The following is a 50,125-nucleotide window of genomic DNA, read 5'->3' on the forward strand; positions in this document are numbered from 1 at the left end:
AGGAACCTCGACCATCCGAAGACGGACGGGGTATCAACATATCTGGCGTTGATTTTTGGCACACTGTTGAGTTCTCAAGGAACGGACGCTTCCTTCGGCCCCTTTCGCGGGCCTCCGGGCGCTTCCCTTCGGTGTTTCCAACACTATCAGGCTTCCTCGGCCCTTCTGACCACCACCCTGCGGGCACCCCAAGGGTCAGCAGTGGTTTAGACCAGTTAGGATCCGGCTTGACAAGCGCTACTGGCGACCCCCGACTCAGCGTCGCGTTGGGGTCAGGCAGGGCTACGACAGTACAGGTCTACCGACAGATGAGGCAAATCCGTCCGGTGTGCCCCTAGGCCGTCAACTGGTAGGTCTCAGACGGAACTAGGACTTCTCATGACCTACCCTTCTGAAACAGTGCGTCGACCACGGCACGCCGTGTCGGCGCCGAACGAATCTCCGCCCCTGGGAGGCTCCATGACCGCAGTGACGTCCCCTCTTGCCGGACGAGCCATCGGACTCGCCGCAGTGCCCGATCCGGTGTTCTCCGGTGCGATGGTCGGGCCCGGGACAGCCATTGACCCCGTGCGTGAGCCGTCGGAGGCACTCTCTCCCGTCGACGGCATCATCGTGTCGCTGCACCCGCATGCCTTTGTTGTCGTCGACGACCAGGGCCACGGGGTGCTGACGCACCTCGGTATCGACACCGTGCAGCTGAACGGCGAGGGCTTCGAGCTGCTCGTCAACAAGGGGGACACCGTGCGCCGCGGTCAGGCCGTGGTGCGCTGGGACCCTTCAGCCGTGGAGGCTGCCGGCAAGTCCGCCATCTGCCCGGTCGTGGCACTCGAGGCCACCCCCGATGCGCTGTCCGGGCTCCGCGAGGACGGCGAAGTAGAGGCCGGCGACAGCCTCTTCGGCTGGCAGTGACCGCCGACGCCGGTGACGGCGGGTCGGAGATTCATCGCGGCGGCACGGATCGTCGCTCTATCGGAGACGGTGAAATGGAGACAACGCTGCGAGGCGTCGGCGTGAGCCACGGTGTGGCGATCGGCGAGGTGCGGCACATGGGCACGGCGGTTCTCGAACCGCCGGCCAAGCAGATCCCGGCACAGGACGCGGGGCGCGAACAGGGGCGCGCCCGTCAGGCTGTCGAGGCCGTGTCCGCCGACCTGATTGCCCGCGGCAATCTGGCCGGCGGCGAGGCTCAGGCGGTGCTCGAGGCACAGGCCATGATGGCGCAGGACCCGGAACTGATGGCCGATGTCGAGCGCCGTATCGCGGTCGGCAGCACGGCCGAGCGTGCGGTGTACGACGCGTTCGCCGCCTACCGGGCCCTCCTGGCCGGTGCCGGTGAGTATCTGGCCGGGCGGGTCGCGGACCTGGACGACGTGCGGAACCGGATCGTGGCGCGGCTGCTGGGCGTGCCGATGCCCGGCGTTCCCGACAGTGACGAGCCGTATGTACTGATCGCCCGGGACCTGGCGCCGGCGGACACCGCGCTGCTGGACCCGGCGCTGGTGCTCGGGTTCGTCACAGAGGAGGGCGGGCCGACGAGCCACAGCGCAATTCTGGCGCGGGCGCTCGGGGTGCCTGCGGTGGTCGCTCTGCCGGGCGCGGGTGAGATCGCCGAGGGCACGCTGATCGCCGTCGACGGCAGCACGGGGGAGATCTTCGTGGAGCCGAGCGACGAGAAGCGCGAGCAGATGGAGCAGGCCGCGGCGGAGCGCCGGGCGGCCCTCGCCGCCTCCACCGGACCGGGGGCGACGTCCGACGGGCACAAGGTGCCGCTGCTGGCGAACGTCGGCGGCCCCGCGGATGTGCCTGCGGCCGTGGACGCCGGCGCCGAGGGTGTCGGTCTTTTCCGTACGGAGTTCCTGTTCCTGGACGACGGCAAGCAGGCCCCGTCGGAGGAGAAGCAGGTCGAGGCGTACCGCAAGGTGCTCGAGGCCTTTCCTGAGGGGCGGGTGGTCGTGCGGGTGCTGGACGCCGGCGCGGACAAGCCGCTCGACTTCCTGACCCCGGCCGACGAGCCGAACCCCGCGCTCGGTGTGCGCGGTCTGCGCTCACTGCTGGACCACCCGGAGGTGCTGCGGACACAGCTGTCGGCGCTTTCGAAGGCCGCGCAGGGGCTGCCCGTGTACCTCGAGGTCATGGCGCCGATGGTCGCGGACCGTACGGACGCCAGGGCTTTCGCCGACGCGTGCCGGGAGGCGGGCCTGCGGGCGAAGTTCGGGGCGATGGTGGAGATTCCGTCCGCCGCGCTGCGCGCGCGCTCGATTCTGCAGGAGGTCGAGTTCCTGTCGCTCGGTACCAACGACCTCGCGCAGTACACCTTCGCCGCCGATCGGCAGGTGGGTGCCGTCTCACGGCTGCAGGACCCGTGGCAGCCCGCGCTGCTCGACCTGGTGGCGCTGTCCGCGGAGGCTGCCAAGGCCGAGGGCAAGAGCTGTGGTGTGTGTGGTGAAGCTGCCTCCGATCCGCTGCTGGCGTGTGTGCTGACCGGTCTGGGTGTGACGTCGCTGTCGATGGGCGCCGCGTCGATTCCCTATGTGCGGGCGACGCTCGCGAAGTACACGATGGCGCAGTGCGAGCGTGCTGCCGCGGCGGCGCGTGCTGCGGACACCGCCGAGGAGGCCCGGGGGGCCGCGCAGGCGGTGCTGTCCGGCGAGTAGTCGGGTGCGGCACGGCGCCGGTGCGTGACAGGGGGCTTTCCGCCGACGGCGGGAAGCCCCCTTCGGTGTCAGTGGTGGCTCTCCGGGTCGTCGGTGGTGACGGGGAAGCCCGCGCAGTATTCGACGCCGGGCTCCGGGGACAGGGGATCGCCGGTGGCGGAGTCGGTGCAGTAGGCGCTGAACACCTCGCCGGCGGTGAGCGGGTCGAGACGGCCCCGGTGGAGCCGCCAGCCGTGGAGATGGTCGGGGGTGCCGGGGGTACTGGTGCGGAGCACCACTCCCCCGTTGGTTTCGAGGGCGATGCCCGCCGCGAGGACGGTGACGAACTCCGCGCCTTCCGCAGCGTCGATCTGTGCGGACGACGACGGGCTGCCCTGCGCGTGGAGAACGGCGAGAAGCTGTTCGTCCGGACCTGGGACGCTGCAGACGAGATGGTGCGTGCCGGGTCCGGCCACCTCGAGCAGGCGCATCAGCATGCGGGAGGCCTTGTCGAACGCGGACCTTCCGATGTCCTGTCCGCAGTCGGCGCACGCGCCGAGGTCGGCGAGGAGCATGGTGGCGTACTCCCACGTGGCCTGACGGACCGCCTTGTTGATGAGAAGGGGCAGCAGCGTGCGCAGCGGCTGCTGCCCCGTGTACGCGACGCCTGTGCCGCGGCCGGCGAGCTCTGCGGTGAAGAGGCTGCGGCCCGCCGGGGCGTCGGCGTCGATGCCGGCTTCCGCGCAGTACTCGGCGAACTCGTCCGGGTCGAAGAGGGCCACGGATGTGTGCAGTTGCTGAGCAGTCAGGGTTTTGAGCAGTTGCTCCGACTGCCGAAGATAGGTGGTGTAGTCGTCGAACGCGAAGCTGCGGTAGCGGCGCATGGCCGTGAAGTCCTGTTCGTCAGCGAGGATGCCGACGGTGCTCGGGACTTCTCGGCGCAGGGCGCGCCGCATTGCCGCGTTGCTGCCGGGCTGCTTGGACTGCCTGGACTGCCTGGACTGCTTGATGTGCGCCATGCCGATTTCCCCCAGTGCACTGTCGATCATTCGTGACTCACGGTAGTGGGAGGCACTGACAATGCCGGCCCCGGCAGCCTGTCGCGTACGAGTCGGCTCTGGGCGAGGCAGACCGTGCAGAGGCCGGTGCCGAACAGGGCCCAGCCGACAGGGCCTGCGGCGATGGTGGCGGTCATGACGAGCGGGCCGAGACTGCGCTGGGCCGAGTTGGCCAGGCCATGGACGCCGAGGTAGGCGCCCTGGGCTTCGTCCGGTGCGAGGGCGACGGACAGTTCCCAGGACGCGGTGGCGTGCAGCATTTCGGCGAAGGTCAGGGCGACTGCGGCGACGGTGAGGCTGATCGTGGCGCCCCATACTCCTCCGACGGTCGAGAGGCTGAGGGCGAGGGAGCCGACCGCGAATGCTGCGGCGAGGGGTGTGAGAAGCCGGCGGGCGGCGTGGCTGGTGGCGCCGAATCGGGCGAGGGGGATCTGGAGAACGACCACCATCACGTTGTTGAGCACGAGCAGTAGCGGGGCCAGGCCGTGCGGTGCGTCGGTGGCGTGCGCGATCCACAGCGGGAGTCCGACCTTGAAGACGGCGTCGTCGAGCAGCAGGAGGGTTTCGGTCGCGGTGTAGAGCAGATAGGTGCGGTCGCGCCAGGGGCCGGTGGGCCGTGCGGGGGCGGTGGCGTCGCCACCGCTGGGCCGTGACGCGGGCGTGGGCGCTTCGCCACAGCGCACGATGAGCAGGGCCGCCGTGAGAGACGCGATGCCGTTGCCGATGACCAGGCACTGGTAGGCGAGGGTGGTGCCGACGCCGAGAGCCGCTGCCGCCGCGAGGCCTCCGACGGCGAAGCCGATGTTGGAGACGGTACGGTTCACGGCCTGGTAGCGCACGCGGTCGGGGCCCGCGATGCGTGCGGCGTACAGCTTGGTCAGGACGCTGGAGGCGCGGTCGCCGAAGCTGCCGGCAGCGGAGAAGGCGATCAGCAGTGCGTACTGGTCGGTGGTGAGGAGGCAGAGTCCGGCCGCCGCGCGCAGCAGTTGCATCGCGATCAGTAGGTGGTTGAGGGACATCCGGTCGGCGAGGCGTCCGGCGATGGGGGCTCCGGCGACTCCGATGCCGGCGGAGACGGCGATGAGGATGCCCACCTGGGCGATGGTGAGGCCCGTGACGTAGGTGAAGTAGAGCGCCGCGGTGGCTGCCCACAGACCGTTGCCGGTCTTGTCGACGAGAGCCGTCCAGAGCATGCGGCGGCCGTCGCGGCCTCCTGGTATGCGTTCTTCGAGTGTGCGCCGACGCTGCTCGTGGCTCACCGTTTCTCCCCCTCGGCCTTGACGCAAATTATGTATCGGTACATAATTTGGAACGTGGCAGCACAATATTCGATCTCGGGTAGGACCGCCAGCGCTATCGCCGCCTCCGCCGAACGGGCGGTGGCTGAGGGGATATTGGGGCCGGGAGACGCGCTCCCCCCGGTGCGCAGGCTCGCCGACGACCTGTCCGTCAGCCCGGGCACGGTGGCGACGGCCTACAAGGAGCTGCGGCGGCGCGGGCTCGTCGTCACCCGGGGCCGCGGCGGCACGATCGTTGCGGCGGCTCCTTCGGTCGCCTCCCGGCGGCCACCCAAGGTGCCGCAGGGTCTGCGGGATCTGGCCGGCGGTCACCCCGACCCGGCGTTCCTGCCGGATCTGGTGCCGTCCTGCCGGCTCTCGGCCGGTGTCCGCTCGCACCGTGCGACGCCTCGGCTGCCGGAGCTGGAGAAGGCGGTCCGGGCCTGGATCGGAGAGGCGGGCGTGCCGGTCGAGCACGTCACCTTCGCGCACGGGGCGCTCGACTGCGTGGCACGTCTGCTGTCCACCGATCTGCGGCCGGGTGACGCTGTCGCCATGGAGGACCCCGGCTACCACCATCTGCTCGATCTCGTGCAGGCCCTGGGGCTGCGGTCAGTGGCCGTTGCCGTGGACGACGAGGGGATGCGGCCCGAGGCGCTCGAAGCGGCACTGCGAGCGGGCGCGCGCGCCGTGGTGTGCAGCCCGCGCGCCCAGAATCCGTACGGCGGGGCTTTCTCGGCCGCGCGGCGCGACGCGCTCGTGGCGGTGCTGGGGCGGGCGCCGGATGTGCTGGTGATCGAGAACGACCATGCCCCGGACATCGCGGGCGCGCCGCTCCATTCACTGGCGTCCGGTGGTCTCGCGCGGTGGGCCCACGTGCGGACCGTCACCAAGTTCCTGGGAACGGACTTGCGGTGGGCCGCGGCGGCGTGCGACCCGACGACGCTGGCGCGTCACGACGGGCGGCTGCTACTGACGTCGGGGTGGATCAGTCATCTGCTGCAGCGCACGGTCCTCGGCCTGATGACCGACGCCGACACGAAGGCCCTGGTGGCCCGCGCCCGCTCCGCCTACGGCGAGCGACGGCGGGCGCTGATGGCCGAGTTGGCCTCACAGGGGGTGGAGGCACACGGCGTGAGCGGGATGAATGTGTGGGTACCCGTCCGCGACGAGTCCGCGGTCGTGAACGGACTGCGTTCGCGGGGCTGGTGGGTCGCGGCCGGGGCGCGGTTCCGGCTCTCGGCGCCCCCCGGGGTGCGGATCACGTCCGCCGGCCTGCGGCCGGCGGACGCGGCCCGGCTGGCCTCGGACTTCGCCTGCGTGCTGGGCGAGTCCGAGACCACGTACGGAGGTTGACGGCGGTCGTGTCTACTGGTGACCTGAGCCGGAGAGGGTCTGTCGTTTGGACCAGGCCGGATCAGTGAGTGGGGGTCCCACCACGCCCGCAGGGCGTAGGGGGAGGTAGGGGGGAGGGTGTCTGGCGCATGGGGCTCCGGGCCCGCCGGGGCCCAGGGGACGGATCGCAAGGCGGAGGGGGCACCTCCCACGCCGAAGGCGTAGGAGGTGGCATGGCGGAGCCATGCCGACCGACCACACGCAGCGAGGCGCGGTGCCAGGGCACGCGAGCCCGGCAAGATCCGAACGAGAGGCCCTCGCGGGTGCACGATCCCCTCGAAGGAACGTCTACTTGCGGGTGCGCGCGATCTCCTCGTAGAACCGGAGTAGTTCGAGGTTGTCGACGGAGCCCGGATTGACCGCCTTGGCGAGCGCAGTGCCCTGGAGGAGTCGCTTGACCGGGACCTCGATGCGCTTGCCGGTGAGGGTGTGGGGAACGCCGGGGACCTCGATGATGTCGTCGGGGACGTGTCGCGGCGAGAGATTCTCGCGGATGGACTGCTTGATGCGGGTGCGCAGGCCGTCGTCGAGGACGGCGCCTCCGGCGAGGTGGACGAAGAGCGGCATCCAGTAGCCGCCGTCCGGCTCCTCGAGGCCGATGACGAGCGACTCGCGGATCTCGGGGAGGCGTTCGACGACCTCGTAGATGTCGGCCGAACCCATGCGGACCCCTTGGCGGTTCAGCGTGGAGTCGGAGCGGCCGTGGATGATCACGGAACCGCGGTCGGTGATGGTGATCCAGTCTCCGTGACGCCACACGCCGGGGTACATCTCGAAGTAGCTGTCGCGGTAGCGGCTGCCGTCGGGGTCGTTCCAGAACCGGATCGGCATGGAGGGCATCGGATTGGTGACCACCAGTTCGCCGACCTCGCCGATGACCGGTTTGCCCTGCGGATCCCAGGACTGCAGGTCGGTGCCGAGGCACGCGGCCTGCAGCTCGCCGATTTCCACGGGGAGCGTGGGCACGGCCCCGGCGAAGCAGCTGCACACGTCGGTGCCGCCGCTGACGGAGGCGATCCACAGGTTGTCCGCCACCTCGTCGTGCAGCCAGCGGAAGCCGTCGGGCGGCAGGGGGGAGCCGGTGGTGGCGACACATTTGACGCGGGAGAGGTCGAAGTCCCGTCCTGGGTGGACGTCGGCCTTGGCGCAGGCCATGACATACGCGGCGGAGGTGCCGAACAAGGTGGCTTCCGTGCGTTCCGCGACACGCCACTGGGCACCGGTGTCGGGGTAGCCGGGGCTGCCGTCGTAGAGGACGACGGTGGTGCCGGTGAGCAGGCCGGAGACGAGGAAGTTCCACATCATCCAGCCGGTGGAGGTGTACCAGAAGAACCGGTCGCCGGGGCCGAGGTCGCAGTGGAGGCCGAGCTGCTTGAAATGCTCCACCAGGATGCCGCCCTGGGACTGGACGATGGCCTTGGGCAGGCCGGTGGTGCCGGAGGAGTACAGCACCCACAGCGGGTGGTCGAAGGGGACCTGCTCGAAGGCCGGCTCGGCATCTCCCGCGGTCACCGCGGCCCAGTCGAGGGCGCCCTCGGGGGTGCCGGTCCCGAGCAGCGGGATGTGGACGACGGCACGCAGGGTGGGCAGTTCGCGGCGGAGCTCGGCGACGGTCTCCGTGCGGTCGTGCTCCTTGCCGCCGTAGCGGTAGCCGTCCACGGTGAACAGGACAACGGGCTCGACCTGCTGGAAGCGGTCGAGGACGCTGCGGGCGCCGAAATCGGGGGCGCAAGAGGTCCACACCGCTCCGACGGCGGCGGTGGCGAGGAGCGCGGTGACAGCCTGCGGGATGTTGGGGAGGTAGCCGCTGACGCGGTCCCCCGGGCGGACGCCGAGGGCGCGCAGCTCGGCGGCGAGCGCGCCGACCTGGCGCCGGAGCTCGGACCAGCTGACGGGCGTCGACTCATGTGCCTCGTCCACATACAGCAGCGCGGGATCATGGGCACGCGCTGGGTCTTCGGCGGTGCGCAGGGCGTGCTCGGCGTAGTTGAGGGTTGCGCCGGGGAACCACTGGGCGCCGGGCATCGCGCGATCGGCGAGGACGCGCGAGTACGGGGTCGAGAAGTGGATCTCGAACCATTCGGCGACCGCCTGCCAGAACGTCTCCAGCTCGTCGACGGACCAGCGGTGCAGCGCGTGGTAACCGCCCTCGGCGGGAGCCCCGTGGCGCTCGGCGGCCCAGGCCTGGAATCGGGTGATCCGGGCGGCGGCGATGCGGTCGGGGTCGGGCTGCCAGAGAGGGGCAGGGTTCGCGCTTGAGGTCATTGATCGGCTCCCGGGCTGGCTCTACGCGGTGTCTGCGTGCGCCGCGCACGGGCGGGGTGTGCGCGGACGCGGCTGACAGGACGATGCCATGTGATCGTCTTTCGCACCAGGGCTGACCCCCCATGGTCAGCTTGGCGAATATGTGCTCCCACCACGGGTGAACGGCAGTTGAACAGCGCATCTGTGTCCGTTCTCGGATGGCAGGGTGATCCGCATGGACGGTCGTGATCTGGTGCGCTCGGTGAGGACGTTCGCTACGGCACAGGGGCTGCGGGCCGCCCGCTCGGCCTGGCGCAGGCACCGGGCCGATGCCGTCGGCCTGCCGGCCAGGGGCCCGGAGCGGGCCAGAGTGCCGGGTCCGGCGACCGGCGCGGAGCCGCTGCCCGGTGGAGGGATCGTACGGTTCGCCCGTTCCGAGCTACGCGTCGTGGTGACGGCGGGCGGGGCGGTGTGCCTGGGGTGGGACGGTGCGCTGCCGGAGCCCTCCTACGCCCTGGCCGGTGCTCCTCCCGAGCCCGACGCGCGGGCGGAGCTCGAGCCGGACAAGGACGGCGGCTGGCGGGTGGTCTCCGAGCGGCTGACGGTCGAGGTCTCGCGGCACGGGGGGGTGGCGATCCGCACGCCGGGCGGTGTGGTGCTGCGTCGGGAGCTGCCGCCGCGCTGGTGGGAGCCGGTCGGAGGAGGACCGGCGCGCTGGGTGCAGCGCAGCGAGATCCCGGCCGACGCACGCCTGTTCGGGCTCGGCGGGCGGGCATCGGGGCCCCGGCTGCGGGACGGTGTCCACCGGCTGTGGAACACGCCGCCGCAGACAGGGGTCGGTCCGGGGGCGGACCCCGCGCCCATCACCATGCCGGTGCAACTGGTCGTGTCCGACGCGGCGACCCATCTCGCCTTCTACGACAACACGTGGGAGGGCACGGTGGGCGTCCGTGAGGGCGAGGAGGGCGCAGGGTCCGGCCACGACCGGCCCGGCACCGTCGAGCTGCGGATGGAGGGCGGGCCGCTGCGCAGCTGGGTGCTGGTGGGAACGCCTGCGCGGGTCCTCTTCGGCTGGGCGCAGTTGACGGGGGCGCCCGCGCCGCCCCCGTCGTGGGCGCTGGGCGCACACCACGTCGTGCGGGCCGACAGCGAGGAGGAGCTGCGCCGGGCCGCGGCCGCCCATCGTGAGCTGGGCCTTCCGTTGTCGGCCGTCCATGTCGCCGGGCCTGCCGGCGTCGGCTTCGACGGCGGACCGTCCGGGCTCACGGGCGACCGCGACCGTTTCCCCTCGCTGACGGAGACCGCGAAGGATCTGCGTGAGGAAGGGGTGCGCCTGGTCCGTGCGGTCGGCCCGGCGGTGAGCGTCGTGCCGGGAGAGGCGGTGTACGACAGAGGGTCCTCCGCGGGGCTGTTCGTGCGGGACGCCAGGGGCGCCGAGGTGCGGGGCACGGCGGGTCAGCAGGACTGCGTCTTCCCCGACTTCACAGAGCCGCGGGTGCGCGAGTGGTGGGGAGAGCTGTACGAGGAGGGGCTCGCGCAGGGCTTCTCGGGTGTGTGGCACGACGGGGACGAGCCGGTGGCCGACGCGGCCTTCGCCGGTTCGACGCTCCCCCGATCGTCCCGGCACGCCCTGGACGGGCGCCCCGGCGACCATCGGGAGGCGCACAACGTGTACGGCCTGCAGATGGCCCGGGCCGCGTACGAGGCGCTGCGCCGGCTGCGTCCCGACGAGCGGCCGTTCCTGGTGTCCCGCTCCGGCTGGGCGGGGATGCAGCGGTACGGCGGCGCCTGGTCCGGGGAGGTCTCGGCGGGCTGGCCGGGGCTGCGGGCAACGCTGTCGATGGTGCTGGGGCTCGGGCTGTGCGGCGTCCCGTACGCGGGAACGGACGTGGGCGTTGACGGCGGGCCGTCGTCGGAGCTGTATGTGCGGCGGCTCCAACTGGCGGCGTACCTGCCGCTGCTGCGTACGGAGGAGGCCGCTCCGTCGCGGGCGTACGGTCCCGACGTGGCGGCGTACGCAAGGGCCGCCCTGGAGGAGCGGGCGCGGCTCGGCCCGTACTTCGTGACACTGGCTCAGCTGGCCCGGCTGACCGGGGCGCCTTATGTGCGTCCGCTGTGGTGGGGATACCCGGAGGACCGGGCGCTGCGGGACTGCGAGGACGCCTTCCTGCTGGGCGACTCGCTGCTCGTGGCCCCGGTCCTGGAGCAGGGTACGGACCGGCGTGCGGTGCGGCTGCCGCGCGGCCGGTGGTACGACACGGCCACCGGCACGGCCTACGACGGCCCCGGCCAGGTGCTGGTGGACGCCCCGCTGTCCCGGATCCCGGTGCTCGCACGTGCGGGTGCGGTACTGCCGGTGCTCGACACGGCGGGCGGGGAGGGGGGCGGACAGGGCAGGGCCGGGCTGGAGGTCTGGGCGCCGGCCGTGGGTCGTACGGGTGGCGGACTGGTGGTCCGGGACACCGGGGACGGATGGGCCGAGCCGGAGGTCGAGCGCTGGACGACCCGCCTGATGAACGGGCGGGTCGTGGTGGAGCGGATCACGGACGGCGGGCCGGTCGCGGTCGAGGAGCCGGTACGGGTGCGGGGAGTGGAGTGACGGGGACCCCGCTGGGGAGTGGCCGACGGGCGCCCGCCCTCGGACAGCCCCGCCCCCAGACAAGCGCGCCTTCAGCCGGGCGCGCCTTCACCGGTGTAGACGCCGGCGAACCAGTTCCGCGCCGCGATCGTGTGGAGAGGGAAAGCCAGGTCCGCGGGACCGCGCAGCAGCCGCCAGCCGTCGGTCTCGTCGGTCGGCGTGGACGGTGGCAGTTCGGCCGCCGGACGCTTCGGGAGCAGCCCGAAGACGAGCAGATGACCGGCCGGAGAGCTGAGGGCGTCGGCGAGCCGCACGTCGCGCTGCGGAGCCTCGATACCGGTCTCCTCCCGCAGCTCACGCACCACCGCGTGCCGCCAGTCCTCGCCGTGATCGATGAATCCGCCGGGCAGAGCGGTTCCGCCGAGGGCGGGCTCGATGGTGCGGGTGATGACGACGAGGCCGGTGCCGCGCTCGTCGTGGACGGGCAGCAGAGCGACGGCGACCGGCAGCGGATTGCGGTAGGCGATCTCGCCGCAGGCGGGACAGGTGCGGGGCCAGCCTGCGATGGAGCCGTACGGCGCCCCGCAGTGGCCGCAGTGGGAGTCCTGGGACACGCGCGGACTGTATCCGATCACTCTTTCCCGGCGGGCCGGCAACTGGTAAACGGTCGGCGCATGACTCGACTTGGTTCCGCCTTGCGTGCCCTGACCGCCACAACCGCCGCTCTGCTCTCCGTCACCACAACGGCTCCCGTCGCCGCCCAGGCAGTTCCGGAACCGAAGGCGCCACGGGAGTTCGTGGCGCTGCGCGCCGTGGCGCCGACGATCATCCAGGAGATGCGTTACACAACGGCGCACAACTTCGTGGGCGAGCCGGTCGACGGCTACCGGCAGCCGGTTTGCATCGTCACGCGGCCCGCGGCGCAGGCCCTGCGCCGTGCGCAGTCGGCACTGCTGCGGCAGGGGTACTCGCTGAAGGTGTACGACTGCTACCGGCCGCAGCGTGCCGTCGACCACTTCGTGCGGTGGGCGAAGGATCTCGAGGACGAGGCGATGAAGAAGGAGTTCTATCCCCAAGTCGACAAGTCGCGCCTGTTCACGGACGGCTACATCGCGGAGAAGTCCGGGCACAGCCGCGGCAGCACGGTGGACCTGACGATCGTGAAGCTGCCCGCCCTGTCGGCACGGCCGTACGTGCCGGGTGAGACGCTCGTGCCCTGTTACGCGCCGCAGGCCGAGCGGTTCCCGGACAACTCGCTCGACATGGGGACCGGGTACGACTGCTTCGACACGCTCTCGCACACCGACGATCCACGAATCACCGGCAAGCAGCGCGCCGACCGCGACCTGCTGAGGAGCACCCTCGCCGCGGTCGGCTTCGTGAACCTGCCGGAGGAGTGGTGGCACTTCACGTACAAGCCGGAGCCGTTCCCCGACACGTACTTCGACTTCCCCGTCGCGGTGCGTTCGGTCGCAGGTCACCGGGCGGGCTGACGCGGGGCCGGGCGGCGGCTACCGTGCCGGGCATGACGCAGCAGCAGACTTTCCAGTCGTACGAGGATTTCTGGCCCTACTACGTCGCAATGCACTCGCGGGCGGCGACCCGGTGGGTGCATCTGACGGGCACGCTGACCGGGCTCGCGGTCACGGCGTACGGGCTGGCGCGCGGGCGGAAGCGTTACGCGGCCGCACTGCCGCTGATCGGGTACGGGACGGCTTGGCCTGCCCACTTCTTCATCGAGGGGAACAACCCGGCGACGTTCGGGCATCCGGCGTGGTCGTTGCGCGGTGACGTCCAGATGATCGGGATGATGCTGGCCGGCAGGGACGCCGAACTGGCCGAGATCGCCGCCAAGTGGCTGGCGGAGAACCGCTGACCGCTCGTTCCGGGCGCTGCCTGTCTCCTGGACAGCGCATGCTGAAGGCGACCTTGACGCCCCCTCACAGCCGGTGAAAACTGCCTGTTCGTCGGCAGTGCCGTACGTCGGCGCGCACGCTCACCACGCTCAACACGGACGCCGGGCGTGGCAGGGACTTGCCCTGCCTCCGGCTCCGCAGCCATGGATAGCTATGGCATGCACATGGAGCACGAACCCTGCACGGAGGGCCGGGGCCCATGTCCCGGGTGAGGGCCAAGGAGCCGCCATGAGCAACGCAGACATATTCCTCGGTGAGGTCATCGGCACCGCGATTCTCATCCTCTTCGGTGCCGGCGTCTGCGCCGCCGTCACCCTGCATCACTCCAAGGCGAAGTCCGCGGGCTGGGTCGTCGTCGCGTTCGGCTGGGGCTTCGGTGTGCTGGCCGGCGCGTACACCGCCGCACCGCTGTCCGGCGGGCATCTCAACCCGGCGGTCACCGTGGGGGTCGCCGTCGACACCGGGGAGTGGAGCAAGGTACCGCTCTACATCGTGTCGCAGATGATCGGCGCGATCGTCGGCGCCGTACTGGCATACCTCGTCTACTTCGCGCAGTTCCAGGCGAACGGCGACGCCAAGAACGCCCAGCCCACGCTGGGGATCTTCGCCACCGGTCCGGAGATCCGCAAGCCGTGGGCGAACGCCCTCACGGAGATCATCGCGACGATGGGGCTGGTACTGCCGATTCTCGCGTTCGGGAAGAACGACGGCATCGGCATCGGCCCAGTTCCCGGCGAGGACGCCGGAATCTACGGCTCCGGCATCTCCATCCTGCTGGTCTCGCTGCTGGTCGTCGGCATCGGTCTCTCGCTCGGGGGGCCGACCGGTTACGCCATCAACCCGGCCCGCGACCTCGGTCCGCGGATCGTGCACGCCGTGCTGCCGATCCCCAACAAGGGGACGTCCGACTGGGGTTACGCCTGGGTGCCGGTTTCCGGGCCCCTCGTCGGAGCGCTGCTGGCCGGACTCATCTTCAATGCGGCCTTCTGAGGCCTCTCGTTTGGATCAGGCCGGCCGATTCGAGAAGGGGACGTCATGACGGACAGGTTCGTCGCCGCAATCGATCAGGGCACCACATCCAGCCGCTGCATCATCTTCAACCAGGACGGCGCCGTCGTCGCCGTCGACCAGCGCGAACACCGCCAGATCTTCCCCAGGCCCGGGTGGGTCGAGCACGACGCGACCGAGATCTGGTCGAAGGTGCAGGCGGTCGTCGCCGGGGCCGTCGCCAAGGCCGGTCTGCGCGCCGACCAGCTCAGCGCCCTCGGGATCACCAACCAGCGCGAGACGACGGTGCTGTGGGACCGGGCCACCGGAAAGCCCGTGCACAACGCGATCGTCTGGCAGGACACCCGTACGGCGGCTCTCTGCCACAAGCTGGGCGGCTCGGACGGGCAGGACCGCTTCCGCGACACCACAGGTCTGCCGCTGGCCAGCTACTTCTCGGGACCGAAGGCCGCCTGGCTGCTGGACGACGTGCCCGGGCTGCGCGCGCGGGCGGAGCGGGGCGAGATCGCGTTCGGCACCATCGACTCCTGGCTGATCTGGAACCTCACCGGCGGCACGGACGGCGGTGTGCACGTCACCGACGTGACCAACGCGTCGCGGACCATGCTGATGGACCTCCGGACCCTGGAGTGGGACGCGGAGATCCTTGCCGCGATGAACCTGCCGAAGGTGATGCTGCCCGAGATCCGGCCCTCCTCGGAGGTCTACGGGACGGCCGTCGGCCAACTGGCCGGGGTGCCGGTGGCCTCCGCGCTCGGCGACCAGCAGGCCGCGATCTTCGGCCAGGCCTGCTACGACATCGGCACGGCCAAGAACACCTACGGGACCGGCAGCTTCCTGCTGCTCAACACCGGCAACCGGCCCGTCCCCTCGAAGAGCGGCCTGATCACGACGCTCGGTTACAAGATCGGCGACGAGTCACCCGTCTACTGCCTGGAGGGGTCCATCGCCATCACCGGCGCCCTCGTGCAGTGGTTCCGTGATCAGCTCGGCATCATCAGCTCGGCCGCCGAGATCGAGACGCTGGCCGCGAGCGTGGAGGACAACGGCGGCGCGTACATCGTGCCCGCCTTCTCCGGCCTCTACGCCCCCTATTGGCGCTCCGACGCCCGCGGTGTCGTCACCGGCCTCACCAGGTACGTGACGAAGGGGCACCTCGCGCGGGCGGTCCTGGAGGCGACCAGCTGGCAGACGCGTGAGGTGGTCGACGCCATGTACCAGGACTCCGGGGTGCAGATCACCACGCTCAAGGTCGACGGCGGCATGACGGCCAACAGTCTTCTGATGCAGCATCAGGCGGATGTGCTGGCCGTGCCGGTGATCCGGCCGAAGGTGTCGGAGACGACCTGCCTCGGCGCGGCGTACGCGGCGGGGCTGGCCACGGGTGTCTGGTCCGGCCTGGACGAGCTCAAGACCCACTGGCAGCGCGATGTGGAGTGGTCGCCGCGGATGGAGGCGGAAGCCCGGGAGCGCGAGTACCACAACTGGCGCAAGGCGGTGGAGAAGAGCTTCGGCTGGGAGGAGGAAGCCGGCCAGGGCTGAGCCGCCGGGGGCCGTTCGGGGCCGTCCGGCCCACAGAGCCCACGGCCCGTACCCCTGTCGGTGGGGGTACGGGCCGTGTCATGTCATGAGCTCAGGTCGTGGCGTGCTCGCGCACCTGGTCGGCGCGGGCCAGGGCGTGCTCGACGACCGCGACGAGGATGTCCTTGACGGACTCCCGCTCGCGGGCGTCGCCCATCAGCAGCGGCACCTCGGGGTCGAGGTCGAGCGCGGCGCGTACGGTCTCCGCGGGGAAAGGGTCCGCCCCCTCGAAGCAGTTGACCGCGACCGCGAAGGGGATGCCCCGGCGTTCGAAGTAGTCGACGCCCGCGAAGCAGTCCTCGAGGCGGCGTGTGTCGGCGAGGACGACGGCGCCGAGCGCGCCCTGCGCCAGCTCGTCCCACAGGAACCAGAATCGGTCCTGGCCCGGGGTGCCGAACAGGTAAAGGACCAGGTCCTCGCGCAGGGTGATGCGTCCGAAGTCCATGGCGACCGTGGTGGTCGTCTTGGTCTCGACGCCGGCGAGGTCGTCCACCGGCCTGCCGGCCTCGGTGAGCGTCTCCTCCGTGCGCAGCGGTTTGATCTCGCTGACCGCGCCCACCAAGGTGGTCTTGCCGACGCCGAAGCCGCCTGCCACCAGGATCTTCAGAGTCACCGGCTCGATCGGCGCCTTACGGCGGCTAGAGCGCCCGAAGACCATTGATCACCTCGCGGAGAATACTCACGTCCGGCAGCTCGGCCGGCGGAACGGGACGGGTTACGTGTACGAGCGCGTCGTCGACGAGATCGCCGACGAGCACGCGGACCACACCGACGGGCAGGTCCAGGCCGGCGGCGAGTTCGGCGATCGACTGCGGGATATTCTCGCAGCGTTCGACGATCTCGACGTGCTCCGGCGAGAGCGTCTGGTCACGGACCGGGTCGTCGGCCGCGGCCTCCGGCACGACCAGGGCGATCAGGTCGAGCCGGTGGCGGCCCGCGTGGCTGGTGCGGCCGCGGGTCATCGCGTACGGGCGCACCACCGGGCCCGCGTCGGCGTCTATCCAGTGGTGCGACTTGTGACCATGCTGGAGTGAGTCACTCATGGCCGCCCTCACCCTCCGGCGGCCGGACCGGTCCGTGGCGCGGTGACGAGGTGGGCTCCGACCCGCTTGACCATCAGCGTCATCTCGTAGGCGACCTGGCCCACGTCCGAGTCGGCCTCGGCCAGCACCGCCAGGCAGCTGCCGTCGCCGGCGGCGGTGACGAAGAGGAAGGCCTCGTCGAGCTCCACGACGGTCTGGCGGACCTGCCCGGCGTCGAAGTGGCGGCCGACGCCCTTGGCCAGGCTGTGGAAGCCGGAGGCGACGGCCGCGAGATGCTCGCTGTCCTCGCGGGTCAGTTCGCGGGATGTGCCGGTGGCGAGTCCGTCACTGGAGAGCACCAAGGCCTTGCGGATACTGGCAACGCGGTCGACCAGCTCGTCGAGAAGCCAGTTGAGCCCGCCCGAGCGCTGGGCCTCGAGCCGGCCGCCGTTGGCGTCGGTTACTGCGGCGTGCGGTGCGGTCATCGACCGTCCCCCTCAGATGTCGATCCGTCGAATGTCGATCCTGGTGCCGACCGGCCGTCGCCGGTGGCGAGGTCACTTCCTTGTTCGGCTGCGGCGTCCTCCGCGTTGCGGCGGCGGCCGCGCTGCCAGCCGCGCTGCATGGACGCCATACGGCTGCGGACTTCCTCCGCATCCCGCTCCGCCTCACCGCGTTCCGCAGGGACGGCCGTCTGCTCGCCGTCGCGTTCGGCCGACGCCCTGAGCTGGGGCGCGAGGCTGGCCTGCCGGACCCGGCGTGGCAGGCCGTCGAGCGGCGGTGGCGCGCCGTCCGGCCCGGGCGCATCGCGCGACGGCCCTGCGGGCTGCGACGGCCGGGTGTCGGGAAGCGGTGCCGATTCCCGCGCGGGCTGCACGGGCGCGGGGCCGGACAGCGGCCTCGGCTTCGCGCGGTCGCGGCGGTCCTCCGGGAACGGGGTGGGCGCCGCCGTGAGCGGCGGCCGGGCGAACGGCGTCGGTTCCACAGCCCGTCCGGGCTCCTCGGCCGGGTGATTACGTCCCGCCGCACCACGCTCGTCGACCCGTCGGCCATGGTCGGCGACGAGCGTCGGGGCCTTGCGCCGCGGCAGGGGCACGGGCCCGGCGCGGTGCTCGCGGGGCTGCGCCAGCGCCTGCTGGTGCTGCTCGCCGGACCCGTCGCCGTGACGCCGGCGGGGGCGGAAGATGCCGCCCCGCTCGCTCTCGGCGTCCTCCCGGTCGGCTGGGCGGCCGGGGTCCGTGGACGGGGGCCGGTCGTCGCCCAGCAGCGAACGGTCCCGCTCGTCGAGGCCCAACGCGCCGATCGGTGCCTCCAGTTCGACTGGGCCGTCGAGGAGGGCGGAGCCGGCCAGGCCGGTCGGCACCTGGGACAGGGCAGCCTGCTTGCTGTCGCCGCGCCGTCCGGCCGCGCTGTCGCTCTTGCGGTCGAGACGGAACCCTGTGCCCTGCGTCTCCGGCGCCTCGGTGAGCAGGGCCGCCGGTATGAAGACCACGGCGGTCGTGCCGCCGTACGGGGACTGCTGGAGCGATACCCGGACGTTCTGGCGCTGGGCGAGACGGCTGACGACGAAGAGGCCGAGCCGGTCGGTGTCGGAGAGTTCGAACTCAGGGGTCTCCGCGAGCCGCAGGTTTGCGTCGAGGAGCGCGTCGGCCGCCATGCCGAGACCGCGGTCGTGGATCTCGAGGGTGAAGCCGTTGGCCACCCGTTCGCCCAGGACCTGCACACCGGTGTGCGGAGGAGAGAACACCGTCGCGTTCTCGAGGAGTTCGGCTATGAGATGGGTGAGGTCGGCGACCGCGGGCCCGCCGACGCCGATCCGCGGCAGTCTGCGCACCTCGATGCGCTCGTAGTCCTCGACCTCGGCCACCGCGGCCCGGACGACGTCCATCAGCTGGATGGGCTTGCGCCACTGCCTCGACGGTGCGGCCCCGGAGAGGATCACCAGGCCCTCCGCGTGGCGGCGCATGCGGGTCGTGAGGTGGTCGAGACGGAACAGGTCGGCCAGTTCCTCCGTGTCCTCGGTGCGCCGCTCCATCTGGTCGAGGAGGGAGAGTTGGCGGTGCAGCAGGACCTGGTTGCGGCGGGCGAGGTTCACGAACACCTCGGAGACCCCGCGCCGCATGTCGGCCTGGCGGACGGCGGCCTCGACGGCCGCCCGCTGAAGCGTGTTCAGCGCCTGACCGGCCTGGCCGATCTCATCCTTTTCGTACTCGAGGCGCGGTGCCTCCGTCTCGACGTCGACGTGTTCGCCGGCGGCGAGGCGCCGCATCACGCTGGGCAGCCGCACGCCGGAGACCTCGTGGGCCTCTCTACGCAGCCGGGACAGGTCGCGGACCAGGTCGCGGCCGATCCGTACGGAGACGATCACGGAGACGAGCAGCGCCAGGAACCCGAGGACGCCTGCCACTCCGGCCAGGAGAAGGACCCGGTACGCGCCGGGCTCGACCCGGTCCTGATAGCGGTCGCCGGCGTCGGCGGCCTCGCGGTCGAGCTGGGCGAGGACCGGGGTTGCGGCCTGCTGCCAGCGTTCGGCGTCCGACGCCGGCAGCTTGTCGGCCGGGCCGGTGGCGATGATGCGTTCCTCGGTGTCGCGCAGGGGCGCGGTCTCCGGGCTGCTCCAGTACTGCTCGAACGTGTCCCGTTCCCGGGACGGCAGCATCTCGAGGTTCGACGCGTAGTAGACCTTCCGGTGCGCGACGTGGTCGGCGAGTTCGCGGATCTGCGGGGCCGTAATCTTCCGGGCGGTCAGCGAGGAGGCGATGAGGGCGTCCTCGCGGGAGAGCATCTCGCGGGCGCGGGAGAGCCCGACCAGAGCGCGTCCCTGGCGTTCCATCTCGACGTCGTCGAAGGCGTGCAGGGTCAGCAGGAAGCTGTGCGCGGGGTCGACGAGCCGGTTGTAGAACTCGAGGGCGTCCGCGCGGGTGACGGTGTTGGTGTCCACGGACCGGCGCAGGGCTGCGATGCCATCGAAGGCGTCGAGGAGTGCCGTCAGTTGCTGCGCCGACTCGGAGGTCATGTCGTCGTGGTTCGAGGGCTGCCGCGCTTGCTCCCGGATCGCGGCGAGGGCGTTGTCGGTGGCCGCGCGGCGTGTACGCAGGGCCGGTTGTGCGTCGGCGGCCCGTCGGTCGGCGAGGTAGATCAGCGTCTGCCTGCGTTCCCTCTGGACGACGTCGATCGTGTCGAGGACGGGTTTGCCGACCTGCTCCGCGACGGAGCTCGCGTCGAGCAGCTGGTTCGCCTCCCGACCGGTCAGTACGGTCGCGAAGCCCCACAGGGCCGTCAGGGACACGAGGGGGACGAGCAGCAGCGCCACGATCTTCCGGCGGATGGACTTCCCGCGAAAGCGCATGGCCTCCCCCTGATCGACCCCGCACGGTGCGGGTGGTGTTCCGACAGCAAACGGCGTGAGCCTACTACTGTCACACGACCAACTCGAAGAGACGTCCGGACGCTTTTCGGCCTCCGTAATACCGTTCGATCATGGGATGTCCTGGTATTCGGGGAGTTGGCATTCTGTGCCTGCCGGGCGACAGCGGCGGCACGCCACTTTTCGGACCAGGGCAGATGGCTGGAATTCTTCACTCCCGGGGAATCATCCGGCCTGCTCATTCGTCGTTCTGTACAGGGGCGTTGAAGGTTCGCAGTCGCCACGCGCATGGAATTCGGCCGTTGTCGGCGGGGGTTCGGGCGGCGGGTTCTGCGGCGGTTGTGCGGCTGCTGTGCGGGCAGCCGGAGTAAGGCGACCGAATCCGGGCGGCCACCGCTATGTCGGACAGAGGTGGGGAGTGACAGGAAGCATGGACACGGACGAGCGTCGAGAGGCGACGCCGACGGCGGACGACGCCCATGTGCCGCGGCAGCTCTGGGTCGAGGAGCCGGTGGCCAGACGGCGCATGGCCGACCCTGTCCGTACGGCGGCGGTCCGCGCGGTGATCATCGCGTCGCTGACGATGATCCAGTCGATGGCGGCGTTCCTCTTCACGCTCACAGGGGCCTGGCTGGCCTTCCCGCTGGTGCTCAGCAGCATCGTCAGCACGGTGGCCGCCACCTGGGCGGTACTCGACGTGTGGGTGACCCGCCAGGTGTGGAACCAGCGGAACGGCGTGGTGTCCGCACCGAGCAGCACCGCGCGCCAACTGCGCCGCGAGCGCCGCCGCGCCCGCCGGACGGCCCGCGCCGCGGGGCGCGAGACCACGCACATACGGCGGCGCGGCACGGGGAGCCTCTCCCAGGCGTAGGGCCTGCCTTACGGGCCCGGGGCCTTTCGTTTGGATCTTGCCTGGCTCGCGTGCCCTGCCATAGGGCCGGGCTCGTCCGTTGGCCCACGCCGACGGGTCGGCGTGGGCAGGGGCGCGGGCGGCGCTACTCCTGCGGGCCCGCCGCCGGCTGTGCCGGCCGGGCCTCGGCGGGCTCCCCGGTCGGCTGCTGCGCGGGCAGCGGGGCGCGCTTGAACATACGGGTCGCGGTGATCTCTCCGTGCACGGTCTCCCCCGCCGGATCCACCTGCGGCAGGCCCGGACGCAGATGCTCCTCGACGCTGATGTACTTCAGACCTGCCCGCAGGTCCGCATCGTTGCGCAGCCGGATCACCAGGGGGAACTCCGCCAGCGCCGTCGTGTCGAACAGGCCGGTGGTGTAGAGCAGCTGCACGCCGAGCGCGTCGGAGACCGCCCGCTGGAGCTCCAGCAGATAGGTGGCGTTGGCGCGGCCGATGGGGTTGTCGAGGAACAGGGTGCCGGCGTGCCGGTGCTTGTCCCTGCCACGGTCGTTGCTGCGCAGCGCGGCCATCGTGCAGTACAGGGCGATGGCGGCGGTGAGCAGCTGGCCGCCGGAGAAGACGTCCCCCATCTGACCGACCGGCACACGCTCGGCACGCAGCACCGCGTCGGGCTTCAGGATCTCCACGGCCACGCCCTTGGGCTGCAGCGCCGCCTGAACCCCCCTCAGCAGAAGCGACATGCCGTCGCGCCGGCCCTCGCCGTACGCGGCAGACGAGTTCTTCCTCACCGCGGCGCGGGTCGCCTCATCGACGACCTCGCCGAGCCGCTCCGCGAGCGTCGCCTGGTCCGGCTCCTCGAACCTGATCCGCAGGAACTCCTGCCCCGACCACTCGCCGAGCCCTTCGGGCAACCGGGAGAGCCGCTGGGCGGAGCGGAGCGTGGCCAGCGCCGACTCCACGAGGCCCCGCAGCCGGTCGACGATGGTGTCGCGGTTACGCTCGAGCTGTTCCAGCTCGTCGGTGAGCACGCGCAGCCGGGGCGCGAACGCCTCCGCCCACTTCGCCGCGTGCTCGGGCAGCGCGGCGGCGGGCAGTTCGCGGATCTGCTGGCGGGCTGGGGTGCGGACCTGCTCGTAGCGGGTGGAGTTGGCGTGCCGGACGAGCACGTCGCTCGCCTCGCGTACGGCCGACTCGGCCGCGGACAGGTCGGTCGCGCAGCCGCGCAACGAGCGGCGTGTCTCCGCCGCGAAGTGGCGGGCCTCCTCCAGGGTGCCCGGGTACGGCTCCGGCGTGTCCGGCGTCTCGTCCTCGTGGTGCTGGTCGCGCAGCAGGTCGCGCAGGAGCGCGGCCGTCTCCTCGAAGCCGCCGACAGCGTCCTCCGCGGCCCGGTGGGCATGGAGCAGACCGGCGTGCGCGGCGCGTGCCGTCTCCAAGGCGTCGGTGCAGGCGGCCAGTTCGCCGGCGGCCGTACGCAGCAGGGCCTGGGCGTGCTCCGCGTCCGCAGGGACGAGGTCGTCGGGCAGGTCGGTGTGGGCCTCGCCTTCGGCGGGGGCGAGGCGCTCGGCCTCGCCGCGCAGCCGGCCGAGCTTCTCGCTCGCCTCCGAGGCACGCGACTCCAGCATCTGCACCAGGGATTCGGCCCGGGCGGCGGCGGCCTGGCGGGAGGGGCCGTCGGCGCCGTCGGTTCCCTCCAGGAGCTGGGCCGCGCGGGTGCGGACCTTGTTCGTGAGCCGGTCGAGCTCCGCGAGGGCGGCGCTCTCGTCGCTCTCGGCGCGGGCCTGCTCGGCGCGAAGATCCGCGCCGACGCCGACCTTCTCGTAGAGCTGGGAGGCCGCGCGGTACGCCTCGCGCAGGGTGGGCAGCGCGGGGCGGGGCGTCGTCCCGTCCTCTTCCGGCAGGTTCTCGGGCGCTCCGGCGATCTCGGCGCGCTCGGCCAGCAGCGCACGGGCGGTGCGGCGGGCGTCGTCCGCCGCGCGCTGCGCGGCGCGACGGTCCTCGTCGGCGGCCTTCGCGCGCTCCAGGCAGGTCGCGGCGCGGGCCTCGGACTCGGCGGCCTCGTCGGCGAGTTCACGGAGCTTCACCTGCCATCCTGCCCGTTCACGCAGTCGGAACGCGAGACCTGCGAGCGCGTCCGCGGCCCGTCGAGCGCGTTGGGCGGCGTCCTGCCGCTCGTCGCGCACTCGGGCGGCGTCGGACGCCGCCTCCTCGGCTTCGGCGCGGGCGGTGCGGGCCTCTGCGAGCGTTTCCTGCGCTTCTTCCGCGGCCGCGCGGGCCGTACGGGCGCCTTCGCCCAGCTCGGCGAGCATGCCGGGCGGGCAGTCCGCGCGCCACGCGCCGAGGCGCGCCGCGATGGCCCGGTCGGCCGTGAGGCGGGCTGCGAGCGCCCGGATGTCCTCGTCCCGTGCGCTCGCCCTGGCGCGCAGCGCCTGGCGCTCCTCGTCGGCGGCGTGTTCGTCGTGCATCGCCGGGTTCGGCGGCACGAGGAACACGTCCCCGTCGTCGCCGGTCCCCGGCTCCGGGACGGGGGCGAGCAGCGCGGCGGCGGTACCGACGGCCACGGCGGACCGGGGCAGCAGGGCCGCGCCGGCGAGGACGTCACGTGCGCGGGCGTGCGAGGCCGGGTCCGTGATCACCACACCATCGACGAGCTCGGGCCGTGCGGCCAGGACGGCGGCGTGGTCTGCGGGGTCGACGGACTGTGCGAGATAGCGCCAGCCGGGCAGGGCGGGGATGCCGTGCTCGCCCAGGTGTTCCACGGTGGCGAGGACGTCGGGGCCCGGCGGCAGCAGCCCTCCGTCGCCGAGGGCGCCGAGAATGCGGGCGTCGTCGGCGGCGGCGGTGCGCAGGTCGAAGAGCTGTCGTTCCGCGGAGGCGACGGACTGCTCGAGCAGTTCGCGCAGTTCGTCGGCGAATCCGTCGAGCTCCGCGACGGTGAGGGGCCCTTCACCGGGCCGGCGGGGCGGGGCGAGGCGGCCGTCCGGGCCCCGGCGGGCAGCACCCTCGGCGGCGAGCTGTCCGTGCAAGGCGGCGGTGGCGTCGCCGTGGGTTGCGGGAACGGCCCCGCCGGTGCCGAGCGGGTCGGCGGTGCGCGGTTGCGGAACCAGGGACTGCGTGGTGGTGGGTGCCAGGCTCAGCAGGTCCGTCAGACGTTCGTCCTGCGCGATGGACTCGGCGGCGCGGCGCTCGGCCTCGTAGGCGTTCTCCGCTGCCTGTCGGGCGTCCGCCGCCCGGGCGGCGGTGAGCTCCGCGCGGCTCTCCGCGGCCGCCGCCTCCCTTGCGCGCTCAGCAGAGGAGCGGGCGGCCTCGCGGGCCTCGTCCCATGCGGCGACGGTCGTCTTCTCGGCGTCGCTCGCCGCCAGCGCGGCACGGGCCGGGTCGGCGTCGGGGGCGGTGTCGTCGAGCCATCCGGCCCGTACCGCCTCCGCTGTCTCCTGCTCGACCTCGGTCAGCCGCTGACGAAGGTGGCCGATCTCGCTGCGGGCGCGCTGGGCCTCCGTCGCGGCCGCGGTGGCGTCCCGGTGCGCGGCCTCGCCGGCCTCCTGCAGGGCGCGGGAACGCTCCTCCTCCTCGTTGGCGACGCGTTCGCCGTTCTCCGCCGCCGCGTGCAGGGCGCGGACGAGGTCGCCGGCGGCCTTGGCCCGCGCGGCGAGCGCGGGGGCGGCGTCCCGCTCCGCCTCCCGGATCGCCGTGGCGACGCGAGCGGAACGGTCGGCGGCCGCCCGGTGCCGCAGGACCGCCTCCGCCGCCTGCCACGCCGAGTGCAGCGTGCGCGCGTCGATGAGCTCCCGGCGCTGCGCGGCGGCGCCCTTCTCCGCGGCCGCCAGGGCCAGGGACGCGTGGCGGAAAGCCAGTTCGGCGGCGACCAGCGAGCTGCGGTTGCGTGCCTGCTCGGCACCGGTCACCGTGTGCGCGGCAGCGGTGACCTGCTGGGCGAGGTCCGCCGTACGGGTCCTCTCCTTCGCGGCGCGGGCGGAGAGGCGACGGGCCAGGGTGCGGGTGCGGCGCTCGGCGGCGGCGTGGACGTCACGCGCCCTGGTGCGGGTCTCGGCGGCTTCGACGATGCGGCCGAGCAGGTCGACGGAGCCCGCGGTGAAGTCCCGTTCCGCGGTGAGCTCCGCGCGGCGGCCCAGCTTGTTGCCGAATCCGCTGACCAGGTCGGCGAGGCCGTCCGTGTCGCGGGTGTCGGTGACGGCGCGCAGCAGAAGGTCGGTGAAGTCGGAGTCCTTCTTGACGGCGAAGAGGCCGGCCGCCTCGCCCTCGTCGGCGTTCATCTCCCGCTGGTAGCGGAAGAGTTCGGGGTCGAGGCCGAGGTCGCCGAGGTGCTCGTTCCAGCGGTCGTGGATCTCCTCCCAGTACACGTCGAGATGGGGATACGCCTTGCCGGCCTCGGTGACGGCGTCACGGAAGCCCTTCATCGTGCGCCGGCGGCCCTGGGCGCCCGACGCGCCGTCGACGGGGGGACGGACGGCGGTGGACTCGGCGACCGGCAGGGAGTCGAGGCCGAGTCCGGGGCCGGGACGGAAGGAGTACCAGGCCTCCGCGAACTTCCGCGGGTCGTTGGACACCTGGCGTCCCCGCCACTCGCTGACCTTGCCGACGACGACCAGCTCGCCGGTCAGGGTGTGCTGCCACTCGAGCGCCACGTGGCCGCAGTCGTCGGCGAGCAGGAACTTGCGCAGCACGCCCGAGCTGGCTCCGCCGAGCGTGTTGCGGTGGCCGGGCAGCATCACGGAGAAGATCAGTTTCAGCAGGACCGACTTGCCGCCGCCGTTCTCGAGGAAGAGCACGCCCGCGGGCGCCGGGCGGCGCGGCGGACCGACCGGCTCCTCCTCGAAGAACTCCGCCTGCGTGGGGGCGGGGTTGGGCACGGGCTCGCCGACTCCGCGCAGGTCGAGCACGGTGTCGGCGTAGCGCGCACCGGCAGGACCGATGGAGTAGAGGCGGACCCGGGACAACTCGTACATGGCGGCGGACTCTCGGTTTCGTCGATACGTTCGTCTGAACGGTTACGCGGTGGCGGGCAGAAGTCGGGCGGGGACGGGTATGCGGCGGCGGGCCGGAGTTGCGCGGAAACGGGCCCGCGCTACCCGTGGAAGGGCAGTCCGGCGTCGGCCGGCACGTCGAGGTCGTCACCGTCGGGAGGCGCCACGAGCGTGGCGGAACCGTCGCTGACGGGGACGACGCCCAGCTCCAGCAGCTCGGCCATCGCGGCGCTGCCCGCCATGTCGCGGACCTGCAGCTGATAGCGGGCCGTGGTGCGGTACGCGCCTCCGGCATCGTCACCGGTCCGCTGCAGGAAGCCGGAGTCGGTGAGGAAGGCGACGGCCTTGCCGACGATGCCGGTGGTCGAGCCCGCCAGGCGGCGGGCGTCCTTGGTGGCGCCGGTGGCGCTGCGGCGGGCGTAGACCCGCCAGGCGGCCTCAAGTCCCGGGGCTTCGCTGGCCGGGTCTGTGTTCTCGCCCTGCTCGTCGGCACGCTCTTCGAGGCGCCGGCATGCCTGGCGGACGAAGGCGTCGACGCCGTTGACGGTGAGCCGGCCGATGTATCCGTCGTCGGCGAGGTCCTCCGGTCGCGGGAAGGCCATGGCGGCGACGGCGAGGTGGGCCAGGCCGTGCAGGAAGCGGTCGGCGGAGTCGGCGGAGGCCCGGCGGGCGTAGTCACCCATCCGGACCGCGAAGACGGAGTCCTCACCGGCGGTGACGGCCATGCCGGCCCGGGGGGACACCTCCAGCACAACGAGGCCGAGGCCGGTCGCGACGGCGTCGGCAAGACGCGCGAAGGCCATGTCCTCGCGGTATCGGCGCAGCAGTTCGGCGTACTCCGCGTCGCGGGCCGGCAGCAGCTTGGGCTGGAGCCCGAAGGAGACGAGGCGCGCGGCGTCGGCGGCGTCGGCGGGGGTCACACCGGGGGCGGTGACGGCGGTCGCGGAGATCGGTCCGGTCGGAGGGCCTTGCGGGGCGACCGGGTCGCTCCACGCGCCGGAGGGCTCGACGTGGGGGTCGCTCACGGGAGGTGCTCCTAGGGGGTGGGTGGTTGTGGTGGGGGTGAGTGGGTCGTCGAGGGTGGATGGGGTGGCGGCGCGTGCAGTGGGGCCGGGCCGTTCCCCTACCCCGGGCGCGCAGCCCCCGGGCGGGGAGACATCAGATACCCCGGACGCGCAGCCCCCGCGCAGGGAGACGTCACGCTCCCTCCGCACGCGCCGCCGCCATGCCCACCGCGTCCAGCAGCGCCGTGCCCACGATGAGGTCCGCGCCGCCGAATTCCGGGTCGTCCAGCTGCGTTCCGTCATCGACGGCGAACAGCAGGCGCTGCTCGCCCTGGCGGTACGCGGTGCCGACCGGAGGGCTGGCCGCGTGGACGGCCAGCAACGCCACCAGATACGGGAGCTCGGGGTCCCGGCGGCGTGCCTCCACCAGCAGGCCGGAGAGGCGGCGCGGCGCGTCGTGCTCCAGGTCCAGGAGCTCCATGGCGCTCGCGAGCTGCTCCTCGCTGAAGCGGCTGTCGTCGGGGGTGGCGATCAGGTCGGGCTCCGGCATCTCCGCACCGAGGTGCGCGCGCTCCATCGGCGGGGTGAGCAGCAGGTCGACGAGGTCACCGACGCGGACGGAGGGCGGCGTACGCAGACCGGTCCCGCGTGCGAAGAAGGCGTCCGTGACGCGGATCGCCGACTCGACGGGCAGCGGCAGCACCGGGGCCACCAGTTGTCCGTACAGGTCGAGCCCGGTCCGGGCGGTGGGCCGGGCGAAGGCCTGGCGGTCCTGTTCCGCACGGAACAGTGGGCCGGCCTCCAGGAGGCGGGACTGGAGCTGGGTGTGACGGCGGATGCAGTCCTTGACTATGTCGACGAGCTCGGCGGCGCGGCGCTTGTGCTCGGGGTCCTCGGCTTCGTCACGGGCCTTGCGGATATTGGTGAGGATCGCGTTCTCGTGGCGGTAACGGTCGGCGACGTGGTCGAGGGCTTCGGCGATCATGTCCGGGACCTCGTTCAGCCAGTCCACGGCCCGGACGTTGCGTCTCGTGGCCTCGAGCGTCCTGCGGAGTACCTCCGAGTACTGCACGGTCCGGTAGCGGGCCTGTTCGGCGGCAAGTTGCGCGTCCGCGAGACGGCCGCGGCTGATGAGGACCTCCAGCTTGACCTCGGCCGCGATCTGGGCGCTCGTGACGTCGGTGTCGAGCGCGCCGACCAGGACGTTGACCGCTTCGTCGGTGGTGCGCAGATAGACGGCGCCGCCGTGGCCGGGCACTTCCTCGATGAGCTTGAAGTCGTAGTCGCGGCGGGTGTAGACGCCGTCGGTGCCGAACGTGCCGTAGACGGCACGAAAGCCGCGGTCCACGCTGCCGACGTTGATCAGGTTCTCCAGCACCCAGCGCGCCACGCGCTCGTGCTCGGCCACGGGCCGCCGTGGTGCCTGGGCGGCCACCCGCGGGAGGAGGCGCCCCACTATCTGGTCGTGGTCGGCGCCGGTGTCGAAGTCCATGTTGAGAGTGACGAGGTCGATCGCGGCGAGGGCGACCTCGGCCATGGCGTAGACCGAGTACTCCCCTGCGAGATTCGCCTTGCGGACGTCGAGATCGTGCAGCGGCGCGGTGCACGCGAGCGCACGGAGCCGCCGCGCGAGCCCTTCGTCGGCGGCCGGACCCTGCGCGGGTCGCGGCCCCGCGCTGAGCTGGGGCGGAACGAGGTCCGTCGAGGCTGGCGAAGTCACGGTGCACAGATTAGGTCCTCGCACCGACAACGGTCGAAACGGCGCAGAGCACCCCCATCGCGCAGGTGCGCGTGCCGGCCCCCTAGGGCGTGTTTCGAAAGTCCCGCCTGGCCCGCGACGCCTGGCACGCACACTCGCTGCGTTGTCGGAGTCATCCAGGTACGTCCAGTACGAGGATGATCCTCCGCCTTGCGATTGCACGCACCAGACGCCGCGGGCCCCGCCCTGCGGGCGGACGACGCTACTTTCGAAACACGCCCTAGGCGTCCGGCAGGAGCGTCGCGTACCTGCTGACCAGTTGCGCGCGGGAGTCGTCCAGGTACGTGTCCAGGAGCTGTCGCGCCTCGCTGCGCCTGCCCGCGCGCAGCGTCTCGAGGATCTCCCGGTTGCGGACGAGGTAGGGATGGTGCAGCTGTTGCGGGTCGTCCACGACGTGGAAGGCGAGGCGCAGCTCGGCGAGGACGCTGCGCATCAGCTCGTCGGTCCGTGCACTGCCGGCGAGGGCGACGAGTTCGCGGTGGAAGTGGATGTTGGCCGTGGAGACGCCCTTCCAGTCCCGCCCGTGTGCGGCGCGTTCCCCTCCGGCGACCGCGGCGTCCATTTTGTCCAGTGCGTACGGCGGTTCACCCAGCCGTTCCACCACGGCGCATTCGACGAGTTGCCTGGTGCGGTAGATGTCCTCGACGTCCTGGACGGCGAGCATGCGCACGAAGACGCCGCGGTTGAGTTCGTGGACGAGCAGCCGCTCGTGGGTGAGCAGCCGGAACGCCTCTCGCAGTGTGTTGCGCGAGACGCCGAGGGCCTTGCCGATGCTGTCCTCCGACAGCCGCTCGCCGGGCGGAAAGTAGCCCTCGGCGATGCGGGTGCGCAAGATGTCCGCGACCCGTTCGGCCGTGCTGGTGCGCCCCAGCAGCGGACGGTCGTCGGCCAGCCCCCCGGCCCTGGGCTCCGTCGTCCCCACAACGCCCCTCTCTCCGGCGCCGGACGTCTGCGCCGGCGGTGCGAACTCCATCGTAGAAGCAGGAACGTGTAGACACGACTCTTGTCGGATCGTTCAACAATCCTCTACCTTGACGGGACCGCACACTCCGGAAAGCTCCTCCTCCCCTCAGCGAGGTGCAGATGAGCACGACCCAGGCACAGCAGAGGTACGACGAACTCCCCCAGGACACCGGCGCGTTCGCGTGGCTGCGCGCTCTCGGGCCGCGTGGCCGCCGCGCGTTCGGCGGCGCGTTCGGCGGCTACGCACTCGACTCGTACGACTACTTCACCCTGCCGCTGAGCATGGTGGCGATCTCCGCCTACTTCAGCCTCGACAACGGACAGACCGGACTTCTCACCACCGTCACCCTGGTCGTCTCGGCCATCGGCGGTGCGCTCGCCGGGATCCTCGCGGACCGCATCGGCCGGGTGAAGGCACTGATGATCACGGTGATCACATACGCCGTCTTCACCGTGCTGTGCGGCTTCGCACCCAACTACGAGACGCTGCTGGTCTTCCGTGCGCTGCAGGGGCTCGGCTTCGGCGGGGAGTGGGCGGTCGGCGCGATCCTGGTCGCCGAGTACGCCACCGCCAAGCACCGCGGACGCACCCTCGGGGCCGTGCAGAGCGCGTGGGCGGCCGGATGGGCACTCGCGGTGATCGTCTACACGCTGGTCTTCCAGTTCCTCGACGCCGACACCGCGTGGCGCGTGATGTTCTGGACGGGCGCACTGCCCGCCCTGCTGGTGGTGTACGTGCGCCGCAATGTGAGCGACGCCCCCGGGGCCGCCGAGCAGCGCCGCACCAGCACCGAGCGCGGGTCGTTCACCACGATCTTCAAGAAGGACCTACTGCGCACCACACTGTTCGCCACCCTGCTGTCCACCGGCGTCCAGGGCGGCTACTACACCCTCGCGACCTGGGTCCCCACGTATCTGAAGACCGAGCGCGGACTCACGGTCGTCGGCACCGGCGGGTACCTGACGTTCCTCATATCCGGTGCCTTCATCGGGTATCTGACCGGCGGCTATCTCACGGACAGAATCGGCCGGAAGAAGAACATCGCGCTCTTCGCCGTCCTGTCGGGCATCGGGATCCTCGCCTACACCAACATCCCGTCGGGGGCGAACAGCCTGCTGCTCGTCCTCGGCTTCCCGCTCGGCTTCTGCATGTCGGCCATCTTCAGCGGGTTCGGCTCCTTCCTCAGCGAGCTGTACCCGACGGCCGTGCGCGGCACCGGGCAGGGCTTCACGTACAACAGCGGCCGTGCGGTGGGCGCCTTCCTGCCCACCCTCGTCGGTTTCCTGTCCGACAGTTGGGGAGTGGGCGGCGCGCTCGTCCTCGGCGCACTCGGCTACGGTCTCGCCGTGCTGGCTCTGCTCGGCCTGCCGGAGACGCGCGACCGCGAACTTCTCTGACCGGGCCCGCACGGGAGGATTCCGCACGGGACCGATCCACACGAGCCGGACTCCGCAAGGGACGGAATCAGCAAGGAACTTGGAGGTACTGCGGTGACCTGGGCGTCCATCGATCTCAACGCCGACCTCGGCGAGGGCTTCGGCAACTGGCGGCTGACCGACGACGAGCAACTTCTGTCCGTCGTCACCAGCGCCAACGTCGCCTGCGGCTTCCACGCCGGGGACGCGGCAACCATGCGCCGCGTCTGCGACCTCGCGGCCGAGCGCGGCGTGCGGATCGGTGCCCAGGTCTCCTACCGCGATCTGGCGGGATTCGGACGGCGCTCCATGGACGTCCCGCCCGACGAACTGGCCGCCGAGACCGCCTACCAGATCGGCGCACTTGCCGTCTTCGCGCGAGCGGCGGGCTCCCGTGTCTCGTACGTCAAGCCCCACGGCGCGCTCTACAACCGCGCCGTGCACGACGAGGAGCAGGCGGCGGCGGTCGTCGACGGTGTGCTGTTGTCGGGCGAGCGGCTGCCCTTGCTCGGCCTGCCGGGCTCACAGCTGCACGTCATGGCGGAGAAGGCCGGACTTCCGGCGATCACCGAGGCGTTCGCCGACCGCGCGTACACCGCGCAGGGCACGCTCGTGCCGCGCGCCGAGAGCGGTGCGGTGATCAGCGACCCGGCCGCGGTCGTCGAACGGTCCGTGAGCATGGCCCGCTTCGGGGTCGTCAGCTCCCGGTGCGGACGCCCGGTCGCGGTGCGGGCCCGCTCGCTGTGCCTGCACGGGGACACCCCGGGCGCGGTGGCGCTGGCACGCAAGGTGCGCGAGCACCTGGAGGGCGTGGGCGTGCGCGTGGCGGCCTTCGTATGAGCGGCCCTGCCCGGAGGATCCTGCCGGTGGGCGAGCGGGCGCTGCTCGTCGAGACCGGGGACGGCGAGGAGGCGGGCGCGCTCCACGCCGAGTTGCTGCGCCGGCGCGCCGCCGGTGTCCTGCCGCGCGTCGACGAGATCGTGCCCGCCGCGCGGACCGTCCTCCTGGACGGGCTCGACGATCCGCGGCGCTTCGCACAGGAGATCGCGGCGTGGGAGGTCCCGCCGCTCGCCGCGCATGCGGACAATTTCGTCGAGATCCCGGTCCGTTACGACGGGCCCGACCTGGCGGAGGTGGCGGCCCTGTGGCAGGTGACCGCGGACGAGGCCGTACGGATCCACTCGTCGCTCGAGTACCGGGTCGCCTTCTGCGGGTTCGCGCCGGGTTTCGGCTATCTGACCGGGCTGCCGCAGCGCTACGCCGTTCCGCGCAGGTCCACGCCCCGTACCGCCGTGCCCGCGGGCTCCCTCGCGCTGGCCGGCCCGTACACAGGTGTCTATCCGCGCTCGTCTCCCGGCGGCTGGCAGCTGGTCGGCACCACGGACGCCGTGCTGTGGGACGCGGCGAGGGAGCCCGCGGCGCTGCTGTCGCCGGGGACCCGGGTCCGGTTCGTCCCGGAGGGCCGATGACCGATCTCGCACTCGCGGTGATACGGCCCGGGGCGCTGACCACGGTGCAGGACGCGGGGCGTCCTGGGCACGCGCACCTCGGGGTGCCGCGTTCGGGCGCACTCGACATGCCCGCCGCCCGGCTCGTCAACCGCTTGGTCGGCAACCCTGAGGGCGCCGCGGTCCTGGAGACGACGCTCGACGGCTGTGCCGTGCGGCCGCGTTGTGCCGTGACCGTTGCCGTCGGCGGGGCGCACGGCGGGGTCACCATCGACGGCAGGCCCGCTCCCTGGGGCGCGCCGCTGCGTGTCCCGGCCTGGGCGGTCCTGGAGGTGGGTTCCGCCGTACGGGGCGTGCGCGGTTACGTGGCCTTCGCCGGCGGCGTCACCGTCGATCCTGTACTGGGCAGCCGCTCCACCGATCTGCTGTCGGGGCTCGGGCCCGCCCCCCTGTCGGCCGGTGCGGTGCTGCCACTCGGGGCCCCGGCAGGTCCGCCGGCCCGGGTGGACGTCCAGGTGCCCTGGCCCGCTCCCCCGGCCGAGCTGGTGCTGCGCGTACGGCTCGGCCCCCGCGACGACTGGTTCACGGACGCCGCGCTGCGCACCCTCGCCCGCGGTGCCTTCCGGGTGTCGTCGGCGAGCAACCGCATCGGGCTGCGCACCGACGGCCCGCCGCTCGAGCGTGCGGTCACGAGGGAGCTGCCGAGCGAGGGCATGGTGCTCGGCGCGGTGCAGGTGCCGCCGGACGGCCGCCCGGTCGTCTTCCTCGCCGACCATCCCACCACCGGGGGCTACCCCGTGGTGGGCGTCGTCGACGGGCGTGATCTGCCCGCGGCGGCACAGGCCGTGCCCGGGACCGCGGTGCGTTTCGTGACGGTTCGCTGATCACGGCTACGGCGTGCCGTGGCCGTCGCTCACCGGCATGCCGTATCCACCGCCCCCCGGCGTGATCACGACCAGTACGTCGCCTGGCCCGACATTGACGGAGTCCACACCGTCGAGGCGGACCACGCTGCCGTCCGCCCGCTCCACCCCGTTCTCGCCCAGCGCACCCGGCGCGCCGCCCGCCATCCCGTACGGCGCGATGCGCCGGTGACTGGTCAGCAGCGCCACCGTCATAGGTTCCAGGAAGCGGATCCGCCGTACGACGCCGCAGCCGCCGTGCCACCGTCCGGCGCCACCGCTGCCCGCGCGTACGGCGAACGAGTCGACGCGGACCGGATAGCGCCACTCGAGCACCTCGGGGTCGGTGAGGCGCGAGTTGGTCATATGGGTCTGCACAGCGTCCGCGCCGTCGAAACCGTCACCGGCGCCGGAACCACTCGCCACGGTCTCGTAGTACTGCACGCGGTCGTTGCCGAACGTCACGTTGTTCATCGTCCCCGAGCCCTCGGCCTGCACCCCGAGGGCCGCGTACAGCGCGCCCGTGACGGCCTGCGAGGTCTCGACGTTGCCCGCGACCGTGGCCGCCGGGTGCAAGGGCGCGAGCATCGAGCCCTCCGGCACTCGCACCTCCAAGGGCGCCAGGCAGCCGCTGTTGAGGGGGATGTCGTCGGCCACGAGGGTTCTGAACGTGTAGAGCACGGCGGCCATCACCACAGAAGTGGGTGCGTTGGCATTGCCGGGCTGCTGGGGCGAGGTGCCGGTGAAGTCGATGACCGCTCCGCGCCGTTCGCGGTCCACCCGCACGGCCACTTGGATGACCGCGCCGCTGTCGGTCTCGTACCGGCACTCCCCGTCGCCCAGGGTTGCGACGATACGGCGCACCGACTCCTCGGCGTTGTCGCGGACGTGCCGCATATAGGCCTGGACGACGTCGAGACCGAACTGGTCGACCATGCGTCGCAGTTCGGCGATCCCCTTCTCGTTGGCCGCGATCTGCGCCTTCAGGTCGGCGATGTTGGTGTCAGGGGCGCGGGACGGGTACCGGGCGCCGATGAGCAGCCGACGGGTCTCGTCCTCGCGCAGCCGCCCGTCCCGTACGAGCAGCCAGTTGTCGAAGAGGACGCCTTCCTCCTCGATGTCGGTGCTGAACGCGGGCATGGAGCCGGGGGTGATGCCACCGATCTCGGCGTGGTGGCCACGCGAGGCGACGAGGAAGCGCAGTTCGCCGCCTTCGAAGACCGGGGTCACGACGGTGACGTCGGGCAGGTGCGTGCCGCCGTGGTAGGGGTCGTTGACCGCGTAGACGTCACCCGGCCGCAGCTCGCCCTCGTCACGGCGGCGGCGCAGTACTTCCTTGATGGACTCGCCCATGGAGCCCAAATGGACGGGGATATGGGGCGCGTTGGCGATCAGATTGCCGTCCGCGTCGAAGAGGGCGCAGGAGAAGTCGAGGCGTTCCTTGATGTTGACGGAGTGGGCGGTGTTCTCCAGCCGCACGCCCATCTGCTCGGCGATGGACATGAAGAGGTTGTTGAACACCTCCAGCAGCACCGGGTCGACGTCGGTGCCGACGGCCACCCTGGTGGGCCTGGGCCGTACCCGTGTGACCAGCAGGTGCCCTGCCGCGCTCGCCGTGGCCTGCCAGCCGGGGTCCACGACGGTGGTCGCGTCGGCCTCCGCGACGATCGCGGGGCCGGGCACCTCGTGGCCGGGCCGCAGATCACCGCGCCGGTACAGCGGCACCTCCTGCCGCTGTCCATCGACGAACATCGGCACGCGGTCGAGCGGCCCCGGCCCGGCCGACGTGCCCGGCTCCTCTGCGACGGCGGCATCGTGGTCGCCCGCGGTGCCCACCGCCTCGACGGACACCGCCTCCACGACGACCGGCTTGTCCATGGTGAAGGCGTAACGGGCGTGGTGGGCCGACTCGAAGGCCTCGCGCATGGCGGGGGCGGAGTCCAGCGGTACGGGAAGGCTCGCGTCGGTGCCCGCGTAGCGCAGTAGCACCCTCGCGCGCGTGGTGATCGCGGCGTCGGGGACGGCGTCGGCGCGCAGCTCGGAGCGGGTGCGTGAGGCCAGCTCGCCGCAGAGGGCGCGGACCCGGACGACGCTCCGCTCGTCGAGTTCGGCCTCCACGGAATGCTCGCGCATGGCGGTCGCGTCGGCGAGGCCGATTCCGTACGCGGACAGTACGCCCGCGAGGGGCGGCACGACCACGGTGTCGACGGCGAGGGCGTCGGCCACGGCACAGGCGTGCTGACCGCCGGCGCCGCCGAACGACGTGAGCGCATAGCGGGTGACGTCGTGGCCGCGCTGGACGGAGATCTTCTTGACGGCGTTCGCCATGTTCAGGACGGCGATCTCCAGGAACCCGGCAGCCACTTGTTCGGGTGTGCGCCGCTTCCCGCTCTCCCGGGTGACCTCTTCGGCCAGTTCGGCGAAACGTTCGCGTACGGTGCGCTCGTCCAGGGATTCGTTGCCGTCCGGGCCGAACACGGCCGGGAAGTGGGCGGGCTGGATCCGGCCGAGCATCACATTGGCGTCGGTGACGGTGAGCGGGCCGCCGCGCCGGTAGCAGGCGGGACCGGGCACGGCGCCCGCGGAGTCGGGTCCGACGCGGTAGCGGCGCCCGTCGAAGTGGAGCACGGAGCCCCCGCCGGCGGCGACGGTGTGGATGCTCATCATCGGCGCGCGCATCCGGACACCCGCCACCTGGGTGCCGAGTTCGCGCTCGAACTCGCCCGCATAGTGCGAGACGTCGGTGGACGTGCCGCCCATGTCGAAACCGATGACCCTCTCGAAGCCGGCCCGGCGGGAGGTGCGGGCCATTCCGACGACACCGCCGGCCGGGCCGGACAGCACGGCGTCCTTGCCGCGGAAGTGGGTGGCCTCGCGCAAGCCGCCGTTGGACTGCATGAACATCAGGCGGATACCGGCGAGTTCGGTGGCGACCTCGTCGACGTACCGCTTGAGGATCGGGGAGAGGTAGGCGTCCACCACGGTGGTGTCACCGCGGGGCACCAGCTTGATCAGCGGGCTCACCTCGTGGGAGCAGCTGACCTGGGTGAAGCCCAGTGCGCGTGCCGTCTCGGCGATGCGCCGCTCGTGGTCCGGGTAGCGGTAGCCGTGCATCAGGACGACGGCGGCGCTCGAAATGCCGTCCGCGCGTAGGCCTTCCAGCCGCTCGGCCACGGCCGCCAGGTCCAGGGGCCGTACGACCTCGCCCTGGGCGTCGAGGCGTTCGGGGACCTCGATCACCCGGTCGTACACGGCCTCCGGCAGCACGATGTGGCGGTCGAAGAGCCGGGGCCGGTTCTGGTAGGCGATGCGCAGGGAGTCGCGGAAGCCTTCGGTGACCACGAGCACGGTCGGCTCACCGCGCCGCTCCAGAAGGGCATTGGTGGCGACGGTCGTGCCCATTTTGACCGAAGCGACCAGGTCGGCCGGTACGGGCTGGTCCGCGGCCGTGCCCAGCAGCAGCCTGATGCCGGCGACGGCGGCGTCGCGGTAGCGCCCGGGGTTGTGCGAGAGGAGCTTGCGGGTCACGAGCCGCCCGTCGGGGCGTCTGCCCACGATGTCGGTGAACGTGCCGCCACGGTCGATCCAGAACTCCCAGCGCCCGGTCATTCCCCCATTCTTGCCCCGATCCGGGCACCGGGAACGGTCGGCGACACGGCCGCGAGCGCGGCAGCCAGGGCCAGCTCCGCTCCCCGGTCCAGGCGCGCGCTGGTGCCACGGGCCCAGTGGTGCACCTCGTCGCCCGCGAGGCGCAGCAGCTGCGGCAGCAGGTCCGTACAGCGTCGCGCTACCCAGCCGGTGCCCGCCGTGGCCAGCCACAACAGCGCGCCGACAGGCGTCGGGGGGGCCTGGTCGGGCTCGGCGGCGGGCGCGTCGCCGTGGGTCAGGCCGCGAGCGGCGAGCAGCTCGTGGAAGCGCCGGGCGAGCATGCGGTGCCCGCGCTCCCCCGGGTGCAGGCGGTCGGCACTCCACATGGCCCGGTCCCGCACCCAGGCCGCGTCGGCGGCGTGCAGATGGACGGTGTCGTAACGGTCGGACAGCACATGGACGACGGCGTTGACGGCCCGCTGCCGCCGGGCCAGCGGCCGCGCGAGCGGTGCGGGCAGCCCCAGCATAGCGCCGGGGTCGGGCAGGCACGCCGTCAGCAGTACGGTCCCGTGCCCGGCGAGCCCGGAGCAGATGCCGTCGAGGCGGTGGGCGAGGTCGGCTATGTCGAACGTGCGGCGCAGCGTGTCGTTCACCCCGACCACGACGGATGCGATGTCGGGCGCGAACGCGAGAGCCGCCGGTGCCTGGATCTCGGCGACGTCCTTACTGAGGGCGCCGCTGACGGCGAAATTACGGAAGACGACCGGTGCGTCCCCGCCACCGACCCCGTCGGCGAGCAGCGCGGCCCACCCCCGCCAGGCGCCGTCGACAGGATCGCCGACCCCGGCGGTGAGCGAGTCACCGAGGGCGGCGAAACGCACCGGCCGGGGCTCGCCTGAGGGGAGCGTCGGGGTGCGTCTCGCTCCCGGTTCGTCTGCGGCACGCACCTCCGCGGTGGCTTCGGGTGCCGGCATCAGCGGCCTCCCGGCTCGGGTGCGCGGCCGGCGACCGGCAGGGCTTCGTGGGCGGCCAGGAACGCGGCCACCGACCGCTGCCAGTCGAAGAGTTCGGCGCGTGCCCTCGCCGCTTCGCGGCGTGCGTCCTCCGGGCGGGAGAGCACGTCGAGGACGCCGACGGCGAAGTCCGCTCCCGTGTCGGCCGCCACCACGCCCGCGTCGCCCACCACCTCCGGCAGCGCAGAAGAGGCGCTGACCACGACCGGCGTGCCGCAGGCCAGCGCTTCGAGAGCGGAGAGCCCGAAGGTCTCCGCCGGACCGGGTGCCAGGCCCACGTCGGCCGCCGCCTGCAGGTCGGCGACCGCCTCCCGGTCGGGGAGGTGGCCGAGGAACTGCACGGGCAGCCGTTCCGCACGCGCTCTGCGCACGAGCGCCCCCTTCAGCGGGCCGTCGCCGGCGACGACCAGCGACGCCCGCAGACCGCGTGCGCGCAGTGCGGCGAGCGCGTCCAGGGCGGTTCCGGGACGCTTCTCCACCGACAGGCGGGAGCAGAGCAGCAGGAGTACGTCCGCTCCGGCCGCGTACCGCGCGCGCAGCACCGTGCTCCGACGGCCCGGCCGGCAGCGCCGGAGGTCGACGCCGAGCGGGGCCCGCACGACATTGCGCGCCCCGATGCGTACGAACTCGCGCTCCGCCCACTCCGTCGTGCACACGATCCGCGAATAGGCCCAGGCGCTGCGCCGGTTGAGCCGGTCCGCGGTGCGGGCGGCGACCGCCTCCGAGAGCCCCCAGGTCCGCAGCACCCCGTCGGCGGTCTCATGAGAGACCATCACCGACGGGATGCGCCTGCGCCGCGCCCACTCCCCGGTCCAGCGCAAGGTGGTGCGGTCGGAGACCTCTAGCCGGTCGGGTGCCAGCTCGTCCAGCACTTCCCGCAGCCGTCGCCGGCCGGCCAGCACCCGGTATCCGCCCGTGCCGGTGATCTCGGGGCCGGGCAGGGTGATGACGCGCCCCTGGTCGGTGATCCGGTCGCTCCCGGCGTCGCCCGGGACGACGAGCACAGGCTCGTGGCCCGCGGCCAGATAGCCGCGGCCGAGTTCCGCGAGCGCGGTGCGCAGCCCGCCGGAGGAGGGGGTGACGAAGTTCGCCAGCCGTACGATGCGCAGCCCGCGCTCCCCGCTCATGCCGCCACCGCCGTGCGCGTGCCGAGTACATCCGCGTAATGGTCCAACAGCATGTCGCCGACCGCGGCCCAGGTCCGTCCGTCGACGGCGGCGAGCCCGGCCCGTCCGTAGGCGGTCCGCAGTGCAGGATCGCCGGCGAGTGCGGCGACCGCTGCCCGTACGGCGTCGGCGCTGTGGGGCTCCACCAGCAGTCCCGTGCGGCCGTGGTCGACGAGGTCGAGCGGCCCGCCGGCAGCGGGGGCGATCACCGGCAGGCCGCTGGCCATGGCTTCCTGCACGGTCTGACAGAACGTCTCGTAGGGGCCGGTGTGGGCGAAGACGTCCAGGGAGGCGAAGATCCGGGCGAGGTCGTCGCCGGTCCTGCGGCCGAGGAACACGGCGCCGGGCAGGGCGGCGCGCAGCGACGTCTCGCTGGGGCCGTCACCGACGACGACCACGCGCACGCCGGGCATCTCGCAGACCCCGGCGAGCAGTTCGACGTGTTTCTCGGGGGCGAGCCGGCCGACGTATCCGACGATCAGCTCGCCGCCGGGGGCCAGCGTCCGCCGCAGTTGCTCGTCGCGCAGCTCCGGCCGGAAGCGAGTGGTCTCGACCCCGCGCGGCCACAGCCGCACCCGCTCGACGCCGTGTTCCTCGAGGTCGCGCCTCGCTGCCCTGGAGGGAGCGAGCGTCCGGTCTGCGGCGCTGTGCACGGCCCGGATACGCCGCCAGGCGGCACCTTCACCCGCTCCGACGTACGTACGGGCATATCCGGCCAGATCGGTCTGGTAGACGGCGACGGCCGGCAGCCCCAGCCGTGCCGCGGCCGCCATGCCGCGGACCCCGAGCACGAAGGGGCTGGCGAGGTGGACGAGATCGGCGCGGTGCGCGGCGATCGCGGCCGCGACCCTGCGGCTGGGCAGAGCGACGCGTACCTGCGGATAGCCGGGCAGAGGCAGTGAGGGAACGCGCACCACCGGGCAGGGGGCGTCGGCGTCGAAGGTATCGGTCCCGGCCACGGCCGGGGCGATGACGAGCGGTTCATGACCGCGGGCGGCGAGATGCCGGGCGGTCTGCTGGGCGCAGTGCGCCACACCATTGACGTCTGGCGGAAAGGATTCGGTGACGATGACGACACGCATACCCGTGTTGTCGTCGGGCCGGGAGTGGCTGCGCCAACGTGGATCTTTCCGTATGCGGAACGTCCCGTGAGCGTTTGTGGCCGGGCCGGCCGCCGACTGTCGTCAACCGCCCTCAATCACCGCTGAACGTCCGCAACCGCCCTTCGGGGCGTCCGCCCGCCCGGAGGGGGTCCGCCACGCCCTCTGAGGCCGTCGACGGACCCCCTCCGGGCCCATCCCTCCAGGCCCGTTTCCTCCGGGCGCCCGCCGCTTCAAGGCGCCCGCCACTTCAGGGCACCCGGCGGGACCCGGCGATCACAGCCCCGGCCTGTCCGGGCCGATACGGCTCCGCACGGCGGTCTGCACCTCGGCCTCCTCCGCCGGGTCGGCGGCGAGCCGGCGCAGCCGCTCGGCGACGCGCACATCACCGGTCTCGGCGTGCAGAGCGGCGACTTCTCTCGTGGTTTCCTCGCAGTCCCACAGGCATTCGACGGCGAAGCCGGTGGCGAAGGACGGGTCGGTGGCGGCGAGCGCCCGGGCGGCGCGGCCCCGCAGATGCGAGGAGGCCGTCTCCCGGTAGACATGGCGCAGGACAGGGGCGGCGCACTCGATGCCGAGGCGGCCCGCTCCGTCGACGAGGGTCCACAAAAGAGGAGCGTCGGGTCCGTCCGCACGTACGGTCTCGCGGAGAGCGCCGAGCACCAGCTGCGCGTCGCCGGCTCCGCCGCGGCAGGCGAGTACGCCGGCCGCGGAGGCTCCGAGGGCGTCGGGGCGGTGCACCCAACTGCGTGCCCGGTCGACGGCCGGCTCGCCGCACATCCGCTCGAACGCGGCGACCGCCGCGTCGGCGGCGGTCCCGGAACCGGAGGTCACCGCGGTCTCGATCAGGTCGAGGACGACGGGGTCGCGCGACTCGGCGAGGTAGTGCAGGGCCGCTGAGCGTGCGCCGTCGGATCCGGTGCGGGCGGCCTCGACGATGGCGGGCCGGTCCTCCGGTCCCGCCACCGCGGTCAGGCAGCGGGCCGCCGGAACGTGCAGGGCGCTGCCGCGCTCCAGGCCCTGGTCGGCCCAGTCGAGGACCGCCTGGACGCTCCAGCCGGGCCGGGGCCCGGAGGGGCGCATCTGGCGCTGCCAGCGGTCGAAGGAGCCCGCCTCCTGGGCGGCCCTGATCCTGGCGCCGACCGCTTCGCGTCCGTCCTCCGCCCACAGTCGCCAGGGGCGCGGCTCGAAGGAGTCGCGTACGGCTGCGGCCAGCTCGGCCTCGCCTTCCGGGGTGGCGGGAAATCTGGCGAGGATCGGGGCGGCCAGTGCGCGCAGGCCCGCGTCGTCGTCCCGCAGGGCGAGCTCGTCGAGCGCCCAGGCCCAGTTGGCGCCGTGCGTCGCGTACCGGCGCAGCAGAGCGAGCGCGTCGCCCCTGCCGTAGGAGGCGAGATGCCCGAGCACCGCCAGGGCGAGGCCGGTCCGGCACTCGTCCGTGTCAAGGTGGTCGTCGGCGTCGCACAGATGCCGTTCGATCTCCTCGAGGCTGCCGTGGAGATCGAGGTAGAGGCGTGCGTAGTAGAGGGAGCGGTTCTCGACCTGCCAGTCGTGGCGGGGGTCGTTGAGCACGCAGTGGTTGAGGGCGGCCAGCGCTTCGGCCCGCGGGGCGGCGAGCGCGTGCAGCGTGCCGTCGCCGCGACCCCTCTGCAGCAGGCCGAGCAGGGTGCCGCTCGGCGCTATGACTGGATCGAACATGGAAACTGCCTCACATCAAGCTGTCGACGCGACCGGGAAGTGGAGTGCCTAGGCCGCGCAGCAGCATGCAGGGCCGCCCGTCGTCATACGCGTCTTCCGCTTGGTGTAGAGCATCTTCCTCTGCCTCTCTTCGGTGGCCCCAGGGGAAACTCCCGGTTGATGTCGTCCGGGATGGGGCTGACGTCATGATGACCCACCCATTTCGCCACCGCGACCACATTTACGGCGCCTCCCCGCGGCGACCTCTTCCTTGCTGCCCGGGCGCTGCCCTCAGAGCGCTCAGCGGCCTTCGAACAGCTCCAGAAGTTCCGTCTTCCCGAACATCCGCGCGGTATCCGCCGCGGACGGGGTGCCTGCCTGCGGGTCGGCGCCTCCGGCGAGGAGAGCTCGGACAACGACGTCCTCGCCCTTGAAGACCGCGCCGGCGAGAGGTGTCTGGCCGCGGTCGTTGGCCCGGTTCGGCTCCCCGCCGCGCGCCAGGAGCGCCTCCACTGCGTCTGCGTGGCCGTGGTAGGCGGCGAGCATCACGAGCGTGTCGCCCTTGTCATTGGTCAGGTCGGCCGGGACGCCCGCGTCGACGTACGCGGCAAGAGCGTCGGTCTCCCCCTGACGCGCCAGGTCGAAGACCTTGGTCGCGAGTTCGATCACCTCGGAGTCGGGGACCTCGCTCATGGGATGTACCACCTTTCACCACTTGACCTGGGGTGCACGGCAGGAGCAGCCGTACGAGTGAATCGACAGGGTACTGCCCGGCCGCCGACATGACGCGGTGCGTCGGCGGCAAAGGATCAGGTCGCGGGGGCACTGTGCCCTGCGGTCCCGCCCTCTGCCCTCTGCGCAACGACCGGCCGTCCGCCAGTGCAGTGAAATACCGAAAAATTCACCCATATGCACCTTTTATCGCATAGATACTTCCTGTGAGTCTGGAACAACTCAAGGTGACTGTCCCCTCACCCAGGAGAACTCTCATGATTCTGTCCATGTCCGGCGTCGTGCTCCTCGGCATCATCGTCTTCCTCTTCTTCAGGAAGGACGGCCTGAAGGCCTCGCACGCGCTCGTCTCCGCGCTCTTCGGCTTCTTCCTCGCGGGCACCGCGATCGCCCCCAGCATCCAGGCAGGCACGACGAGCCTGGCCGGGCTTCTGGGCGGGATCAAGTTCTGACCGCCTGCCCCTTCAGCCCGAGGAGACGATGTGGCCCGGCGTCCACTCCCCCGCATTCTGAGCAGCGGCAGCGCGCAGATCGCCCGCAGCCGAACGATCGCGCGCACGGCCGCCGACAGCGCCACAGACGTCCTCCATCCACTGATCACGGTCTCCCGTGGTCTGCGGAAGCTGGCCGCCATGGCACGGCAGAAGTGGGCCGGCACTCCCAAAGAGCGGCGCGGTCCCGCCCTGTTCTTCGTCGCCGCATGCGTCCTGGTGGTCGCGCTCATCCCGTACGGGCCGCTGCTCGCCCTGATCACGGTGATGGCCGCGGCCGCCTGGCAGGGGCGGGTCAGGGTGCCCGTCAGGACGGGCCCCGACGAGGCGGAGGCGGGCCGGCTGCAGGCGCTCTACGAAGCGCTGGTCCCGTACTTCTCCATCGCCGAGGACCCGGCTCCGCTTTTCGCCCACGGCGGGGAGTGGAACAAGGCCTTCACCGAGTACGAGTTCGACGACAGCGGCCGGCTCACCCGGCTCCGCGTCAAGTACCCCGCCTACTTCACCGACGGCGAGACGACCGCCCGGGCACGGATCGAGCAGTTGCTGCACGCGAAGTCCGGGCGCGGGCGGGAGTACCTCTTCACCTGGGACGAGGAAGGCAACCAGCTCGTCATGAGCGTGCTGCCCGCCCTGTCCACCGCCATCGCCGCCCAGCGCTTCGTCACCGTCCCCGGTGAGACCGTGCTGGGCTTCACCGACGCCGACGCGGTCCAGCGCACGGTGCCGGTGGTCAGAGGTGACGAGATCAGCCAGGCGCCCCCGGTCGTCTGGCGCACCGGACCGCGCTCCACCGAGCCGCATCTGCTGGTCGTCGGCGAGCCCGGCAGCGGCACCACGACCCTCCTGCGCTCCATCGCCCTGCAGGCGCTGCAGCACGGGGACGTACTGATCGTGGAGGGCAGCGGAACCGGTGAATACGCCTGCCTCACCGGGCGCACCGGCGTACTCGCCGTCGAGTGCGGACTGGCCGGCGCACTCGCCAGCCTCGAGTGGGCCGCGCACGAGACCGAGCGGCGGCTCATCGCCGCCAACCGCGCCCGGCAGGCGGGGCAGCCCACGCCCGAGGACACCAAGCGGCCCCTGTGGATCCTCATGGACCGGCCCAGCGTCTTCGGACACCTTGCCGCCGCCGACGGGCACATGGACCCGCAGGAGCTGCTCTCCGTGCCGCTGAGGCACGGGCGGGCGGCGCACGTCATGGTGGTCGTCGCCGAGCAGTTCGACAGCGTCGGCGCGCTCACCGAGGCGGTACGCACGCACACCCGGGCCCGGGTGACGCTCGGCCCGGCCGGTTTCCCCGAGGTCGAGGCCGTGCTCGGGGAGGCACCCCGTACCACGCCGACGACCGACGTGCCGCCCGGGCGGGGGTACGCACGGCTCGGTACGGGACCGGTCGTGCGCCTCCAAGTGCCCGCCACACCGGACCCGTTCGACGACGCGACGACGGAGGCGCACCGCCGGGCCGTCCTGGCGCTCCTGCCGCCGGACCCGGCCGCGACGGACGCCGGGGAGGCGAGGCCGGGGTCGGCCCCCGCTCCGGCCCCCGCCGGCATCCCGGCGAAACCGCTCGGCCCGCCGACGATTCCGCTGGGCGGGACCGGCTGACCCGCGTTCGGCCGAGGCCCGGCTGAGGAGTTGACACTCCCGTGCCGGGCCTCGTGGGTGTCTCCGGCACCGTCTCCACCAGGCAGGGGCACCCCCGGAAACGCCGCACTCCCGGACCGGGCCAAGCACGACGGGGGCGCCCCGGAATCGGCTACGCCACGAACGTGCGCGGCGTCTCCGTGCCCGTCGAGGCGCCCGTGGTGACGAGGTGGGCCGCCGCCGCCAGGCGGGTTGCCGCCTCTTCCGCCACCGGGCCGCCCACCGTGAACGGCAGCCGCACATAGCCCTCGAACGCGCCGTCAACACCGAAGCGCGGACCCGACGGCACGCGGACGCCCACGCGCTCGCCGACCTCCGCGAGGCGGGAGCCGGAGAGGCCTCCTGTGCGGACCCACAGGGTGAGGCCGCCACTGGGAACGTCGAACTCCCAGGTCGGCAGTTCCCTGCGCACCGCCGCGACGAGCGCGTCGCGGTTCTCGCGCGCCTGGTCGCGGCGGACGGCGACGGCCTCCTTCCAACCGCCCGTCCGCATCAGCCAGTTGATCGCCAGCTGCTCCAGGACGGGCGTGCCGAGGTCGGCGTAGGCGCGGGCGGCGACGAGGGAGCGGATGACGTCGGGGGCCGCGCGGACCCAGCCGATCCGCATGCCCGCCCAGAAGGCCTTGCTGGCGGAGCCGACGGTCAGGACGGTGGAGCCCGCGGGGTCGAAGGCGCAGACGGGGCGGGGCATTTCGATGTCGGCGTCCAGGTGCAGCTCGGACATGGTCTCGTCGACGACGAGGACCGTGCCGGCCGAGCGGGCCGCCTCCACGAGGGCGCGACGCTGGGACTCGTCCGCGAGCGCGCCGGTGGGGTTGTGGAAGTCGGCGACGACGTACGCGAGACGGGGCGCGGAGTCGCGCAGTACCTGGCGCCAGCGGTTGAGGTCCCAGCCGGTCAGACCTTCGGCCATCGCGACGGGCACGAGCCGTGCGCCTGCTTCGCGCATCAGCTGGAGGATGTTGGCGTACGAGGGGGATTCGACAGCGATGCGCTCGCCGCGGCCGGCGAAGAGGTGACAGATCGCGTCGATCGCGCCCATCGCGCCGGTGGTGACCATGATCTGTTCCGGCATGGTCGGGATGCCGCGCTCCGTGTAGCGGTCGGCGAGCATCTGGCGCAGGGCGGGCAGCCCGGCCGGGTAGTCGCCGTGGGTGTGGGCGTACGGCGACAGTTCCTCGAGTGCGCCCTGGACGGACCGGGTGAGCCACGGTTCCGGTGCCGGCAGTGCCGCGCAGCCCAGGTCGATCATGGAGCCGAGCGACTCGGGGGGCAGGGGTTCGAGGCCGCGTGCGGGCAGGGGGTTGCCCGCGGGTACGGCGGTCCAGCTGCCGGCGCCGCGGCGGGACTCGAGGAAGCCTTCGGAGCGGAGTGCCTCGTACGCGGCGGCGACGGTGGTGCGGCTGACGGCGAGTGAGAGCGCGAGTTCACGTTCGGCGGGCAGTCGCGCCGCGACCGGCACGCGGCCTTCGAGGACGAGCAGCCGGATGCCGTCGGCGAGCGCCCGGTAGGCGGGCGGCTTGCGGGTGCCGGGGCCGGCGGGGCGCGGCTGCTGCGAGGTGAGCTGACGGGCGAGTTGGGCCGCGCCCACCGCAGAGGTCCAATGTGTCATCTAAATCGGTCCACCTTCCCCAAATTGGCCATGGTTGCCGATTGTTCCATAGCCACAGAGTGGCATGCATCAGTCCACTACCACCAGACAGGGGGCGCCATCGTGTCCGCGCATCTCATTCGTCGGCTGCTGCAGCTGTACGTCGGCCTCGCGCTGTACGGGGTGAGCTCCGCGCTCCTGGTGCGCGCGGGGCTGGGGCTCGAGCCATGGGGGGTGCTGCATCAGGGTCTGGCCGAGCTGACCGGGCTGACGATCGGCGTGGTGTCGATCGTCGTGGGCGCCGTGGTGCTGCTGCTCTGGATTCCGATCAGGCAGCGGCCGGGGCTCGGCACCGTGTCCAATGTGTTCGCCATCGGTATCGCGATGGACACCACACTGGCACTGGTGCCGGAGGTCCGAGGGCTCGCGGGGCAGATCCCGCTGATGGTCGCGGGCATCGTGCTCAACGGTGTGGCGACGGGCCTGTACATCGCGGCGCGCTTCGGCCCCGGGCCCCGGGACGGCCTGATGACCGGTGTGCACCGCCTCACGGGCCGGTCGATCCGCCTGGTGCGTACGGCGATCGAGGTGGCCGTCGTGGCGACCGGGTTCGTACTCGGCGGTGCGGTGGGCGTGGGGACGGTGGCGTATGCGCTGGCGATCGGGCCGCTGGCACAGCTGTTCCTGCGACTGTTCGCCATCCCGGAGAGAGAAAAGCGCAGCACCGTGGTGGCCTCGGGGTCACCCGAACAGGCGATACTGCGACTGTGACCCGCATACGCCACCCGTACTTGGACCACCCCTCGACGCTCGCCTTCGCCCACCGCGGCGGAGCGGCCGACGGCATCGAGAACACGGCTGCAGCCTTCCGGCGTGCCGCCGATGCCGGTTACCGCTACTTCGAGACCGATGTGCACACGACGGCCGACGGTGGGCTGGTGGCGTTCCACGACACGACGCTGGACCGGGTGACCGACGCACGGGGGCGTATCGGGGCGCTGCCGTGGAGCGAGGTACAGAAGGCGAGGGTGGCGGGCCGGGAGCCGCTGTCGCTGTTCGAGGAGCTGCTGGAGGAGTTCCCGGAGGCCCGGTGGAACGTGGACCTGAAGGCGGAGTCCGCGCTGGTGCCGCTCGTGGACCTGATCCGCCGGACGGACAGCTGGGACCGGGTGTGCGTCGGGTCGTTCTCCGAGGGGCGGGTGGCGCGCGCGATGCGCCTGGCGGGCCCCCGGCTGGCGACCTCCTACGGGGTGCGCGGCGTTCTCGGCCTGCGGCTCGGGTCGTACGGGATACCGGCCGCGGTGCGCGGCGGCGCGGTCTGCGCGCAGGTGCCGGAGACGCAGGGCGGTGTCCGTGTGGTGGACCGGCGGTTCGTCCGGGCGGCCCATGCGCGGGGCCTGCAGGTGCATGTGTGGACGGTGAACGACGCCGATCGAATGACCGCGCTCCTGGACCTTGGCGTGGATGGCATCATGACCGATCATCTGGAGACATTGCGCACCGTGCTGAGTGATCGGGGCGCGTGGGTCTGATCCGGCGCGTCTGCGACGGCACGAGCGAGGGGGCGCGGGGTGACGGCCGACACCGCGGACCGCACTGGCGGCACGGGCGAGGACGAGGGCGCCGGCGCCGGCGCCGGCGCCCGAAGACGCGAGCAACGTGGTTGGTACTTCTACGACTTCGCGTGCTCCGTCTATTCGACGAGCGTTCTGACGGTGTTCCTCGGGCCGTATCTGACGTCGGTGGCGAAGGCCGCGGCGGACGCCGAAGGCTTTGTCCATCCGCTGGGCATACCCGTGCGGGCCGGGTCCGTCTTCCCGTACGCGGTGTCGGTCTCCGTGGTGCTCGCGGTGCTGATCATGCCGCTCGCCGGGGCGGCGGCGGACCGGTCCGGCCGTAAGAAGCCCCTGCTCGCCGCCGCGGCGTACCTGGGGGCGGCGGCAACGACGGGGATGTTCCTCCTCGACGGCGACCGTTATCTGCTGGGCGCGCTGCTGCTGATCGTCGCGAACGCGTCGCTGTCCGTCTCGATGGCCCTCTACAACGCGTATCTGCCGCAGATCGCGGAGCCGGACGAGCGGGACGCGGTGTCCTCGCGAGGCTGGGCGTTCGGCTACACGTCGGGCGCCCTGGTGCTGCTGCTGAACCTTGCCGTCTACTCGGGCCACGACTCCTTCGGCCTCTCGGAGTCGGACGCGGTCCGCGTCTGCCTCGCCTCCGCGGGTCTGTGGTGGGGCGCCTTCACCCTGATCCCGCTGCGGCGGCTGCGGGACCGCCGGATCGCCCCTTCCGGCGAGGGCGCGGTGGGGGCGGGGTGGAACCAGCTCATGGCAACCCTGCGCGACATGCGGCGCCATCCCCTGACGCTGTCGTTCCTGCTGGCCTATCTCGTCTACAACGACGGAGTGCAGACGGTCATCTCGCAGGCCTCCGTCTACGGTTCCGAGGAGCTGGGTCTGGACCAGACGACCCTGATCACCGCGGTGCTGCTGGTGCAGTTGCTCGCCGTGGCGGGTGCGCTGGCGATGGGCCGGCTCGCCCGTATCCACGGGGCGAAGCGCACGATCCTCGGCTCGCTCGCGCTCTGGACGCTGATCCTGGCGGCGGGGTACTTCCTGCCCGCCGGCGAGCCGGTGTGGTTCTACTGCCTGGCGGCCGGCATCGGACTTGTCCTCGGCGGCAGCCAGGCGCTGTCGCGCTCGCTGTTCTCGCATCTGGTGCCGCGGGGCAGGGAGGCGGAGTACTTCTCCGCGTACGAGATGAGTGACCGGGGCCTGAGCTGGCTGGGGCCGCTGGTCTTCGGGCTGGCGTATCAGATCACGGGCAGCTACCGGGACGCGATCATCTCGTTGGTGATCTTCTTCGTGCTGGGATTCGTGCTGCTCGCGAGGGTTCCGGTGAGGCGTGCGGTGGCTGCCGCGGGGAACCCGGTCCCGAGGCGGATTTAGACGCCTGAGTGAAACGCCGGTAGTGTACGCCTTTGGCTTGCCAGGCGGACCGTTACTGCGTGCTTGAATAGTGAAATCAGTGGGTGACACTTTCGGTCAGATGTGACAAACCGGGCACTGGTGGGTACCCCAACCAATGGCAAAGCAGCGGCACGACGGGCGACGCATGACCCGGAACGGGAATCTTTACCGCCGACCGGACGTTGACCGGATGACGACGACAGCGACACCTGTCCTGTGGGCGACAAGCCCGGGAGGCACGATTCATGAGTGAGCGAGCTCTCCGCGGCACGCGACTTGTGGTTACCAGCTACGAGACGGACCGCGGCATCGACCTGGCCCCGCGCCAGGCGGTGGAGTACGCATGCCAGAACGGACATCGTTTTGAGATGCCGTTCTCGGTCGAGGCGGAGATTCCGCCGGAGTGGGAGTGCAAGGCGTGCGGCGCCCAGGCACTCCTCGTTGACGGGGACGGCCCCGAAGAGAAGAAGGGCAAGCCGGCGCGCACGCACTGGGACATGCTCATGGAGCGGCGCACCCGCGAGGAGCTCGAGGAGGTGCTGGCCGAGCGGCTGGCGGTCCTTCGCTCCGGCGCCATGAACATCGCGGTGCACCCGCGAGACAGCCGGAAGTCCGCGTAGCGCGCAAGCGCGCGAAGCGAGGCACGACGAGAGCCGGGGGGGGGGGGGGGGGGGGGGGGGGGGGGGGGAGAGGGGGGGGGGGGGGGGGGAACAAAGGACGCGCAAAGAACAAAAGAAAAAGCCACAAGA

General features: G+C 72.0%; 38 protein-coding genes. 19 read left to right on the forward strand and 19 right to left on the reverse strand.

The genetic code is table 11. From position 1 onward, the window contains the following. Positions 1 to 459: 459 nt before the first annotated feature. Positions 460 to 909 (forward strand): PTS sugar transporter subunit IIA, encoded by a 450-nt coding sequence (locus ACZ4SA_RS25105; RefSeq protein WP_468278464.1) that lies wholly within the window; start codon positions 460 to 462, stop codon positions 907 to 909. A gap of 74 nt (positions 910 to 983) precedes the next feature. Further along, positions 984 to 2,654 (forward strand): phosphoenolpyruvate--protein phosphotransferase, encoded by a 1,671-nt coding sequence (gene ptsP / locus ACZ4SA_RS25110; protein WP_468278467.1) that lies wholly within the window; start codon positions 984 to 986, stop codon positions 2,652 to 2,654. 68 nt (positions 2,655 to 2,722) lie between these two features. On the opposite strand, the gene ACZ4SA_RS25115 is transcribed toward ptsP, so the two are convergent. Together ACZ4SA_RS25115 and ACZ4SA_RS25120 are read right to left on the reverse strand one after the other, a co-directional pair. Beyond that, a complete protein-coding gene (locus ACZ4SA_RS25115; protein WP_468278664.1) occupies positions 2,723 to 3,652 on the reverse strand; it encodes a hypothetical protein in 930 nt (309 codons plus the stop codon). Between the two features lie 26 nt (positions 3,653 to 3,678). Then, complete coding sequence (locus tag ACZ4SA_RS25120) at positions 3,679 to 4,950, reverse strand: MFS transporter (protein WP_468278470.1); 1,272 nt, start codon at positions 4,948 to 4,950, stop codon at positions 3,679 to 3,681. Positions 4,951 to 5,004: 54 nt separating this feature from the next. On the opposite strand from ACZ4SA_RS25120, the gene ACZ4SA_RS25125 reads away from it, so the two are divergent. Then, positions 5,005 to 6,324, forward strand: coding sequence for an aminotransferase class I/II-fold pyridoxal phosphate-dependent enzyme (locus tag ACZ4SA_RS25125; RefSeq protein ID WP_468278473.1), 1,320 nt, complete (start codon positions 5,005 to 5,007; stop codon positions 6,322 to 6,324). A 327-nt stretch (positions 6,325 to 6,651) separates the two neighbouring features. Here ACZ4SA_RS25125 and ACZ4SA_RS25130 read toward each other — a convergent pair whose 3' ends face one another. Continuing rightward, positions 6,652 to 8,628 carry an acetoacetate--CoA ligase gene (locus ACZ4SA_RS25130; protein ID WP_468278476.1) on the reverse strand — a complete coding sequence of 659 codons (1,977 nt, stop codon included), beginning with the start codon at positions 8,626 to 8,628 and terminating at the stop codon, positions 6,652 to 6,654. A gap of 214 nt (positions 8,629 to 8,842) precedes the next feature. On the opposite strand from ACZ4SA_RS25130, the gene ACZ4SA_RS25135 reads away from it, so the two are divergent. Then, positions 8,843 to 11,206 carry a glycoside hydrolase family 31 protein gene (locus ACZ4SA_RS25135; protein ID WP_468278479.1) on the forward strand — a complete coding sequence of 788 codons (2,364 nt, stop codon included), beginning with the start codon at positions 8,843 to 8,845 and terminating at the stop codon, positions 11,204 to 11,206. A gap of 71 nt (positions 11,207 to 11,277) precedes the next feature. Here the strand turns inward: ACZ4SA_RS25135 and ACZ4SA_RS25140 are convergent, their stop codons facing one another. Beyond that, the gene (locus ACZ4SA_RS25140) at positions 11,278 to 11,799 is read right to left on the reverse strand and encodes an NUDIX domain-containing protein (protein ID WP_468278482.1); all 522 of its coding nucleotides are present in this window, start codon (positions 11,797 to 11,799) and stop codon (positions 11,278 to 11,280) included. Positions 11,800 to 11,859: 60 nt separating this feature from the next. Here ACZ4SA_RS25140 and ACZ4SA_RS25145 point away from each other — a divergent pair, with 60 nt between their 5' ends. The 4 genes from ACZ4SA_RS25145 to glpK all read left to right on the forward strand — a co-directional run bounded on the left by ACZ4SA_RS25145 (position 11,860) and on the right by glpK (position 15,651). After that, positions 11,860 to 12,678: a M15 family metallopeptidase gene (locus ACZ4SA_RS25145; protein WP_468278484.1), complete on the forward strand. Its 819-nt coding sequence runs from the start codon at positions 11,860 to 11,862 to the stop codon at positions 12,676 to 12,678. 32 nt (positions 12,679 to 12,710) lie between these two features. Next, positions 12,711 to 13,061 (forward strand): Mpo1-like protein, encoded by a 351-nt coding sequence (locus ACZ4SA_RS25150; protein ID WP_468278487.1) that lies wholly within the window; start codon positions 12,711 to 12,713, stop codon positions 13,059 to 13,061. A 268-nt stretch (positions 13,062 to 13,329) separates the two neighbouring features. Next, on the forward strand, positions 13,330 to 14,091 hold the full coding sequence (locus tag ACZ4SA_RS25155) for an MIP/aquaporin family protein (RefSeq protein WP_468278489.1): 762 nt from the start codon (positions 13,330 to 13,332) through the stop codon (positions 14,089 to 14,091). 45 nt (positions 14,092 to 14,136) lie between these two features. Further along, the gene (glpK, locus tag ACZ4SA_RS25160; RefSeq protein WP_468278492.1) at positions 14,137 to 15,651 is read left to right on the forward strand and encodes a glycerol kinase GlpK; all 1,515 of its coding nucleotides are present in this window, start codon (positions 14,137 to 14,139) and stop codon (positions 15,649 to 15,651) included. 91 nt (positions 15,652 to 15,742) lie between these two features. Here glpK and ACZ4SA_RS25165 read toward each other — a convergent pair whose 3' ends face one another. The 4 genes from ACZ4SA_RS25165 to ACZ4SA_RS25180 are packed head-to-tail and all read right to left on the reverse strand — an operon-like array spanning position 15,743 to position 20,061. Beyond that, entirely contained in the window at positions 15,743 to 16,348 is a 606-nt protein-coding gene (locus ACZ4SA_RS25165; protein ID WP_468278495.1) for a GTP-binding protein, read from the reverse strand. Beyond that, complete coding sequence (locus ACZ4SA_RS25170; RefSeq protein ID WP_468278498.1) at positions 16,329 to 16,733, reverse strand: DUF742 domain-containing protein; 405 nt, start codon at positions 16,731 to 16,733, stop codon at positions 16,329 to 16,331. Before ACZ4SA_RS25170 ends, ACZ4SA_RS25165 begins: the two co-directional genes overlap by 20 nt. An 8-nt stretch (positions 16,734 to 16,741) precedes the next feature. Beyond that, positions 16,742 to 17,197: a roadblock/LC7 domain-containing protein gene (locus ACZ4SA_RS25175; RefSeq protein ID WP_468278501.1), complete on the reverse strand. Its 456-nt coding sequence runs from the start codon at positions 17,195 to 17,197 to the stop codon at positions 16,742 to 16,744. Then, positions 17,194 to 20,061 carry a sensor histidine kinase gene (locus ACZ4SA_RS25180; RefSeq protein WP_468278504.1) on the reverse strand — a complete coding sequence of 956 codons (2,868 nt, stop codon included), beginning with the start codon at positions 20,059 to 20,061 and terminating at the stop codon, positions 17,194 to 17,196. The genes ACZ4SA_RS25175 and ACZ4SA_RS25180 overlap by 4 nt, the downstream gene beginning before the upstream one ends. 448 nt (positions 20,062 to 20,509) lie before the next feature. Here ACZ4SA_RS25180 and ACZ4SA_RS25185 point away from each other — a divergent pair, with 448 nt between their 5' ends. Then, positions 20,510 to 20,950, forward strand: coding sequence for a hypothetical protein (locus ACZ4SA_RS25185; protein WP_468278507.1), 441 nt, complete (start codon positions 20,510 to 20,512; stop codon positions 20,948 to 20,950). Positions 20,951 to 21,074: 124 nt separating this feature from the next. Here the strand turns inward: ACZ4SA_RS25185 and ACZ4SA_RS25190 are convergent, their stop codons facing one another. The 4 genes from ACZ4SA_RS25190 to ACZ4SA_RS25205 all read right to left on the reverse strand — a co-directional run bounded on the left by ACZ4SA_RS25190 (position 21,075) and on the right by ACZ4SA_RS25205 (position 29,598). Next, on the reverse strand, positions 21,075 to 25,895 hold the full coding sequence (locus tag ACZ4SA_RS25190) for a coiled-coil domain-containing protein (RefSeq protein ID WP_468278510.1): 4,821 nt from the start codon (positions 25,893 to 25,895) through the stop codon (positions 21,075 to 21,077). A 119-nt stretch (positions 25,896 to 26,014) separates the two neighbouring features. Next, positions 26,015 to 26,938: a hypothetical protein gene (locus ACZ4SA_RS25195; protein WP_468278513.1), complete on the reverse strand. Its 924-nt coding sequence runs from the start codon at positions 26,936 to 26,938 to the stop codon at positions 26,015 to 26,017. 172 nt (positions 26,939 to 27,110) lie between these two features. Next, entirely contained in the window at positions 27,111 to 28,637 is a 1,527-nt protein-coding gene (locus ACZ4SA_RS25200; RefSeq protein ID WP_468278516.1) for a hypothetical protein, read from the reverse strand. A gap of 259 nt (positions 28,638 to 28,896) precedes the next feature. Beyond that, complete coding sequence (locus tag ACZ4SA_RS25205; protein WP_468278519.1) at positions 28,897 to 29,598, reverse strand: GntR family transcriptional regulator; 702 nt, start codon at positions 29,596 to 29,598, stop codon at positions 28,897 to 28,899. A gap of 161 nt (positions 29,599 to 29,759) precedes the next feature. Here ACZ4SA_RS25205 and ACZ4SA_RS25210 point away from each other — a divergent pair, with 161 nt between their 5' ends. The 4 genes from ACZ4SA_RS25210 (at position 29,760) to ACZ4SA_RS25225 (ending at position 33,387) form a co-directional block, all read left to right on the forward strand. Next, the gene (locus ACZ4SA_RS25210; RefSeq protein WP_468278522.1) at positions 29,760 to 31,037 is read left to right on the forward strand and encodes an MFS transporter; all 1,278 of its coding nucleotides are present in this window, start codon (positions 29,760 to 29,762) and stop codon (positions 31,035 to 31,037) included. A 93-nt stretch (positions 31,038 to 31,130) separates the two neighbouring features. Beyond that, positions 31,131 to 31,895: a LamB/YcsF family protein gene (locus tag ACZ4SA_RS25215; RefSeq protein WP_468278524.1), complete on the forward strand. Its 765-nt coding sequence runs from the start codon at positions 31,131 to 31,133 to the stop codon at positions 31,893 to 31,895. Continuing rightward, entirely contained in the window at positions 31,892 to 32,524 is a 633-nt protein-coding gene (pxpB, locus tag ACZ4SA_RS25220) for a 5-oxoprolinase subunit PxpB (protein ID WP_468278527.1), read from the forward strand. The genes ACZ4SA_RS25215 and pxpB overlap by 4 nt, the downstream gene beginning before the upstream one ends. Then, positions 32,521 to 33,387 (forward strand): 5-oxoprolinase subunit C family protein, encoded by an 867-nt coding sequence (locus tag ACZ4SA_RS25225; RefSeq protein WP_468278530.1) that lies wholly within the window; start codon positions 32,521 to 32,523, stop codon positions 33,385 to 33,387. Before pxpB ends, ACZ4SA_RS25225 begins: the two co-directional genes overlap by 4 nt. A gap of 6 nt (positions 33,388 to 33,393) precedes the next feature. Here ACZ4SA_RS25225 and ACZ4SA_RS25230 read toward each other — a convergent pair whose 3' ends face one another. The 6 genes from ACZ4SA_RS25230 to ACZ4SA_RS25255 form a co-directional block, all read right to left on the reverse strand. After that, positions 33,394 to 37,014 (reverse strand): hydantoinase B/oxoprolinase family protein, encoded by a 3,621-nt coding sequence (locus ACZ4SA_RS25230; RefSeq protein WP_468278533.1) that lies wholly within the window; start codon positions 37,012 to 37,014, stop codon positions 33,394 to 33,396. Further along, complete coding sequence (locus ACZ4SA_RS25235) at positions 37,011 to 37,967, reverse strand: SGNH/GDSL hydrolase family protein (RefSeq protein WP_468278536.1); 957 nt, start codon at positions 37,965 to 37,967, stop codon at positions 37,011 to 37,013. Before ACZ4SA_RS25235 ends, ACZ4SA_RS25230 begins: the two co-directional genes overlap by 4 nt. Next, the gene (locus ACZ4SA_RS25240) at positions 37,967 to 39,133 is read right to left on the reverse strand and encodes a glycosyltransferase (protein ID WP_468278539.1); all 1,167 of its coding nucleotides are present in this window, start codon (positions 39,131 to 39,133) and stop codon (positions 37,967 to 37,969) included. The genes ACZ4SA_RS25235 and ACZ4SA_RS25240 overlap by 1 nt, the downstream gene beginning before the upstream one ends. After that, complete coding sequence (locus ACZ4SA_RS25245) at positions 39,130 to 40,254, reverse strand: glycosyltransferase family 4 protein (RefSeq protein ID WP_468278541.1); 1,125 nt, start codon at positions 40,252 to 40,254, stop codon at positions 39,130 to 39,132. The genes ACZ4SA_RS25240 and ACZ4SA_RS25245 overlap by 4 nt, the downstream gene beginning before the upstream one ends. 294 nt (positions 40,255 to 40,548) lie before the next feature. Continuing rightward, positions 40,549 to 41,967, reverse strand: a complete 1,419-nt coding sequence (locus ACZ4SA_RS25250) for a HEAT repeat domain-containing protein (protein ID WP_468278544.1) — start codon at positions 41,965 to 41,967, stop codon at positions 40,549 to 40,551. Positions 41,968 to 42,246: 279 nt separating this feature from the next. After that, the gene (locus tag ACZ4SA_RS25255) at positions 42,247 to 42,639 is read right to left on the reverse strand and encodes an ankyrin repeat domain-containing protein (protein WP_468278547.1); all 393 of its coding nucleotides are present in this window, start codon (positions 42,637 to 42,639) and stop codon (positions 42,247 to 42,249) included. A gap of 296 nt (positions 42,640 to 42,935) precedes the next feature. Here ACZ4SA_RS25255 and ACZ4SA_RS25260 point away from each other — a divergent pair, with 296 nt between their 5' ends. After that, entirely contained in the window at positions 42,936 to 43,130 is a 195-nt protein-coding gene (locus ACZ4SA_RS25260; protein ID WP_005320068.1) for a hypothetical protein, read from the forward strand. A 30-nt stretch (positions 43,131 to 43,160) separates the two neighbouring features. Further along, the gene (locus tag ACZ4SA_RS25265; RefSeq protein WP_468278550.1) at positions 43,161 to 44,777 is read left to right on the forward strand and encodes an ATP-binding protein; all 1,617 of its coding nucleotides are present in this window, start codon (positions 43,161 to 43,163) and stop codon (positions 44,775 to 44,777) included. A 151-nt stretch (positions 44,778 to 44,928) separates the two neighbouring features. Here ACZ4SA_RS25265 and ACZ4SA_RS25270 read toward each other — a convergent pair whose 3' ends face one another. Further along, complete coding sequence (locus tag ACZ4SA_RS25270) at positions 44,929 to 46,428, reverse strand: SCO1417 family PLP biosynthesis transcription factor (protein WP_468278553.1); 1,500 nt, start codon at positions 46,426 to 46,428, stop codon at positions 44,929 to 44,931. A 30-nt stretch (positions 46,429 to 46,458) separates the two neighbouring features. On the opposite strand from ACZ4SA_RS25270, the gene yczE reads away from it, so the two are divergent. The 4 genes from yczE (at position 46,459) to ACZ4SA_RS25290 (ending at position 49,996) form a co-directional block, all read left to right on the forward strand. Next, on the forward strand, positions 46,459 to 47,178 hold the full coding sequence (gene yczE, locus ACZ4SA_RS25275; protein WP_468278667.1) for a membrane protein YczE: 720 nt from the start codon (positions 46,459 to 46,461) through the stop codon (positions 47,176 to 47,178). After that, positions 47,175 to 47,939, forward strand: a complete 765-nt coding sequence (locus ACZ4SA_RS25280) for a glycerophosphodiester phosphodiesterase family protein (RefSeq protein WP_468278556.1) — start codon at positions 47,175 to 47,177, stop codon at positions 47,937 to 47,939. The genes yczE and ACZ4SA_RS25280 overlap by 4 nt, the downstream gene beginning before the upstream one ends. A 39-nt stretch (positions 47,940 to 47,978) precedes the next feature. Continuing rightward, entirely contained in the window at positions 47,979 to 49,355 is a 1,377-nt protein-coding gene (locus tag ACZ4SA_RS25285) for an MFS transporter (RefSeq protein WP_468278559.1), read from the forward strand. Between the two features lie 266 nt (positions 49,356 to 49,621). After that, entirely contained in the window at positions 49,622 to 49,996 is a 375-nt protein-coding gene (locus tag ACZ4SA_RS25290) for an RNA polymerase-binding protein RbpA (protein WP_003959706.1), read from the forward strand. The last annotated feature ends 129 nt before the right edge of the window (positions 49,997 to 50,125 follow it).

The sequence above is a fragment of the Streptomyces sp. NPDC027962 genome (assembly GCF_055566095.1).

What these genes read in the sequence shown, in the direction of transcription:
- yczE (WP_468278667.1), top strand. Translation starts at nt 46,459, where the DNA reads ATGGTTGCCGATTGTTCCATAGCCACAGAGTGGCATGCATCAGTCCAC.
- ACZ4SA_RS25245 (WP_468278541.1), bottom strand. Translation starts at nt 40,254, where the DNA reads ATGCGTGTCGTCATCGTCACCGAATCCTTTCCGCCAGACGTCAATGGT.
- ACZ4SA_RS25230 (WP_468278533.1), bottom strand. Translation starts at nt 37,014, where the DNA reads ATGACCGGGCGCTGGGAGTTCTGGATCGACCGTGGCGGCACGTTCACC.
- pxpB (WP_468278527.1), top strand. Translation starts at nt 31,892, where the DNA reads ATGAGCGGCCCTGCCCGGAGGATCCTGCCGGTGGGCGAGCGGGCGCTG.
- ACZ4SA_RS25240 (WP_468278539.1), bottom strand. Translation starts at nt 39,133, where the DNA reads ATGAGCGGGGAGCGCGGGCTGCGCATCGTACGGCTGGCGAACTTCGTC.
- ACZ4SA_RS25235 (WP_468278536.1), bottom strand. Translation starts at nt 37,967, where the DNA reads ATGCCGGCACCCGAAGCCACCGCGGAGGTGCGTGCCGCAGACGAACCG.
- ACZ4SA_RS25130 (WP_468278476.1), bottom strand. Translation starts at nt 8,628, where the DNA reads ATGACCTCAAGCGCGAACCCTGCCCCTCTCTGGCAGCCCGACCCCGAC.
- ACZ4SA_RS25145 (WP_468278484.1), top strand. Translation starts at nt 11,860, where the DNA reads ATGACTCGACTTGGTTCCGCCTTGCGTGCCCTGACCGCCACAACCGCC.
- ACZ4SA_RS25175 (WP_468278501.1), bottom strand. Translation starts at nt 17,197, where the DNA reads ATGACCGCACCGCACGCCGCAGTAACCGACGCCAACGGCGGCCGGCTC.
- ACZ4SA_RS25270 (WP_468278553.1), bottom strand. Translation starts at nt 46,428, where the DNA reads ATGACACATTGGACCTCTGCGGTGGGCGCGGCCCAACTCGCCCGTCAG.
- ACZ4SA_RS25185 (WP_468278507.1), top strand. Translation starts at nt 20,510, where the DNA reads ATGGACACGGACGAGCGTCGAGAGGCGACGCCGACGGCGGACGACGCC.
- ACZ4SA_RS25115 (WP_468278664.1), bottom strand. Translation starts at nt 3,652, where the DNA reads ATGGCGCACATCAAGCAGTCCAGGCAGTCCAGGCAGTCCAAGCAGCCC.
- ptsP (WP_468278467.1), top strand. Translation starts at nt 984, where the DNA reads ATGGAGACAACGCTGCGAGGCGTCGGCGTGAGCCACGGTGTGGCGATC.
- ACZ4SA_RS25105 (WP_468278464.1), top strand. Translation starts at nt 460, where the DNA reads ATGACCGCAGTGACGTCCCCTCTTGCCGGACGAGCCATCGGACTCGCC.
- ACZ4SA_RS25255 (WP_468278547.1), bottom strand. Translation starts at nt 42,639, where the DNA reads ATGAGCGAGGTCCCCGACTCCGAGGTGATCGAACTCGCGACCAAGGTC.
- ACZ4SA_RS25210 (WP_468278522.1), top strand. Translation starts at nt 29,760, where the DNA reads ATGAGCACGACCCAGGCACAGCAGAGGTACGACGAACTCCCCCAGGAC.
- ACZ4SA_RS25135 (WP_468278479.1), top strand. Translation starts at nt 8,843, where the DNA reads ATGGACGGTCGTGATCTGGTGCGCTCGGTGAGGACGTTCGCTACGGCA.
- ACZ4SA_RS25190 (WP_468278510.1), bottom strand. Translation starts at nt 25,895, where the DNA reads ATGTACGAGTTGTCCCGGGTCCGCCTCTACTCCATCGGTCCTGCCGGT.
- ACZ4SA_RS25155 (WP_468278489.1), top strand. Translation starts at nt 13,330, where the DNA reads ATGAGCAACGCAGACATATTCCTCGGTGAGGTCATCGGCACCGCGATT.
- ACZ4SA_RS25180 (WP_468278504.1), bottom strand. Translation starts at nt 20,061, where the DNA reads ATGCGCTTTCGCGGGAAGTCCATCCGCCGGAAGATCGTGGCGCTGCTG.
- ACZ4SA_RS25225 (WP_468278530.1), top strand. Translation starts at nt 32,521, where the DNA reads ATGACCGATCTCGCACTCGCGGTGATACGGCCCGGGGCGCTGACCACG.
- ACZ4SA_RS25290 (WP_003959706.1), top strand. Translation starts at nt 49,622, where the DNA reads ATGAGTGAGCGAGCTCTCCGCGGCACGCGACTTGTGGTTACCAGCTAC.
- glpK (WP_468278492.1), top strand. Translation starts at nt 14,137, where the DNA reads ATGACGGACAGGTTCGTCGCCGCAATCGATCAGGGCACCACATCCAGC.
- ACZ4SA_RS25260 (WP_005320068.1), top strand. Translation starts at nt 42,936, where the DNA reads ATGATTCTGTCCATGTCCGGCGTCGTGCTCCTCGGCATCATCGTCTTC.
- ACZ4SA_RS25165 (WP_468278495.1), bottom strand. Translation starts at nt 16,348, where the DNA reads ATGGTCTTCGGGCGCTCTAGCCGCCGTAAGGCGCCGATCGAGCCGGTG.
- ACZ4SA_RS25250 (WP_468278544.1), bottom strand. Translation starts at nt 41,967, where the DNA reads ATGTTCGATCCAGTCATAGCGCCGAGCGGCACCCTGCTCGGCCTGCTG.
- ACZ4SA_RS25150 (WP_468278487.1), top strand. Translation starts at nt 12,711, where the DNA reads ATGACGCAGCAGCAGACTTTCCAGTCGTACGAGGATTTCTGGCCCTAC.
- ACZ4SA_RS25170 (WP_468278498.1), bottom strand. Translation starts at nt 16,733, where the DNA reads ATGAGTGACTCACTCCAGCATGGTCACAAGTCGCACCACTGGATAGAC.